The organism is Nostoc sp. (genome assembly GCF_036916985.1).
Lineage (GTDB): Bacteria > Cyanobacteriota > Cyanobacteriia > Cyanobacteriales > Nostocaceae > Nostoc.
Genome location: NZ_JBALFD010000044.1, coordinates 1 through 57671, shown reverse-complemented (window position 1 = coordinate 57671; position 57671 = coordinate 1). Strand labels below are relative to the sequence as shown.

Genomic DNA, 57671 nt, shown 5'->3' with positions numbered 1-57671 from the left:
GCTAACAAAATTCAAAAATAAATTCCTTGTAGAGACGGTGATTTATCGCCTCTCTCTAACCGCCAAAATGACACTAGTACAGAACGGCGTAAATAAAGCACTCATTCAAAATCAATGAAACGCTTACACTGTATTAATTTTGAATTTTGAATTCCGCCTTGCAGTACTAGTATGTCAAAATAAAAATACCCGATACATCAAGGTGAGCGATCGCTCCCAAAGCTAGATTAAAGGATTGACCTGAGCAATGGCAGACGAAACCAATCACAATCAAGCGGGAGAAGTAGCTCCCAACACTGCTGACAAGCAAGTTCCTACTACAGACTCACCCGAAGCCACAGACCTTCCTACTGGCAACACGCCAGATCCTAAAGCCGCAAACCCTGAAGATAATCCTAATGCTGCTAAACCATCTGCTGTACCACCCAAGCGAGAAAAACCCGCAGCCGCAGCTAAAGCCCCAGTAGGCGAAAAACCAGCCGCCGCTGACGCAACGGAAGAAAAACCAGCCGCCGCTAAAGCCGCCAAAAAGGAAAAAGCCCCATCTGTTGAAGATAAGCCATTTGTACAGTTCATTGAGCAAGACTACTTGCCAGCTTTACAAAAAGCGATCGCTCAAAAAGGTGTGCAAGATTTACAGGTGTCTTTCGCCAAGCGGAAAGTGCCTATCACCGGCTTTGAATCCGCCGAAGAATGCTGGCAGATTATCGGCAGTTGGTCGGAAACTGGTCGGCGTCAGTTTAATCTGTATTTCCCCGAAGAAGATATTCAAGGAAAAAAGGGATTTTCCTGTAATGAAGGCAAAAAACCTAGCACTCTTGAGTCATTCTTAATCGATGAGCGCAGAATTACCCTCGATTTATTAGTCTTTGGCTTAGTTCAGCGCTTAGATGGTCAAAAGTGGTTAGGTATAAATTAGTCATGGGGCAAAACAGTTCCGTTAGCACTAGCGGGGCTTTGAGCCAGTCCTGAGTCAAGAAGTGAGATGTCCTACTTGCTACTCAGAACTCAGCACTCTGAGTGTTGTAAAAAAATTGTAGGCTGGGTGGAAGCTTTGCATAACCCAACATCCTGATATATGTTGGGTTGCGCTCCGCTCCATCCAACCTACGTCTATAGTTGAGGGAATTATTTATCTAGTAATTTTCTAAATTAATTTACAAGATTAATTTACTATTTCTTTCTACCCTCTATTTCTATCTATCTTATATACCTAAAGCTCTTAGACTAATAGTCCAACAACTTTAGGTATATGGAACATAAAAAAGTCCCTCAGCTTAGGATAGTGGGGACTAAATGTGTTGTGGTTCTAAATTGATTTACTGGGTTAGCAGTCCGATCGCCATTTCAAGGTGCATCTTAGCCTTATGCAAGTTAAGCAAATTCTCTTGGTCGTATCTGTCAGGATACCTCATAGCTTTGCTCTCCATCGTCAGCTTGATCAGTGCTGCTTGCTCATCAGTGGGTGAATTCATTTCATCTACCACCCCTTCAAGGAATTGAATAACGCTGAAGCTTGGTGACTTCAAGCCTCTTCCCTGCCTTAGTTGAGTGAGTGCTATCTGTGGGAATGCCATTAAAGTAACAATCCAACTAGTCTTGTACCCTCCATTCCCAGTAGGCTTTAATCCGTAACGTCTACACAAGTCTCTCAACTCAGCAGTGGTTTTGATTTCGAGTTCTGCACGTGTGAACATAAAATAGAATTATCCATTTGTAAAAGTGGTATCGGTGGTGAACCATTTACCAGGATGAAAGCACCACCGATTTCAAATCTTATTTACTCGCTTCCACGTAAATCAAGTTATATTTACATTTCTCAATAATGGCTAATCCTAAAGGAAATCCAGAAAATTTAAAAAAATTTACTACTGACAGAGAGGAGCCACTGACCGAGAAAATGAATATACGCATGACTAAGACAATGAAAGAGGAAGTGCAGCAACAAGATAACCCTCCTGAATTTTGTAGAGAAGCTATTCAAGAGAAGTTAGATAGGAATAAGGGGTAAGAGTAAAATGGGATGCTTGTAAAGCCTAAAGGCTTGTGTAGCCTCGTTAAGAGTCTGAAGACTGAGAATATATTCAAAAGAGGTTCTGCTGCTGTCTTTGGTCAAGCCACTGGAGGCGGAGCCTCAGAGAAAAGTACCATAATACTGGTTAGTTATTGTCTGTGTTTCTAAATCCCATCAACAGGAATTATTAATTACCCTGAAAGTTAAATTGATTCTTGGTTGAACGTGCTTCGATGTTTTGGGGATTTGATGCTGCCAAAAATGCTGTGTTACACCCGCCATCAGAAGGAAGCTGCCATGTATTAACTCAATTTCTGCTTTCACATCCCGACTATGTTTATGTCTAAACATAAACCTTCTTGCTCCGCCCAAGCTAATAGAAGCAATTACAGGATTTTTACCTAGCTCTGGTTCAGCATCTGTGTACCAGGAAATTCCATCGTTCCCATCTCGGTAAAGATTTAGTAATACGCTGTTAAAGTTAACTTTTGCAATCTCATCAACTTTCTCTTTTACTTTTAGCAGCGTAGGTATCCAAGGTTCTGGATCAAGATGAATACCTGAGAATTTATATGACATTTAGTGGAACCTATCGGTCTAGTAAATATAAATCCGTACAAGGACGGGGTTTTAAAACCATTTATTTGATAAAAAATACTGTGCTGGCAAAGTAGTTGATTTCAAAAGAGCCTTTGTACAAGGACAATTGTTTGCTCTGCCAATGGGCTACCCAGCGATGACGCTAGGTGATAGCAAAGTTTACGGATATTTACTTTCTTTTTCCAACCCAAAGATTTTGAATGAGTTAGATGTGCTGGAAGATTACCACCCCCATAGACAAACGCCAGAAAACCTCTATAATCGGCAAATTATCGAGGTTTATGAGCCACAGTCGCTCTCTTATAGTTGGGCTTGGGTTTATTTAATGACTCTAAAGCAAGTTGAGCAATTAAGAGGTTTCCTCCAACCTGACGGCTGGTGAAGCGGCTGCGGTTTAAGCCTAGAGTACAGTTATGAACTGTAAACTTTGCGATTAATTGATGTCTTGTTTGGGGTCGTGGCGTTGCGGCTGTACCTGATGAATTGAATTTTCCGGTGAGGCTACTGCTGCTTTCGGAATTTCAATTACCGGGTTATTTAGTCCCACCATCAGTGGCGAAGGGGGAACTATAGACGCTGAGGAGGTTTGTATCGGTTCTGTTTCTGGTCGTTGTGCCAGTTGCGGCACTCTCGAACCACTACCGACGAAGCCAGATACTACGCCAATCGCACAAGCAGCAACGGCAGCACCTCCCACCATCCAGTTTAGACGGGAGCGGCGGTGCAAACGTGTCAATACTTGCTGAACTGTTACTTCTGGTGATTGTTGGGCTGTGGGCACTGGGAGCGTCCGCAAGCCTTGGCGCAGTTTTAACAGTCGGGCATACAAGCATTGAACTGAGGCATCATTTGCCAGCCATTCTTCTACTTGCTTGCGCTCGGTGGCTGTGACTTCACCATCGAGATAAGCACTTAATAACTCGAAGCGATCGCGCTTCACCATATCCATAAGACCCGTTGATTCATTGGTATGATTGGCCATTCCATCTGACAAATTTTCAGGAAGTTGCAAAGGAGAACGGTCGTAAAACTGAGAATCAGTAGTCATCTTAACATTATTACCAATTCATACACAGGTAAACTGGGCGGGAATTTCGGGAAAATTAGCCAATTTTCATCCTAAAGGCAGAAGCGATCTACGTCTTTATGGTAATTCTTAATCTATGCTTAAATTCTGCCATTGGGCAGAGGCAAGATCCTGTAAATTAGGAGTCTAGATAATTCTGCAAGTGAGCTTGCAACCTCGATCTAGCTCTGGCTATTCTTGACTTCACAGTTCCTAAAGAAACTCCAGTGATTTCGGCAATTTCTTCATAAGCCATGCCTTCGATTTCTCTCAGGACGATGGTAGTACGAAAAACTTCCGGTAAATCCGCGATCGCTTCCCGCAATTGCTCGTAAAATTCTCTAGTTGTCAGTTCTTCCTCAGGGCCGGGAGTATCGCCAGCGATTTCCCAATCCATCTCACCGTCTTCTAACGAACGGGGCGCATCCAGTGACAAAGGACTCATCACCCGCTTGCGTTTCCGTAACTCGTCGTAAAACAAGTTAGTGGCAATGCGGCTTAACCAGCCCCGAAATTTAGCAGGCTCTTGCAATCGGTTAATATTCCGATACACTCGAATCCAAACTTCTTGAGCCAAATCGGCTCTGTCAGCCCAATCTGGAGCCAGGTGGTATAAAACTCGATCAACTTGACTTTGATAGCGGCGTAATAGTTCTGCGAAGGCAGCACGATCTGGTCGCAGTCCGGCTTGACAGCGCAAAATTAAATCGTGGTTAGGGAGTTTGTCAACTTGCACTGATGCTTCTGGATACTTTGCATCAACCGTTGACCAGGATACAGTAATCGATTGACTCATAGATCGTACTGGCTCTAAATCATCCCTATCTATTAGACCTGCTAATGGGACAGAAGTTCCATGCTCAGGTGACGGATTTATTACTGGAACACTGAAGCATACAATTTTGGATACATTTATAGCAATAAGCAGAGTCGCTTTTTCCTTATACTGCTCTCATTGTTGCTCTTGCAGGGGGTAGGAGGCAGGGGGCACTCCTGATGAAACGAGTTTCAAAAGCCTTGCATGAAAATATTCTAGGGACTGGGATTTTTACTACACTCAGTCCTGAGTGCATCGGCAAAGAGAATGCTGAGTAACAAGAAGATTACTGAGTACTTCCGCACTATGGTAAAAGCCGCGCCCCTTGTGGGCGGTCTTTCAACTCAGCACGGGCTAAACGCCCTGCTACCGCCAACAGCACTCTTCATTCAGCACTGGCTCAACTCAAACCCTTGTTCCCTTTGGTCGCGGCAGTTTTTTGCTAACAAAATAAAATTCTAATTCTATGCACACTTCGATACTTTTAGCAACTGGGTATATACGCTTGATAAAAATAATTAAATCTGGTTATAAGGATAAAGATAAAATTTTGTAATTATAGCTTCTTGATACTTTTAAAATTCAGGTGATAATTTCTGGAAGTTGTGTTGCTGTAGTTGCTAGGATGGTGATTTAATTTTTTGATTTTGTTACCAGAATAGTTACTGATTGTTCTGGCTGTGGGCCGTAGGCAGTACTAGAGTTATGTTGCTCTGGTACGCGAACTTGAAAAAAGAAATTGAGGGAAAATGTAATTGTGGCTGCTAGCAATAGTTTTTCAAACATGGTTTTTCTTTCACCTACACCATTAATGATTGATTGCTACATTTCAAAAGTTCTACCAGAAAGTCCTATTAAAGGCTTACGACCCGCAGAACTTCTGAGAAATGAGGTTGCTCACCTAGAGTTTTGCCGCTGGAACAATTCGCATAGTCTTAGTGTGCCCAGAGGTATTGGCAGATTTATAGCAGAAATGATAAGTATTGATAAATTTTTGATGTTCGGATGATGAACTCACCCAATTACTCGGCTGAATATGTCAGGGATAAACAATAGGCGATGGCAATGGTAAGAAATGAATCTGTAGGGCGTATGGTAATGCTGCTTTGTTTTGGCACAGCATTTTTATCCTTAGCTGTCCATTGGCGCATTACTACGGCGGAACGGCAGTCTGAAAAGTCTGCATCTACTTCGATGCGGCGAGATTCTATCCAAACCAATCTTAAGGGAAGCCGGCCAGAGGGAGTCTATAAAAATCTTTCCCAGGTTAGTTTAGGGGAAATTGCGTTGGGTGCATCTGTGCCAGCTGATGAAGCGACCCAAGGCTCAACTGCCCAGAGGACGTTTACACCAAAGTCCCCTGCTATTAAGCCTCAAACTAAATCAAAAATAATTAAGAAGAATGTAGCGAAAGCAACTACTCGTAAGGCTTCTACACTCAAGTATTCTGCTATTAAGTCTCAAACTAATTCAAAAATAATTAAGAAGAATGTAGTTCGGGGGGTTTCTACACTCAAATCTCCTAATATTAAGCCTCAAACTCAGCCCAAAATAATTAAGAATAATGTCGCTAAAGCAACTGAACTACCAACTCAGACGCGACTAGTGGCGCAAGTAGAAAAACAAAATCCAGCTGCGGATAGCTGGCCAAAAGGTCTATGGTCTCAGGCTTCAGCCCAACAAATACCATCTAATCGGTTGGCAAATACTAAGACGCAAGTGGTGGTTGATTTAAGCGATCGCCGCACTTATGTATACGCAGGAGATGAGGTGATAGCCAGCTACCCCATTGCTGTTGGTAAGAAAGGTTGGGAAACCCCTACAGGTTCTTTTCAGGTGATCCACATGCGGCACTATCCAATTTGGCGTCACCCAATTACGGGCAAAGTATTTCAAGCTGGTACGGATAGTCCTTTGGGAGATAGATGGATTGGTTTTTGGTCAGATGGACGGAATGAAATTGGCTTTCATGGCACGCCAGATATTGACCTGGTAGGAACGGCTGTATCTCACGGCTGCTTAAGAATGCGTAATTCTGATGTCCGATTGTTGTATGAGCAAGTAACTATAGGTACAACAGTCGTAGTACGTGATTAATTAAGAGTCATTAGTCTTTTGTCCTTTATCCTTTATCTAAAACAAATGACTAATGACCAATGACCAATGACTAATGACTAATGACTCTAAGACTCTAAGAATTATAATTTTTGCTCAAAGTTAGGTGCATAAGTTTGTAGTAAAGCACTAACTTGGCGTACAACCTCATTGCCAGTATTTTTACCCAAGGCTTGCCGTTCTGGGAAGAAATTGGGTCGATCGAGGTAACGGTTAATTGCCTCGCTTACTTGCTGAGAAATTAAGTCTTGGAGTTGTGCCTGAGCCGTTTGGCGCTGGAAGTTAGCACCTTCTTCTGTAGTAGCATACAAAGGTGGTAGCCGATTGAGAGCGTAAGCAGCAATATCTCCGACATCTAGAGAACTTTCGCTCGTGGCTTCAATTTCTGCGACTCGTGCGATCGCTTCTGTTAGCACTAATTCTTCCATAACGTTAATGAATTGTTTGCGAGGTACCGCCACTACCTCACCAGTCAATAGCGCACCCATCAGCCGATCCAGCGCCATATACTCTTCAATTGAGAGTTCTGAGGCGTTGTCACAGATTCTACCGACTTCTGCTTCCATTGCTGGTGTCAAATAACCATCCTGGAGAGCTTGTTCTACAATTTTTTCGATGCTCATAATGCTTATCATCATTTATGTTAGCCAAGCAAGGTAGGGACGGTATCAATTCAATTTGTTTTGCCTAATTATCAGCAAAAAATATACAAATTATGCACAGATGCGATTAATTCCGCCTCTACTAGTTAACGACTTTAGTTCGCCAAGGTGTTGGATCAACAGATTGTCCGTTGACATACAAACCCCAATGTAGATGTGGCCCTGTAGCAGCACCCGTTGAACCAACTGCACCAATTAGCTGACCAGCTTTTACAAAATCACCTTCTTTAACGTTAATACGACTTAGGTGCATGAAAATACTGGTTACTCCTTGACCGTGGTCAATGCCAACTACGTTACCGTGTATCCGAAACCCTTGAGATACCCTACCTACCAAAGCAACTCGCCCAGAGGCCGGGGCAATCACTGGTGAGCCGGCAGCACCAGCATAGTCAAGACCACGGTGATAGTAGTCCTTTGCAAATGTACCATTATAGTAGCGACGTACACCATAGTTTGTACTCATTCGCCCTGCATTTGGTTTTAGGAATACTCCATTCCAATACTTTTCTGGTGTTTGTAGCGCTTTAAAAGCTGCTACGCGCTTCAGTTCATATTCTGTAGCATCCACTCCAGCTTTGCCAGGTGGCAAAGTAATGCGTTGTATGGGGAATTTGCGATTAAGCACATTCACTGCCAAGTTTTGTACTTGACCATCTCCCGCAATCCGAAGTGTTCTATTTCCAGCTGTTTCTAATGGAGTTGTCGGAACAAAAGCCCGATACTGATTGGGTGCAATTTCAAAGGCTGGGTATGTATTCTTGCCACTAGCTACTGTTGGATTTTTACCATTTTCTGGATTATCTAGATTAATCTCCACTGATAGTGTATCCCCTAATTTCGGATTAGTCGGAGTCACCTTTACTTGTAAGGCATCTACAGGTAATGCCAAAGCGATCGGGAGAACAGCAAATATTACCCTTAACAGATTTATTGCAGGACGATTGGTTGTCAAAGTTTTGACATCAAAACCGAGCGACTTTTTGTTTGAACTACTAGCGCTATTCTCAATAATCATAGAACTACAAAAAAATCCCTTGCTTGTGTTGGAAAATAGACTAGCTTATAATCGCCAGTGTTTCCTGCTTGAAGTCGATATTGTTGACAACCATAAATTTTCGGAAATTCTCCAGATACTTATGGATTGCAAGGGCTAATCATTTTATCTGTAATTTTAGTGAATTGGTCTTAACTTTAATAACCAAGGTGTATGACATTGAGAATGAGCATAAAATTTAACTAGATTGATACCAAAAATGCTCTCATGGCTTGTTATATGTGTCACTTGTTAAGCAACAAAGGAAACCTGTTGTGGTTACAGTCATTACATAAATAATACTTGAAGAAAATCTTGGAATCAACTAGACACTTTTTCAACTGGACACTAATATCACATTGTTCAGTTGAAATCGGTATGGGGAAATTACTTAAACTAGGTAAATTGACGAGGATAAATTAAACTAGATTAAAGAATGTAAATATATTAATATTTGCTCTTAATAGCGCTTTAACGCCAAAAAAACCCACGATTCTAATGCACAAATTTAGTCTGCCATCCCACACTTAAGATTTACTTTATAAATCGACTCTGAATCATGGAATACGGTAATCAACTTTAGTTTGATAGTGTTATTTTTGACTTGAGTTTGCCATCTTCCATATCAACAATGCGATCGGCAATGTCTAGGATACGGTTGTCATGAGTAACCATTAAGATGGTACAGCCTTGTTCTTTTGCCAGTTTTTGTATGAGATTAACTACATCTCGTCCCGATTGACTGTCAAGGGCGGCGGTGGGTTCATCCGCAAGGATTATTTGAGGATGACTGACTAAAGCACGAGCGATCGCTACTCGTTGTTTCTGTCCCCCAGATAGTTTATCAGGATAGTAATGCAAATGGTTTCCTAATCCTACCTGCTCTAACATCTGGGCTGACATAGCTTGTATCTTTTTTGACCCAAGATGTTTATGTAATTCCAAAGCGATTTTGACGTTTTGGAGTGCTGTTAAACTACCATGCAGGTTATGTGCTTGAAAAATATAACCATTACGCCGTCGTGCCTGTACTAGTTGTTCAGCACTCGCACCATAAAGTTCTCGTCCCAAAACCCGCAAACTACCAGATTGAGTAGAACGCAAGCCACCCACTAATGTCAGTAAGGTAGTCTTTCCCGAACCAGAGGGCCCGGTCATGATAATAATTTCACTGGCGTTAATCTCTAAATTGATATTAGATAAAACTTGCTTACGGAGTGGGCCATGACCAAAGTGGTGGTCGAGATTCTGGATGGAGATGACGGGAAGCATATTTTGGGGATTGGGTATTGGGGATTAGGGATGGGGGATTGGGGATTAGGGATTGGAAATATTTTCCAGTACCCAGTATCCAGTACCCAGTCCCCAGTCCCCATTTTTAGAACATATCAGCGGGGTCGGTGGCTTGGAGTTTGCGGGTGGCGATCGCACCAGAAATGGTACACATAAGTATGGTCAGTACTAATACCTGTAATGCCCGAATGGCAGTCATGTACATGGGCAAATTTGTAGCTGTGCGAGTCAGTTGATAAAGTGCTAAAGACACTCCCAATCCGGGGAAGAAGCCCAGTGCTGCTAAGATTAACGATTCTTCAAGCACTACACCTAATAGGTAATAATTGCGATATCCCATTGCTTTAAAGGTGGCGTATTCCCGAACGTGGGCATTAACATCGGTGGAGAGGACTTGATAGACAATAATCACCCCTACCACAAACCCCATCGATACACCCAGGCTAAAAATAAACCCAATTGGGGAATTTGTTCTCCAGAAATTATTTTCAAATTCAATAAATTCGGCGTGGGTTAATACTTTGACATCATTTCTGAGGTAGGCTTTGAGCATTGCTGCTACTTTTTTCGGGTCATAGCCTGGTTGAAGAACAATCAAACCTAAACTGACACTGCTGGACTGTCGCCCAGAAAATAGCCGCAAAAAGTTTTGATCGCTGGTAATCAGGTTGCCATCAGAACCAAAAGAAGCCCCGACTTGAAATAAACCACTAATGGTAATGGTGCGCCGTTCTATTTCGGTAGTCAGGGTTTTACCTTGGTCAATTTGAGCGATCGCTTTTTGATAATCTCCTCTTGCACCACGATCAAACAAGACGGTATCGGGTAGTTTGATCGCTTGCAATTGCTGGTTAACATCGGGTAAATCAAAGGCTGGCTTATCTGGGTTAAAACCGATAACTAACACCCCCGTCTCCCGATGGGTTTGGGGATTCTTCCAGATTGTGTTATTGAAATACATTGGTTCTGCTGACTTAACCCCTGGTATATCCATTGCTTGGTAAAGTCGCCGACGAGAAAATGTAGACAAGCTTGGCAAGTTACGGGCTTGGGGACTAGTTAAAACAATGTCTGCTTGCAAACTTCGATGCAGTCTGGTGTTACTGTCATACAACGCAGTTTGAAAGCCTAGCTGCATGAACATGAGAAGATCCGCAAAAGCAATACCTGATAATGCTACAAAAAGACGGCTTTTTTCATGATTCAGTTGCAGCCATCCTAAAGGGGTTCGCCGTCGCAGTTGTTTGATCAATCTCATAATTAGGGACTGGGGATTAGGGATTAGGGATTAGGGACTGGGGATTAGGGACTGGGGATGGGGACTTGTTCATCGACTTCAGAATCTCCCACTCCCAGTACCCAGTACCCAGTACCCAGTCCCCAATCCCCTTTTCACAATTCAATTACTGCCTTAACCTGCATATTGCTTAAGGTGGCAGCTTTTTGGCTGGAGGCTTCATCTAGTCGGATATGGACTTCTACTACTCTGTTGTCGATATTGCTGACGGGATCTGTGTTGATGACATTCTGCCGTCGCACTTGCAAGCCTTTGCGATCTACGATTCCCTGTAATTCAATCGGCAGAAAATCACCAATTATTCGCACTTGCTGCCCTGAATGTACTTTAGCGATATCACTTTCGTAGACTTCGGCGATGACATACATCTGGCTAGTTTGTCCGATATCTGCAATGCCATCATTTGAGACTAATTCTCCAGGATGGGTATGGATTTCAAATACTTGTCCGTTTTGGGGCGATCGCACTACAGCCTGTTCAAGATTGACTTTTGCCAGATTCATGGCTGCTATAGCACGATTAATTTCTGCTTGAGCAGCTTCTACATCCACTCCGCGCACTTCAGCGATTTCATCGAGTGTTGCTGTAGCTTCTTTGACTTGTTGTTGACTAGTCGATTGAGTACGATTTAACTGTGCTTGGGCTTCTTTTAAGCTTTTTTGGGCGGTTTCCAAGTTTAAACGCTTACTATCCCGTTGAGAAGCCGAAATTGCGCCTTGTTGATATAGTTGCTGATAACGTTCGTCTTCTGATTGGGCGTTACGCACTTCGGCCTGAAATCGCTCAATTGTCGCGGCTTGGGCATTAATATCACCTTGGCGTTGGGCTTCTAGACGAGCGATCGCAGCTTTTTGGGCGGCAATTTCACCGCGTTTAGCACCTGCTTTGGTGCGGTTTAGGTTTGCCTGGGCTACTTTTACCTGTTCCTGTGCCTCTTTTAATGCTGCTTGGAGGCGATCGCGGCTGTTCAAAATTGCAATTATCTGTCCCGCCTTTACCCTATCTCCCTCCTTCACCAACAACTTTTCTACCCGACTTCCTTCAGCAGACACCGCAGCAGAGAGTTTAATGACCTTTCCCTGTGGTTCAAGCCGCCCTAAAGCTGTTACCGTTGTTAAGTGTGGCAATTGTGTTGCTGGCACTTGTGCCTCTGAATTTGCATAATTTTGCCAGCGTTTTACTATATAAAAACTTATTCCGCCAACCAATAAAGATATAGTTACACCTATAGCAACGGATGGACGCAGAATAGACTTAGGGAACGTTCTGTACCCTAGCTTTGAGTTTCGCACCATAGATTACCTCTTAACTAGTGGCGCAGAAAAAAGAACAGATTAGGCTTTTCTCCGTACTTGTTTGCTAATTCCTACTTCTTTAGTCAGTTATTGTTGATTTATCACTTCTAAGTCCATAAAATAATTTGGAAATTGTTGAGATTTTACTTAGATAAAGTGATTTAGCTGGCTAGGATAACAACAGATATCTCTACCAAATTATGAGGTTTATATTTTTAGCAAACTACTTTTGTTTTATGAAAGTACTCAGGTATATTAAACGGTTTTAAAATTCCGGGTTGTAACAGCGCCAACAATCATAATCAAATTAAATGAAGAGTGCTGAGTTAAAAGACCGCCCACGTTCGCGCAGCGGACGCACCAGAGGGGAGAGGGGCGGGGCTTTTACCATAGTGCGAAAGTCAGTCGTACTCAACTTCAAAACTCAGCACGGGCTAAACCTTAGCTATCCGCTAACAGCACTCTAAGCCGAGGTACTGAGTATGGTAAAAATTCAAAATCTCTCTCCTTTAAGAAGAGAGATTTTGAGAGAGGTTTTCCACATACCGTGAAAAGTCAGCTTGGGGAGGGGTTGAGGATGGGGTAAAATGTATGTCCGATAAGCATTTCACCTTAACTTGACATGAGTTCGATGAACCTCTCCCTCCCATCCTCCCTCTCCGAAACGGCTATCCATTACCCGGATCTTTCTCAACAAAACGTAAAAATACTTAAAGAAAGCCGAAAAGCTTGATAGATATAGTTTTGAGGAGGAGAAAACAGAGGGGAATGAAAAATGGAAAGGTGGGCAGCATCGGAATTGAGGTATGTAAATTTGGGAGATGCGCGCAGAAACAAGCGCCTAATCAAGCTAGTAGAAGACTTGGCAGCACAACCAACAAGTAGTGTACCGCAAGCATCTGGGACTCTAGCAGCAACAACAGCAGCATACGATTTATGGAGTTCGCCCTATATAAAAGCAGCAGATATCAGTCATGGACATAGTAAAAGTACAGTCGAAAGGGCAAAAGCAGAGGAAATAGTCTTAGCAATACAGGACACAACAAATATGGATGTAACAAGTCATCCAGGGACAAAAGGAATAGGATATTTAGATCATAAAAAAAGTTTTGGATTAAAAGTACATTCAACATTAATAGCGAGCATAAAAGGAGTGCCTCTGGGAATAATAGACCAACAAATATGGGTGAGAGATATAGAAGATTTAGGGATAGCAAAAAAACGCCGTCAGAGACAAACACAAGAAAAAGAAAGCCAACGCTGGTTAGACGGATTAGAACGAACAAACACATTGTTAGCCAAGAAAACAAAAATTATAACGGTAGCAGATTCAGAAGCAGATATATTTGATTTATTTAACCAAGAAAGACCAGATAATTGCCATTTACTCATCCGGGGAACTCACAATAGGAGAGTCAACCATACAGCAAATTATCTGCATGAAGCAATTCGCTCAAGTCCAGTGCGTGGAAAGATTGAAGTCTCAGTAAAACGTAATCCAGAAAGACCAGCTCGGATAGCAAAACTAACAATTAGATATGAAACAATAGAAATCGAAGTACCTAGAAATAAAATTGGGCGTTCGCAAATAAAGCCAGTCAAATTACAGGTAATTTTAGCAGAGGAAGAAAACCTACCATCATGTATAACAGCAATTAGTTGGTTATTGTTAACAACACTGGAAATTACTGGTAGCCGGAGAAGTCTATCGTCAACAACTATGGCTGTATGAAAATAAAAAACAGAGTATTGATGACCGGATTGTCAGTTTAAGCCAACCACATATCCGTCCAATTGTTCGTGGAAAAGCGGGTAAAGCCGTGGAGTTCGGGGTAAAACTGTCGGCTAGTTATTACAATGGATATGTATTTTTAGACCATCTTAGTTGGGATAATTTTAATGAATCAGGAGATTTAAAAGTACAAGTCGAAGCCTTTAAAAACTACACTGGTTATTATCCAGAATCCGTCCATGTTGATAAAATTTATCGCACAAGCCAGAACCGAGCTTGGTGTAAAGAAAGAGGTATTAGAATCAGTGGAGTTCCTTTAGGAAGACCTCCCAAAAATGTCACTAAAGACAAAAAGAAGCAAGCTCAAGAAGATGAAAGGATTCGTAATTCTATTGAGGGCAAGTTTGGACAAGCGAAAAGAAGATTTAGCCTGGGTAGAGTGATGGCGAAACTGTCTCATACTTCTCAAACAGCAATTTCTATTACTTTTTTAGTAATGAATCTTTCTACTCACCTGTCACGGTTTTTTTGTGCCTTTTTATGTCTATTTTTGAAAACTACACCTTTTTTACCTCCTGTTATTACTAAATATAATATTTTTCTCAAAATAAACAATAAAAGCTTATCACTGACTCTTGCTTCCGTCGCTAATTAATCCTTCTCTGGCTTTTCATCACTTTTTCAGCAAGCCCTAACTAAATCACCTTTACCCATTTGCACTGGCTGCCCACCATCAGGAGTAACAACTACGTCACCTTCCAAAAAGTAGCAAGTTTTTTGAGAATCATAAGTCCAAGGGAATTTGGAAACTTCTTTTTTCCAAATTTCCCATTTAAATACACCCAATTCATTGAGATATTCAAGTCTTAGGTTGATGCTCAAATTTAATTTCCATTCGTGTTTTCTGTAGTTATGTTCAACAGTAGGATTGAATATCCTCTCCACACTGATCTACTAGATAACACAAAGCCCGAAAACGCAAGTAAACAAGTTCGTTATAAAGTGGATTTAGTTTGCACATTGGTGGAATGTGTCCTATTTTGCGACCAAAAAGCATGATATCACGCTCGAATGGACACTGAGCAGGGATTAGTTTAGCAATAAATTTGGCTAATTTCCGATTCTGAATCTGAATTTGATCCAGCCATTGACGTAATGGTTGCAGTAAATCTAATTTAGGTTGAGTAAACTGCTTTTTACTAACTGTTTGATTATTTTCTTCTAAAGGTTTAATAAAAGCAGTCAGAAAAATACGCTGATTATTTGTTTTAAGCATAGCTTTAGGCAAGGTTTTCCTTGTGTAGATGAACTATTTGCCGATTCAAAATATTATCATGTAATCTGTCTGGACAATTTACATTGTGCTTGTAGATTCAGAAGCAAAGTAAGCACAATGCAAACAATTTACATGCATCTTTTGGAGGGGAAATTGTTTAACTAATTGTTATTTAAACCCACCAAATCATGAAGAACTGTCCCGTTAAATACAAAATAACAAAGAAAATATAAAAATGGCATTTCTTTAACTTATGGATTTCTAATCTGTAAGATAGCAATCTTATATATTAAATATAAATGCCTGGTTTTGAAACTGCCTAGTATCTAAAGATGTAATTTATGGCAGACAAATATAGTTTTATTCTTACCCCATATACACTTCGGTAGGATTAACCTTTAATATCTCTCGATTTTAGGACATTGAATATCTATATTTTTGTCTTATATACTACACAAGACAACCTAGATATTATCTAATAAGTAGCTATAAATCGTTTGATAAGTCTAAACTAATCCAAACTCCACTTCTAACGAGCAGCACAAGATGTAGCGGTGAGCGATGAGTTATGGGGCATTGCTGTGGGTACTTGAGAAACCAGAACTACGTTCCCATTCGCATCTATAATCCACCCTTGGGCTTCTACAATTTGAGTAGGTTCATTGACAGAATTCACTTTCTGTGATTTTTCTTCTGTATTTCGCTGCGCCTGAGCAACCACTTTTTTCTGAATACCTTCAGCACGATTCTGAGGTTCTGGGGAGAGTGTGATCCAATCTGCCACCACCGCATCATCAGCGATCAATGGCTCTGTGGGATCGGCTACTAATCCTCCACGCCCAGTAGTAATAAATGAACTCCTTCCTATTGCTCTACTAGAATTACAACCAGCAACAATTTGCTGCGAAACATCAACTAGATTTACGGGCAATTCTACTAGTCCTTTACTGGGGTCGGCATCTGGTGAGTTGATTTGTACAGTACCATTTAATGAAGGGTTTTCCTGAGAGAATGCAGTGATATCACTTGTTGGCAGCCTATTTGGGTCTAGTGGCTCTTTAGGGTTTAATAGCCTCTCTAGGTCTGTACGGCTGCGCGGCACAAAACCAAATATGTTCTTAGCAGTGATTGTGATTTTACCACCAGAGCCAAGGTTGGCGTTGGCGGTGATATCGTTATTTCCAAAGGGAGTGGCGACAAGGAAGCCATTTGGTGCATAGATGGTGATATTACCGCCAGTTTTATCACCCCCAGCATTAGTAGATATTTGGCTGTTGTGGCTCATCAATAATAAGTCCCGCACTTGTAGCGTGATGTTACCACCCTTACCTGAATCACTATTAGATGTGAGTGTTCCTTCATCCAGAAATATGGAGTTAGCAGTTACGTTTAGCGCCCCTGGTGTGCCTTGATTACTTGCATTTCCTGTAGAAATTGTAATATCTGGAACTTTAACGCTCACATTTATTTCAGCTCCATCGCGGACAATCAATTTCCCTGTGGTGATGTTCACTTGTCCTGCATTTCCATAATTTAGAGTGGAAGCAAACAAACCACTGGCGTTATCTGTCACTGAGGTTCCGGCTATCTCTACTGAATCCCAGGCGTTAACAATTATGTTCCCTCCTTTTCCTTCAGATGGAATCACTTGTGAGTTATCTATTACTCCACTAGACTCAGCTGTTATTCTTGCCCCATCTTGAATACGCAATCTGCCAGTGTTGATTGTAATGTCACCCGCCTTTCCTACACCAGCGCTTATACCAATAAACCCAGTAATAGTATTTGGCAAGGTGCTACCAATTAGATCGACGGATTCCGAGGCATTCACTATCAAGTTTCCCGCTGCACCGCTACTTAAAGTAGAAGTACTTACTTGTGCGCCATCCTGAACAATTAATTTCCTAGTATTAATGGTTATATCTTCTCCATTTCTGTTACCCCTGGTTTGACTTATCAAGCTCACAAGATTGCCACTTAGTTCTACTATCCTGCCCTGTAACTGGATACTACCGCCGCTACCACGTCTGTTACTAGTATCTACCTGAGATGGAACTTTAAGCCCGTCAACAGTCACCCGTTGAATTAATTTAATATCCTGGAAATTCTTCACACCTTCATATCCAAAGACCCAACCTTGGTTCTTTGGTTTCAGACTGACCAGACTATTATTCGCTACACTGCCTAGCTCAATTCGTCCTGACGCTGCTGTTAAATTGCCGCCTTCTAACGTGATATCACCGCCCACAAGTGCCAAGGTTTTGCCTGGCAGCACTCTTAGACCAACTGGTTGCCGAAAGATATTAATTGCGCCATCAGGACTAGCTGCTTGGGATTGATTGCGGATGGGAGCCGCAGTTGCTCCAAATTGCAAACCAATGGGAACACTTACTGTCAGCAAGGGTGTGGCTAGAGAATTTATAGCACTAAACTTTGTACCATCGGCAAAGTTTAGACTACTCGCTGTACTTGCAATAAATGAACCACCGATATTTAAAGAAGCATGAGTACCAAAAATAATCCCATTGGGATTAATTAAAAACAGGTTAGCTGGGCTATTAACTTTAAGGATGCCATCAATATTAGAAATTGAATTACCTGTTACTCGGCTAATAATATTCTGAATGCCCCCAGTATTTTTAAACTCAGCCGTAGTCCCATTGAGTACAGAGAACTCTTTAAAACTGTGAAATAAGTTGCTTCCTAATCGGGTTCCACCTTCAATATTTGTGAGATTTCCCTGTGTTGTAACTTGAGAATTATTAGGTAGAGTAGCATCTTGAGTGATTTGGGCAATAGCAGAAGTTCCAGAGAAAGCTATTGCTCCACTTGTTAAAATTCCTAACCCTTTAAACCTGCCGCACAAAATACTCATGATGAATAATAAACTCCTCTAAAAAATGATAGTTCAGGCAAGAGACACGATGAATCGCCGTCTCTACAATAACGTCTCTACAATAATTAGTATTTCGTCTTGACGGCTATTTATCGGATCTTTGTGATTTGTGATTTAAAATTTTATCATAAAACCTTAATTGAACCGTATTACTACCTCTATTTAATAAACTAAATATATAACTATATCTATCTCAATAACCTACAATATTCAAATCGTTAGTATAAGTTTTGGTATTTTTTAAAATGATAATATTAGTTTAGAGGCGCAAAATTATTACGCCTCTACGAAAGTTTTTTAATTCCCCTATTTAAGAGCAATATTTTTAATTTAAATATTAATAAGCTTGCTCATTAGTAGGTAGCAGTATTACCAACTTAATTACTGGGAATATTGCTGATTAATTTTAGAGGTGCTTACTTTGGTATTTCAGTTTACAAAACTGTTAAGTATTAATGGCACGGACAATCAACAAATCTATCTAGATCGTTTGACCAACAAGTGCAAGTTGATAGTCTGATATGTGAACCTGGAATTGCCAGTAAAGATTGCTGAACTTCCTGGTCTTCAACAGCATCAGTAGATTGGAGTTTAGTGAAATCAAGTGTATACTGAAATTGTAGAACTTCTTGTGTTGATATACCGTAATCTTTGAGTATCTGACCGAATTTAGTATTCTTCAGAATTTCATGAAATTCCTGCTGAATTTCGTCTTGTAACTGCTGTAATTTTTGAGGATCAATAACTGCTTGCTGTGAAGTTTGAGATTCCATGAATTTTAATTTCCTTTTAGACTAGTAAATGTGTGAACGTATCTTGTGATGTACTAATTTCAATTGACTTCGATTAGTACAGTTTGGCAATAAAGGAATCAACAATACAGAGTCTAGAGTGGCACGAAAGCATTAGGTTCTCTAACGCTCTTGCGAACTCTCGTAATTATGAAATCAGCTTGGCTAGTAATAATTACGCACTTTGTTACAAAACTTCATATATTTCTGTTGGATTTCCTGAAAATATTCAGGATTTACTTACGCAAACGTAAGGTTTTGTTGTCATTGCGATCGCTCGCGTAGCGTCTCCCTGCGTAAGTGCTGTTATGGTAACAAGGCGAGATTATTTCCAAAAAATGGGGGTAAAAAGTATATAACTCCTCACCCCTCAATCTTCTCAATTCAACTCTAAACTAGGCTCCGACAGCTTCCTTGGCGGCGTATAACACTTCAGCGTTAATTTCTTTGAAACCGCGATCGCGGGCAAATTTCTCAGTATTCCGCTTGACTTTACCGCGAACAAATCCCGGAATCTTATTCAATTCTGCTTGACCATCTTTTGTCCAGTTGAGGTCAGAATCAGCAGAAATCCCCCTAGTAATCACTTCTTTGGTATCATGACCGCCGAAGATTTCTAACAGGTGATCTTCCATTCCCAAGGTGAAGGAATTGTAGATCAAATCTGTAATCTGATTCGTCCCTTCATAACCCATAAATGGTTTGTAACCGATGGGGAAGTTTTGGACGTGGATTGGTGCAGCAATTACACCGCAAGGAATATCTAAGCGCTTACCAACATGGCGTTCCATTTGAGTGCCGAAAATGGCGGAGGGTTCGACACGAGCGATCGCATCCCCAATTGCACCATGATCTTCGGAAATTAACACTTCATCACAATACTCGCTCACCTGTTCGCGGAACCAGTCTGCATCATATTTACAGTAGGTTCCAGCCCAAACAACGTGAATCCCCATTTCTCGCGCCAGAATCTTGGTAATGGCGGCGGCGTGGGTGTTGTCACCAAAGACCACAGCTTTTTTGCCAGTCAAGTTTTGACAGTCAATGGAACGGGAGAACCAAGCAGCCTGAGATACATACAGGGTTTGCTCATTGATGAAGTTTTCATAGTCAACTTCAGCACCTTGAGCGTTAATTACCTGTTGAATCTTGCGAATACAACGGGCAGTTTCCACTACACCCATTGGAGTAATGTCTATATAAGGTGTGCCAAATTGTTCTTCCAGGTAACGGGCTGTAGTCAAACCGAGTTCACGGTAAGGCACCAGGTTAAACCAGGCTTGGGACATCTTCTTCAAGTCATTCACCGAAGCACCTTCGGGAATTAAAGTATTTACTTCAATCCCCAAGTCAGCCATCAGCCGTTTGAGTTCGGTGCAGTCGTGATTATTGTGGAAACCAAGAGTGGTAGTACCGATAATGTTAACTGAGGGTTTTGCTGTTTTGCCCTCAGGCAATTCGCCGCGCTTACGGGCTTTTTCAATATAATATTGAACGATTTGATCCAAAGTGCGATCGGCGGCTTGGAGTTCGTTGTAGCGGTAGTGGTTTACATCCGCCAGCATTACATCTCCTTTTGCTTCCAACTGCGCCCGTTCCACAAAGTTGTGCAGATCCTCTTGCAAAATGCTAGAGGTGCAGGTGGGAGTTAACACAATCAAATCTGGGTGTTCCTCAGCATCCTTACGGGTGATGTTATCTACTACCTTCTCTTGGGAACCACGTGCCAAAACGTTGCGATCGACAACACTGGTTGTCACTGGAGTGAAATCTCTCTCCCGCGATAACATGGAGCGCATGACATTAAAGTAGTCATCGCCAATGGGAGCGTGCATGATCGCATGAACATTTTTAAAAGAACTAGCAATTCGGAGAGTGCCGATGTGGGCTGGGCCAGCATACATCCAGTAAGCCAATTTCATGTTTGTGTTTTCCCTTGTCAACTCAAATAACTAAGTAAGTGGGCGTAAAAAATATCCGATAGACCCGATCGCCAAACCCTTCGGTGCGTAGTTTACCGCCGTAGGCATCGCGCCGCGTGCCGTTGGCAGAGAAGGGGAGTAAGATTAAAGCCAAGGGGAGGGGGTCTTATTATATTTAATTCAGCCCATCTACTTATCAGTGCTTGATTATTAAATCGTTTCTGATTTTCTCAAACCTACTGGCTAAGAAAAAATAAGGTTTGTTGCGGGTTTTCGGGGAGGTGATATGGCTGAAACTCAGTTAATGCTTGGGATGAGGCTATCTATATAAACAATATTCCTATTGTTTATGTAAAAAAATCTTAATGTTCCGGTAAATTTGTTTATAATAGCAGTTCTTAGTTAATTTCAATACATACCTAACAAGAACATCCCCTTCCCTGGTTGCCGCAGGTACTTATCCAAAACTTCGATTATTCCCATCAAATATAGCAATTTCTGGCTTCCATTTATCATTTTTGCCAATAACTAACGTACTAATATTTAGCCCAACTAGTTTATCGATTAAGTGCCTGCTAGCTTCATGAAGGTAATCGCTGAGTACATACAAGCGTGGACTCTGGCGAAAGGTCTTGCTTCTGAGTATTATTGTTTATTTATACCTACATAATTAGCGATCAAACTGTGTAAATATGGAACTTTCTTAGGTAATAAGTGTCAATAAAACTATTCTCAGCAAAATTCACTTGAAGTTTGAAAGTGAATCGAATACCCTAAGCTAGTAGACAATTTTCTCAAGGAAATCTATGAACAAAAAAATTCTTCTGAATTTGCTTTCCACTTCCTCAATTTTTGTGTCGATGATGTCTACGCTGGTGGCATTTCATCCTGCCCATGCCAGTGGTAGTATTACACAGCGATTAATGCACACACAAGACGGTCGTACCTGTATCACTAATCCACATGGTGGACAAGATTTTGTGTGCATTCGAGATTCAGAGAGAAAACGTCCGTATACCTCTAAAAGTGCCTCAACTATTGTCACATCAGTATCAGATCGAAATGTTGCCATGTTGAACTTTACTGAAGAGGAAAGTGATGCTGCAATTAGGGTATTTGGCTGCGACTGTCCATTATGTATAAATTCTTTGCGTCAGTTACAGGGTACTGGAAACTTGGTGTACTAAGATTGAATCGTGTTGATAGCGACCATAACTTTTGTTAGATACACGTGATTAATCACGTATAGAAGATATACAAAACCAAAAAAGCATTTTTAACGAAGTACCACTACTATTATTTGGTTAAATGTAAATTCATTGTAGAGGCAATTCATGAATTGCCTCTACAGCGTCTAATTTTGCTTAAATCCTGAGAGAAAAAGACGCAGAAATTCTCAAGTACTCTGTGTGCGTAAGAGCGTCTTGTTTATTCAACCACTTCATTCACTGGGAATCGATCAATTAGCTGCATCGCTCGATAGGCATTGCGTTGGAAAGAGTCTGGCAAATGGGGAACGTGGGGTATCTGCGACAATAAATCCAACGTCCGGCGTAAAATTCTCACCACATCGCCTTCATCTAAAGTGGTGTTCTCGCAAAGTTCTGTCCACTCGATGCCTAGTGCCCATTGTTCCACTATGGCAATTAACTCAAATTCCAACCATATAGGCAGCGCTACGTTATACCGCCGTTGTAGTTGGAACATTTGGCGACGAATTCCCCGCAATTTTGCCAAAGCTTCTGCCACTTCATTGCTGAGGTCAAAGTTAACTTTGCTATCTGGACGGGGCGTTTCCATCACTAAAGCCGCTGCTGCTGCTGCTAAATGATGCGGATCTAAATTGTCTAATTCACCACTGGCGAATACTAAACCCAACCACAATTCATTCTCACCTCGAATGGCGGCGGCGATTCGCCCTAATACTGTGGGCACTAGGTTATCTAAAGCGCCAAAGTGTTGCAGAATTGCAATTAAATTCAGAAACTCTTCCCAATGACGTTGTGACTGTTGCTCTACTTGCCCTTGCAACTGTTCAAGTTCGGCTTCTAGTTCGACATAGCGGGCCCGGCGCTTGAAAAGCGTTGCCGCATTGCCTGATTGATGTAGGGGATGAGCTTCTAATTGCTCTTGGACGGCGGTAGTGCGACTGAGTTGTTCTGCTACTTCTGGAGCCAGATGCAAAGATTCTATCGGATTGGGGATACGCGATGCGATCGCAAATGTTTCTTGATTACCACGGCGCGACTGTCCTGGCTTCAAAGGCATCTCTGGCGGTGGTAGCATATCAGGCGGCACTTCAACTCGCGGCAGTTCGGCATACAAATCAACTACATCGCCGCTGGTTGCCACATACCAACGGTTATCGTGCCCCAAGCATACCAAGTAAGGAGCTTGACCAGAACCAGGCGATTTTCCGACTAACACTGCGGTTACGGGTGTAGATACGGTGATATTTTTACCCTTGAGACTTAACAGAGTCCCTGACACCGCAAAGCCCAACATCATCACCAATTCTTCTTGGCGATCTTCTTGTGCTTGCTCTTGCAAGGTTTTCAATATTTGGCGTTCTACTTTCAGCCGTTGCCGCAATTTTTCATAAACAGCCAGTTCATTTTCATCAACTGCGGCGATTTGCTCATGTAGTTGAGCTAATTGGGTTTGTAATTCGGCAATCTCATCGTATTCCGGTCTTAAATGCAAGGTGGCCATGTACTGCCCAAAACTGCGCTCTATGAGTTCCCTGGTTTGCTCTAGGGTATGCGTTTGCAGCAAGTTGAGTACCATGCCGTAACTGGGCGTAAACTGGCTTACTAGGGGGTCTGGCTTGGATGTTCCCAAATATGCAGCTTCTTTGGCTCCTTCAAAGGGAGTTTGGACTGTCACCACATGACCTTGTTTATCCATCCCCCGCCGCCCGGCTCGTCCCGCCATTTGCAGGAATTCCGAAGCGTTTAACAGGCGGTGTCCAGTGTCAGTCCGCTTGGAAAGGGTAGAAATTACCGTTGTCCGAGCAGGCATATTAATTCCCGCTGCTAATGTCTCAGTGGCGAATACTACTTTAATCAGCCCTTGCTGAAATAGTTCTTCTACCAGTGCTTTCCAAGCAGGCAAAATCCCGGCGTGGTGGGCAGCAATTCCCCGGTATAGGGGGGCAATTTGTCCAGAACGCCCCGCTTCAGGATTACGGGCTAAAAAGTCATCAATCTGTTCCCGTAAAATTTGGGACTCTTCACTATTCACCAGCCATAAATCTCCCACTTCTGCCACCGCTTTATCACATCCCCGGCGGCTGAAGATAAAGTAAATCGCTGGTAGCATATCCCGTTGCTCTAACTGACTGAGGGTAAAAATTATACCCGGAGCCTCTGGTCTACCACTTCTCCCTTTGTCCCTTTCTCCCCCTTTTCCCTTCTTCTTCTGAAGGCGGGGGTTAATTTTGGTTTTGCTATCATTCAGCAGGGGAAATAACCCTTTAGGATTGCAAAAGTGAAATTCTAAGGGGACTGGGCGAAAATCGGAGTAAATCAGGTCTGTTGGCCCGTGAACGCGATTTAGCCAGTCGGTGAGTTGATCGCTATTGGCAACCGTTGCTGAGAGGGCTGCCAGTTGCACTTCACGGGGACAATAGATGATTGATTCTTCCCAAACAGTACCGCGCTGGCGATCGTTCATGTAGTGGCATTCATCAAGGATTACCGCTTCCACATCTACCAATGAGATGCCGACTTGTCCAATGGGTGTACCGTAGAGCATATTTCGGAAAATTTCTGTGGTCATCACCAAAATCGGCGCATCCCTGTGAATGGAGGCATCTCCAGTTAACAGACCGACTTGATCAAACCCGAATTTTTCTCGAAAGTCACGTAATTTTTGATTCGACAGCGCTTTTAGAGGAGTGGTGTAAAATACACGTTTTCCTCGCGCCAAGGCACGGTAAATAGCGTATTCCCCGACTAATGTTTTGCCCGAACCTGTAGGGGCACATACAACAACAGAGCGTCCGGCGTTCAGGGACGCGATCGCTTCTTTTTGAAACTGATCCAGATCAAAGGGAAATATAGTCCCTAAGTCAAGTTCTGGAGACGGTGCAGGATAATTCACTCAATCACATTTGCAACCAGATTGTTTACTATACTAACGAGTCTTTTGTCAACTTCGTTAGGTTAGGAGTTAGAAGTGAGGAGTTAGGAGTTAGAAGTTAAAACTTATAACTCCTAACTCATAACTCCTCACTTTATTTTCCCAGTTCTTGCGATCGCTCTGTGGCAGCTTTGACTGCTTCAATTAAAGCAGAACGAAATCCTGCTTGTTCTAGCTTGGCAATCCCGGCAATCGTTGTACCACCGGGGCTGGTAACACGATCTTTGAGTTCTGCTGGGTGCATTTTGGTTTCTTGCAACAGTTTCGCTGTTCCCAGTACGGTTTGCAAGGCTAGTTGATTGGCAATTGCTCTAGGTAAACCTGCGGCGACTCCACCATCTGCAAGTGCTTCTACTAACAGTGCCACGTAAGCGGGGCCGCTACCAGATAGGCCTGTAACTGCATCCATCAGCGCTTCTGACACTTCCACTACCTCACCTACAGCAGAAAAAACTTGCTGTGCTATTTGGTGATGCTTGGCATTGGTATATGCACCTGAACAAATCGCGGTAACTCCCGCTCCCACAGTGGCCGGGGTGTTGGGCATTGCTCTAATCACTGGCAATTGCACAAATGCAGCTTCTAGCTGACTCAAGGGCACACCTGCCAAAATAGAAATAATTAGGGGTGAATGTTCTCTATAGTTTTCTCTATTAAGAATATCAACAATATGTCCTAATTCTTGAGCGATCGCACTAAATACCTGCGGTTTCACTGCTAAAAAGAGAACTTCTTTTGCTTCGGTTAAAACTCGACTATTATCTGTCGTCACAGCGACATCGTACTGCTGTTTTAAAAAGTCTAAGCGTGAAGATAGCGGTTCGCTAACTATGACTTCTGATGATTGATAAATTCCACGCGTGATAAGGCGGGATAAGAGCGCTTCTCCCATTACCCCACCACCAATTAAGCCAAATTTTATAGTCATTAGTCATTGGTCATTAGTCATTGGTCATTAGTCGTTTGTCATTTGTCACCATGAGCAAAACCCAGGACAAATGACAAAGGACAAAGGACTAACTACTAATTTAACTTTATTGTGCCATCCGGTTAGTTTCGTTGCCCCAGGTTTGATTTGGAGTACCTGTAGTCGGGCGAGATGGACGTACCGGTGGTTGTGGTACTTCATGAAGAACGCCACCTTGGGTGCTAACTTGGACACAGCTTGGCGTAAACAAAAAGATGCTCTCACCGATGCGCTCTTGATGTCCATCTAGTGCGTAAGTACCACCTGCAACAAAATCTACTGCTCGTTGAGCTTGATCTGGGTCCATGATTGTCAGATTTAATACCACTGACTTCCGTTCACGCAGCGCTTGAATTGCCTGGGGCATTTCTTCAAAGGTGCGTGGTTCGAGTACTAAAACTTCCGAAATTCCGTTAATTGCTCCTGGCATACCAATCACATTCCCCATTGGCTTTTGACCTGCTGTCATATCATCTCCCATTGTAGGCACTGGTTCCCGCCAGCGTCGATTTTGAGCGGCTGTGCTTTCTTGTGGTGCTGGTTGGGGATTTTCTTGCTGATACAGATTTTGGTAATTATTATCTGTTTCTGGTTCTTCTTCGTAATACTCGTATTCCACTTGCTCATTTAGACCCACAAAGTCTCTGAGTTTGGAAAAAATGTTGTTCATTGTGTGTGTACTCTCCTGGTGCGAATAGCCTGTATTGACTTGGCTGAGGATTAGTTGAGATAGGAGCGCTCGCTACATCGGTGGATACTTCAGCAAGTGTATTGCTAGTTGTAGCCCATACTACGGGTTTTGGCGATGAACTGACACTTATTGGAAAGGTCTGTGCATCGCCTAAACATAATAATGAGTCAAGATTATATCCTAAGGTTTATCCGAAGGAAACTCCTTTATACCTCATTTTCTCTTGGCGATTGCTCTTGTCAATACTATATCCTTTGTTTCGGATTGCACCAGTCTGTGACAAAATTCTTGTCAACAAATCCTTAGCTTCTATTAATACTGCCCTGCAAGGCTGATGATTAATTAGCTAATAGCGATCGCCAAACAAGATTGTTCCTAATCGTACCATCGTTGCGCCTGCTTGCACTGCCAGTTCGTAGTCGCCTGACATACCCATAGATAGGTGCTGCATTTTAATATGCGACCAGTTTTGCTCTTGGATTTCTTTGGCTAGCTCACGATTGCGATTAAACACACTGAGAATTTCGGAATCATTTAATCCTGAAGGCGGAATTGTCATCAAACCTTGAATTTGTAAACTTTTGTATTGATTCAGTGTGGGTAAATCAGCTAAAAGTTCTGGCACACTCCAACCAGACTTGCTGGGATCGGGGAGAATTTTCACTTGCAGGCAAACCTGGGGACTCACTCCTAGCTGTTGCGCCAATTGGTCTAAGCGTTGTGCCAGCTTCAAATTATCTACGGAGTGAATCCAAGGGAATTGTTCAATGGCTTTTTTGGCTTTATTGCCTTGTAAATGTCCAATAAAGTGCCAGGTAATATCCGGTAAGTCTTGCAACTCGGCTTGTTTGCTGGCAGCTTCTTGGATACGACTTTCCCCAAAATCACGAATTCCTGCGTTGTATGCAGACCGAATGGCCTGGGCAGAAACTTGCTTGCTAACAGCAATCAGTTTGACTGACGTTGGTAGTGAGGAGCGAATAGTAACAATACGTTCGGAAATCGAACTGTTCATTGGAAGGTGCGCTGGAAAACACTCTGAAGCTGATCGTACTCCTGAGAATGCCCACTGCGCCGCAGGGTACGTAAGCGATTTTCCAACATCATTCTTGCCTCGGTACGTCCTAGAGACTGGAATTTGACACCTTTAACGTCATTTGCCACCAAAAAAAATAAGCGCTGGGCATAAAGTGTGGTGAACAAATCCTGGTTTTCATCAACCATACAGATTTTGTAGAGTAAACCCCAAGTTGGATGGTTTATGTAAGTTTCTGCGTTTTCTGGATTCATTTAAGAGTCAAGGTGTAGTCAAGGTGGAAGTTGGAAGTATATATATCTTTTCGCAGTAAATTCCAAACATTCAGACGATAATACCAACATTCGTCAGAATATTTGGTTAAAATGCGAAACTGCGGTTACGAAGACCTTGATCTAGTTCCTAACGGGCAGATGAAGCTAGTGGTAGTGAAGCGCAATGGTACAACAGAAGCCGCGAAGCGTAGATTCAAAGAGTAGAGGCTGTTCGACAAATATCACCATCTGCTTTGGTAAGTTCGATTTACCAATCTGTGGGGACAAGGCACAAAATATTCCCGATCCTCTGGTTGAAAGCTCGACGTAGGAAGGAAAAACACCCTTTGAAGTTCCCAACGGCAACGACGAATTTTTCAACTTCTTTCCATACTGCCACAACTGTCGCCCAATGGCACAAAATTGGGGATTGGGGATTGGGGATTGGGGACTGGGGACTGGGGACTGGGGACTGGGGATTGGGGATTGGGGATTGGGGATTGGGGACTGGGGATTGGGTACTGGAAATAAAAATATTATTTATGCAAAAAGTTTATTGATTATCCAGTATTTCCAGTGGTGGAATCTGTGCCTGAGCATTGTGCAGAGATTCATAAGGGTGTCGGTCAAAAATATTGAGATTAGTTTGTAGTGTTCGAGTCAGGCTGGTTAATAGCTAAAATCTACAGGAAATGCTAGGGGATCAATTTTATGGCTGGGTAGCTGTTCAATTTAACCTACCATATTGTTACTTATAGCTCAATACTGTTCGGTTAAGGCAAGAGCAAGAGACGCGATGAATCGCCGTCTCTACAATAATTAGTCTTTGGTAGAGACGGCGATTTAATGCTTTGTTTTACTTCTGACTCCTGAATTCTGAATTCTGCTGTATTACTTCTTACTATTTTCTCGGCACAAAATTAGACCTGAGTTCCTATAGCTAGCCGGATTCCCCAGAATAATATTAAAATTGCGATCGCCAGCCAGTCACGCCCTTTTAATCGTAAGTCGTGCCACTGCACTCGATGCTCATTAGGGCTGGTAAAACCCCGTACCATCATGGCATTTGCCATTTGATCGGCTCGTAAGAGGAGATTTTCTAAAAGTCTCTCTGCAACTGTCATCCAAACCTTGAATGCTCCTTTTAATCCCAGCTTTTTCCAATTAATTGCTCTTGTCATCACAGAACGAAATAAGTTTTGCACTTCTTCTAAAACCAACGGAATAAAGCGTAAGGACAAAGTTAAAGTCAAAGCAATTTCTGTAACAGGCAACTTGAAGCGTCGCAAGGGTTGCATTAAGCTTTCTATGCCAGATGTGATTTCTTCTGGTGCGGTTGTCAACAGATAGAGGTTAGTGCTGTAAATTACGGTAAATATAAGTGTACTCAGGCGTACTGCCAAACTTAAGGAGTAGCGAGTCACTTTAACCGGGCCTTTGTGAAATAGCACGTAGCTGTATGCTTTTTTCTCTGCTAATGGCTCTTGAATATTATTAGAGAATGCTTGCTGGGTTAAGATTTGTTCATTAGCTGGTAGGCGTGACTGATAATCTACACCCAGTCCATCAGGACTGATAGCTGCGATCGCTAGCACAAAAAACGATAGCATTAATAACCAACCCATTTGCTGCTGCCATACGCGTCGAGGAATTCTCGCAATCAAGGTGGCAATAATCAATACTACCACCAGCAGCACCCGCCAATTGTTGTTGGCTAAAACATAGCTTGTTAAAAAGCTCATCAACCAGGCGAATTTGACTCGCGGATCGATTTTATGCAGCCAAGTTTGGGGTTGTTCTAAATAAAGTCCAAGTGGCAGCGATCGCAATAAATCCATTTTAGAGTTATAGAGTTAGGAGTTAGGAGTGAGGAGTTAGGAGTTTTGACTTTAACTCATAACTTTCACCTTCTGCCGCTATCAAACTCAAGTCGATAGGGTTCTATAGTTAGCAATTTTGACTTTAACTCATAACTCTTAACTCTTAACTTATTTTGACGCGAGTTGCTCTATTAACATTACCACTTTCGGCATCACGGACTTTTTTGCTCCGCCACAGTAAAATAATTGGTGTGCCTTTAAATCCTAGCTGTTGACGAAATTGCCGTTCAATATAGCGGCGGTAGTTGTCGTTGAAGCGTTTCGAGTCGTTGACAAATAGGGCGATCGTTGGTGGTTGGCTACTGACTTGTGTACCATAATAAATCTTGCCCTGACGCCCACCACGGGATGCTGGCGGTGAATGCCAACTGACGGCATCTGTTAAAACTTCATTAATTACTGATGTGCTAACACGGCGTTTGTGTGATTCAGCCGCCGTTTTCACCAATTCTAAAATCTTTTCTACCCGTTGTCCTGACAAGGCACTCACAAAGATTGTTTCTGCCCATTCGGTAAAATGTAACCGTGATTGCAGAGTTTTTTCGTAGTCGTAGATTGTGTAAGAGTCTTTTTCGACAGCATCCCACTTATTTACGACGATGATGCAGGCTCGACCTTCTTCGATAATCCGCCCAGCTAATTTTTGGTCTTGCTCGGTGACTCCATCTACAGCATCTATTACTAATAAAACCACATCAGCGCGGCGAATCGCTTTGAAAGCACGGTTAATACTAAAAAATTCTGTGCCGTATTCGATGTGTTTCTTTTTGCGAATACCGGCAGTATCAATCAATCGGTAGGTTTGTCCGGCTCGTTCAATTACGGTATCAATAGCATCGCGGGTAGTACCAGAAATGGGGCTGACAATTGCCCTTTCTTCGCCGACAAAAGAATTGAGTAAGCTCGATTTACCCACATTCGGGCGTCCCACAATTGCTACTTTGATTTCATTCGTGTCTGGGATGTCTTCAATAGCAGGGATGTGATTAACTAACTCGTCAAGTAACTCTCCTGTGCCACTGCCATGAATTGCGGAGATGGGGTAAGGTTCGCCCAACCCCAATTCCCAAAATTCGGCAGCCTGCATTAAGCCTTGTTCTGTGGATTCACATTTATTTACAGCTAGTAGCACAGGTACGCGTTGTTGGCGCATCCATTCAGCGATTTCTAAATCTGCCGAGGTGGGGCCTGTTTGACCATCGACGACAAAAATAGCGCCACAAGCTTCTGCAAGGGCTGTCATTGCCTGTTGGCGAATCAGTGGTAAAAATTCGGTATCATCATTAAAAACTAAACCACCAGTGTCTACCACTAAAAATTCGCGACCATTCCAGAAAGCTGGAAGATAAGTGCGATCGCGTGTCACTCCCGGTTCATCATGGACAATCGCCGTTTGTTCCCCGGCGAGTCGATTAACCAGGGTGGATTTGCCCACATTTGGGCGTCCGATAATTGCAACAATTGGCAGTGCCATAAGACCAGGGTAAGTGAGAGGTGTAGTATATCACGTTCCTACATTTTACTCACTTTAAACTGGAAGTTTTAATTTAATTTTTGGGGATTGGGGACTAGGAAAGTAGGAAAGAAAAGATGAGTAAGATTTGGTTGGGTTTCAATGCCCAATGCCCACGTATTCAGTGATGCCATACTTTGAAAAATAAAAAAGGTAGGAAGTCCTACCTTTTACCCAAAAAAAGCATTTTGTAACCAAATACCAAATTAAATATCACACACGCTTTTGACGTATCTATTGCAAACCTATGACGAGTGTGTGACGTTTAATTTGTAGTCGACTTCGCGATTACTCCCAGTTGTAACCCCGGTGGATAGCTACCTTCTGACTTGATGCGCTTAATTTCAGCATCGGTGATCTGCAAATTTAACTTTTGTGCTAGCGATCGCACAATATCCCCCCGATCAATTACACCAGCTACGGCACCAGCAGGAGAAAGCACGGTAATTCTAGGTAACTGCTCATTTTCTAGCTTGTTAATTACCTCAGCGATTGTTGTTGATTCTGCAACGCTGGGTATTTCTGTCAGGGGATGCACTATGCTGTGCAAGGTTTTGGTTTCCCATTCACCCCTTTGGGTTAAACGGAAATCGTCAATGGAAACTAGACCCCGGTAACGTCCATCAGAAGCAGCAAAATAAACCTGTGAGGGAGCGGTTTCTAAGAGATATAAATCGGCAAAGGAACGCAATGTCTGGTCAGCATCAATGACGCGAAAATCACGGGTCATCGCATCAGCCGCTACGACTTTGAGTAGGCTTTCTTGCAAGGTAGTCATGTTGTCATAGTTGTTAGCGTTGCGGACAGCAAACCAACCTAACAGCGCAATCCACAAACCAACTACTAACTCTCTGGTGACAAAATCTACAACAAACCCTAAAGCGATCGCACCATAACCCAATATTTGACCCGCTTTTGCAGCCCAGTGTACGGCTTGAAAACGATTACCTGTGATTTGCCATAGTGCTGCTTTTAACACTTGCCCCCCATCTAGAGGTAAGCCAGGAATCAGGTTAAATAAAGCCACTACTAAGTTAATTCTCGCTAAATCTCCGACCATGACACTGAGGGGATTAGTCTCAGGAATTACAATAACGGCTAGACGAAGCATGAAAAATAGGATGATACTCACCAAAGGGCCAGCGATCGCTACTTGAAAGGCTTTGAAAGGAGTTTTAGATTCTTCTTCAATGGCAGCAATCCCGCCAAACATAAATAAGGTAATTGAATTAACTCTAATGCCTTGCGATCGGGCTACCAAGCTGTGACCCAACTCATGTAATAGCACCGAACCAAATAGCAGTAGTGCCATGACAATTCCAGCACTCCAAGCGATTATATTTCCCCATTCTTGATAAGCTACCCCAAAATTGAGAGTTGCCAACCCTAAAATCACAAACCATAAAGGGTCTAAAAACAGGGGAATTCCAAATAATGACCCAATTCTCCAATTTGTTTGCATTATATTGTCCTATAACTAGATATCGGCAGTACTTTTTATACCTACATACTATGCATATTCGTACATACATTTATATTGAGCATCAATTTGGTAGTGCCGAGTGACGTAATGCTCTTATTTCTAGAATAGACAATTAATGCATATCAAACAATTTTGGATTTTAGATTTTAGATTTTAGATTGACCTCAGCAATTAAGTCGGAGGTTGATCAATTAATTTTAGGTTTTGGATTTTAGATTGATTCTCGCGTTCAAATTTACTTGCGTTCAGACCTTTTTTAATTTGGAATTTTGAATATTCAATTTCATTATCCAAAGTTTAAAATCTAAAATTCGGTGAGCAAAACTCTAAAGTTAAGCATTGAGAATTGGGCATGGGGCAAAACAGTTCCGAGTTCCGAGTGCTGAGTGGGGAATCTCACTTCTTTACTCAGCACAGGCTAAACGCCCCGCTACCGCTAACAGCACTTTTGAGGGGTATGGGGCATTAAAAAGAGGCAGAGGGGCGGAGTGCGGGGTTCGGAGGGGAAAACTCTTCTCCCTTGCTCCCTGCTCCCTGCTCCCTGCTCCCTTGCCTCTTCCCGGCTCCCCCTGCCCAGAATCGTTTTTAGGAGTTGTGTATTGCTTGCGACGTTACAAGTAACACCTCTGTCATCACAAAACTACAGACGACCGATGTTAGTCAATCCTAAAACAATACCAATACCGATAATATGACCCAAAGCCAGCGCACCAACGAATGTTGGAATACTAATCGGCAGAATAGGGAACTTGGGGCCAACTAGGGGTTTTTCAATCTTAGTACTTAGTAAAACTATTACTAAGCTGCTGACGCTGATGATGATGCCGACTGTGGGATTCCACACAGGTGTTGCAGGAACAGATGCAACTACTGCTAATAAAATAGAGGAAATCAAGCTTTTGTCTCCTGAATAGAAAAGTTAACGTAGACCTACAAGATTATAAAATTACAAGGCCCAAAAGTTTTTTAGATAGTTTAGACTTTTTTGATAATTAGTTTAAATTTGTTAGATTTTCATGCGCGTTAAGATTTGCGGCATTACCCAACCACAACAGTCTATAGCGATCGCCTCTCTGGGCGCAACGGCACTGGGATTTATTTGTGTGCCAACCTCACCTCGTTACGTGACTACATCCCAAATTCGGGCAGCAGTGGCAGAACTACCGACAAATATTGACAAAATTGGGGTTTTTGCCAACGCTAGTATCTCTAAAATTATTCAGATAGTTCTCGATTCTGGGTTGACTGGTGTGCAGTTACACGGAGATGAATCAGCAAATTTTTGCGACCAAGTACGTCAAGCTTTGCCCAATGTCGAAATTATTAAAGCACTGAGAATTCGTAGTCTTGAGCATCTAGAGACAGCGACTAATTACACAAAATACGTAGATACTTTATTACTTGATGCTTACCATCCGCAACAACTGGGGGGTACAGGCAAAACTTTAGATTGGACGATGCTAGAACAATTTAGCCCTAGTTGTCCTTGGTTTTTAGCAGGAGGACTAACAGCCGATAATATTGTGGAAGCCCTAAATCAGCTTAATCCTAGCGGCATTGATTTATCTAGTAGTGTGGAACGGACACCAGGAGATAAGGATTTAGATAAAGTAGCACTTCTATTTCAGAGTCTAAAGAACATTGAGTTACTAAGACCATTGGTGTCAACTTAAGCTGAAACTCCTTTAAAACCTCGTTTCCAGCCTCCGGCTGGAAATGCAACTCAAAAGCGGCTCTGCCGCCAGTAAGGGAGGCGGAGCCTCAACGAAGAGCATTCCCAGTCTCCGACTGGGAACGAGGCAATCTAAAAGCTAGTTCTAGACTGCTTTCACGTTAAGTTGACACCAATGAGCATTGCTGTAACCCTACCGTGTGGTCTATTTATCTGAAAATAGCTGTAACTCCTAACTCAGCACGGGCTAAACGCCCCGCTACCGCTAACAGCACTCCTAACTCAGCACTCATTCACTCAGCACTCAAAAAAATGCCGCTTGGTGGCGAATTAAGTTAAAAAATTCTTCGCGCGTTTTGTGATCCTCTTGGAATACACCAACCATTGCGCTAGTGACAGTCCAAGAACCTGGTTTTTGGACGCCCCGCATCACCATGCACATGTGGCTAGCTTCCATCACAACGGCTACGCCTTGAGGTTCTAGAATGGTCTGGATTGCTTCGGCAATTTGGCGGGTTAACCTCTCCTGCACTTGCAAGCGGCGAGAATACATCTCAACAATCCGGGCTAGCTTACTTAGTCCGACAACTTTTTGGTTGGGGATATAAGCAACGTGCGCTCTACCCATAAATGGCAGCATGTGATGTTCACACAAACTAAAGAAATTAATATCTCTAACTAGTACCATCTCGCTATGTCCTTCATCAAAGATGGCATCGTTAACGAGTTCTTCAAGAGATTGGTTATAGCCACTGGTAAGAAACCGCATTGCCTCGGCGACTCGTTTGGGTGTTTTCAGGAGTCCTTCGCGTTCAGGATCTTCGCCAACGCCCAATATTATTGCTCGCACGGCATCCTTCATTTCCTCAAGTTGTTCCTCTTTTGGCGGGAACACATCCGCTTGTCGCCCGTTATGAGTATTGCGATCCGGTCTAGGAGTTATGGCTTCTGCCAAGTCGGGAATCAGAGGCGATTGAGAGCAATTGGAACCGTTGGAACTAGCAATAGTCATGATTCAGTCTTGGTTATGATTTTGTCATTAGTCATTGGTCATTGGTCATTAGTCATTGGTCATTAGTCATTTGCAAAAGACAAATGATCAAGGACTAATTAGAGTGCGCCAGCGCTGGGCATCAAGGTCAATTCATCAATAACTGCCTGTTGTGGTAACAGAACAGTGTAGAGAATTGATTGGGCCACAATTTCCGGGGTTAACATTTTGGAACGGTCTAAGTTGACGTGGACTGTTTCTGTATCCCAAAGTTCAGTATTGACTGCGCCGGGACAGATAGCTGTGACACGAATGCCGTGGGTGCGTTCTTCTTGTGCCAGGGTTTGAGAGAGGGCTATCAAACCAGCTTTGCTGACGCTGTATGCTCCCCAACCGGGAAAGGGTTGCTTGGCGGCAATTGAGGCGACGTTAATAATTGTGCCTGTGCCGCGATCGCGCATTGAAGGTAAAATCCCCACAATGCATCCAAACACGCTGGTAAGATTCAAGTTAATTACCTGCTGCCAGTCTTCTAGGGGAGTTTCGCTCAAAGTGCCTGTATAGGCTATGCCAGCACTGTTTACCAGAATATCTATATCACCAAAGTCAAGGGCGATCGCTTGGATCTTGTCTTTGACTTCGGAGATCCGCGCTAAATCTACAGCGTAAGCTTTCGCTTCCACCCCAGTATGCTCTACGGCTTCTCTTACTGCCTCCAACTTATCCAAAGAACGGCTGACTAAGGCAATATCTATTCCCGCTTTCGCAAAGGCTAAAGCCGTTGCTTTCCCAATTCCACTACTTGCCCCAGTAATCAGGGCGCGTCGTTTTTGCTCAACACTCATGGTGTCTCCCAATTTTTTGGCAGTTCCCAAAGCCTATTACCATCCAATTATTTACACTTTTCGGTTTGGATAGATTAAAGGAATCTAAAAATCTGATGATTTCCATTAAGCAAATGCTATGATGCAGCACAATAGTACCCATATTGTGGGTTTTACTAATGAATACAACAAATCATTGCCTGGAAAACCAAGCCCTACATTTAAATTAGATTATTTACACAATACAAAACCCACTCAATCAAATTGAGTAGATTTGCCAAATATGCAAATGCCTATGGCTAGATTGTTAAAAATCTTTAAGCACATAGGCAATTATAGCATTGCTGCTTTACTAATCAATCATTATGCAGTGTTGTTAGTGGGCAACTTCTGTAAAAACCCCAATTTTGCGGAATTTTTCGTAGCGCAGTTGGCGGCGCTCTGGAGCGGTTAAACGATTGAGTTCGTCCAAATTTTCCATCAGCACTTGCTTGAGAGTAGTTGCGGCTTTTAAAGGATCGGAATGAGCGCCACCAGTAGGTTCAGGCAGTATTTGGTCAATAATTCCCAACTTTTTCAGGTCGTGGGAAATAATTTTCAGAGCCACGGCGGCTTGGGGAGCCTTACCAGCATCTTTCCACAAAATAGCGGCGCAGGCTTCGGGGGTGGCAACGGTGTAAACAGAGTGTTCAAACATGAGTAGGCGATCGCCTACACCAATACCTAGTGCCCCACCGGAACCACCTTCACCAATAACTGTGCAGATAATTGGCACATCCAGGCAAAACATTTCCCGTAAGTTGTAAGCGATCGCTTCTCCTTGACCTTGGTGTTCTGCTTCTACCCCAGACCAAGCTCCCGGCGTATCGATAAAAGTTAGTATCGGCATACTAAACTTATTGGCGTGTTCCATCAACCGCATAGCTTTGCGGTAGCCGCCAGGGTAAGGCATTCCAAAGTTACGGGCAATATTGTCTTTAGTATCGCGGCCCTTTTGATGACCCAACATCACCACAGGTTGTCCACTCAGACGGCCGACACCACCAACTAAAGCCGGATCGTCACCACCACAGCGATCGCCATGCAGTTCCATCCATTCATCACTAATAGCTTGAATGTAATCGAGAGTACTGGGGCGACGCGGATGACGAGCGACTTGCAATCGCTGAGATGGGGATAGAGTACTGAAAATCTCCTCACGCAGTTGCATAGCGCGTGCCTCTAGTTTGCGAATTTCACCAGAAACATCGACGCCATTTTCTTCTGCAAGTTGCCGAATCTGATCGATTCGGTTTGCGAGTTCTGCTAGGGGTTTTTCAAAATCTAACAGTAGCGGTTTACGCTCAGTAGTTGCCATAGTTAGGGATGAGGATTGGGGATTGGGGATTGGGGATTGGGGATTGGGGATTGGGGATTAGGGATTAGGGATTGGAGATTCAGAAGTATTTCCAAATCCCCAGTACCCAGTAACTAGTACCAAGTCCCCAGTCCCCAGTCCCTAAACCAAAAGTGGTCTAAATCCATGTTTTACTGACACCTTACCAATTTGCTCCATTTTGTCTACGGTAATCTGATTCCGTCCCCACGAAAAGTTCGTGTATAACTTCTCAAATTCCAGCAGCATTGATTCGGCAAAACAAGCAAACAACTGGCGTGCTGGAACATCCATATTGACGATTTTCATGATTTTCCAGTCAATATCCAGAGAATGCTCGACAATTCCACCATTTAACACGTGTACGCCAGGGTGCTGAATTTTCGTTGCTAAGTTTTTAGGATAGCCACCATCAATTAACAAACAGGGTTGCTTCAAAGTGGTAGGGTCAATTTCCACGCCTCTGGGCATACTGGCAACCCAAACGACAACATCAGCTTGGGGCAGTGCTTCTGTCAAACCCATGATTTTCCCGCGTCCTAGTTCGTCTTGCAAGGCTTTGAGACGTTCTTGATCGCGGGCGATCAACAAAAGTTCTTTGACATCTGTTTTTGCATCTAGCCAACGTGTAACAGCACTGCCAATATCCCCAGTTGCGCCACAGATTGCAACAGTCGCGTTTGACATTTCAATTCCCAGTTGTTTTGAGGCTTCTTCCACCTGCTTACAAATAATGTAGGCAGTATGCGTGTTTCCGGTGGTGAAGCGTTCAAACTCTAGTTTAATGTTGCGGACTTGGCTAAACTGTTCTAACTTAAAGTTTTCAAAAATAATTGAGGAAAATCCGCCTAAAGCTGTGATGTTAATGCCATGCTTTTGTGCATGGGCCATAGCGTTAAGGATTTTGCGTGTTGCGGCTTTGATGCGGCGACTAGCTAGCATTTCCGGCAAAAAGCAAGATTCTACATACCGTCCTTCAATTTGTTGCCCAGTTACACTGGTGACAATAATGGTATCAACAATTTGCGGCGGGGCGCTGCACCAAAAGTCTAGACCTTGATCGGCATATTCTGGGTATCCCAATTCTTGAGCTACCGCTTGAGCGTGTTCTAAACTAGTCAGATGTCCAATTAGACCAAACATGTAGTGATATTAGGCTTATGCTGTCTTGAGGCGTGGAATAAAAGTGAGTGCTGAGTGCTGAGTGCTGAGGCAGTATTAAGTAAAAAAGAAGGAAAAAGTTCAGATAATTTCTTCATTCTTAACTCACAACTCAGTACTCATAACTCGGCACTCTTTAAGCGGCTATGAGTCCGTAGGCTGACAAGCGCATGATGTCACGAGTCGTAAAACCTATGTTACTCAATGCTTCACCGTATTGAATCATAAAGTCTTCTACTAAAGCATCTTTTTCCATTGCCATTGTGTGGGCATCACCTTCTACTTGGTTGAGCATTCTCCAGACGATGGGTAGGTTATGGCGATTTGCAAGTTCAAGTTCAGCTTTGGCTTCTGTGAAATGTTCTTTCAACCAAACTTCTCCAAAGTTGAGATGACTGTATTCTTCTTTGACTACTCCCTCAGTTATTTTGCGGGCAAAAGCGTCGGCGACGGGGATGTAAATGTTATATGCTGCGATCGCAAAACATTCGATAATCAAAGACTGAATCAACAGACAAGTAACTACCTTCCCTTCTGCGGCTGCTGTTTGGAAATTCTGGTGTAGTCCAGAGAAAAATTCCTTGGCGAATTGCAAATCTGGGGTGACATCCAAATTGCGTCCACAAGCTTCAAACCCTTTCTTGTGGCGGCTTTCCATTTTGGAGAGGCGAATTAAATCATCATGAGATTCCGGCAGCAGTCCCGCTAATGTGATGTAATTTTCATGGGCTTCTTGTTCCCCTTCAATTACGATCGCATTAATCCGGCTATAAGCATCTTTGTATGTTTCGCTCTGGAAATCTAATTCTTTAAATTGGTCTGCAAGCTGCTGCATGGTTATGTTTACTCCTGTAAACCTGAATTATTTGACACCAGGATTCAATTTACCCTATGAACTGAGGGTAACAATCTCTGTGGTTTAATTTAACTTAACAAGTAGACTATGTTTATAGATTAATGGTTGCTGGGGGCAATGCTCTAGTACTAGCGAAATAAATGCTTTGCGGCTCAAATTATGTCTAAACCAAACCTGAATGTGAAATCTGGTGATTTTTTGAGCCTAGTAATCTTACTGCTAGGGGCATTTATCGTTCTACTACCGCTATTTGTGGTCTTTCTCACCTCCTTTGCACCAACCGCCGCCAGCCCCGAAAATTTATCCAAAAATAACTGGTCTTTAGCAAATTACCGCATTGCGTGGCAACAGGGAAAATTTTTGCTGGCGTTTGCTAATTCTACCTTGGTAGCGATCGCTGTGACGGCGTTTCAGATTGTCACTTCTGCTTTGGCTGGTTATGCCCTAGCCCGGTTGAAGTTTCGGGGACGCCAAGCACTGCTATTAGTCGTTTTAGCAACTTTAGTGATTCCCTTTCAGCTATTGGTGATTCCCATCTTTTTGGTTTTGAAGTGGGGACACTTGATAAATACTTATGGGGCACTCATTTTACCCACTGCGGTCAACGGATTTGGGATTTTCTTATTACGTCAATATTTCCAGACAATTCCTGTAGAGTTAGAGGAAGCCGCAGCTATAGATGGGGCGAACCGACTGCAAATTTTGTGGCGGGTGATGTTACCTTTAGCCCGTCCGGCGTTAGTGACGTTGTTTTTATTCACCTTCATCGGTGAGTGGAATGATTTGTTTAAGCCTTTAGTGTTTACGACACGACCAGAATTAAGGACTGTACAACTGGCGTTGGCTGAGTTTCAAGAGCAATTTACAAATAATTGGCCCTTGATGATGGCAGCAGTGACGATCGCAACAGTTCCAGTGATGGTATTATTTCTCATCGGTCAGCGTCAGTTTATTCAGGGTATTGCAGCGACAGGCATTAAAAATTAGTGGCGAAACTGGGCATAAAAATAAATCCGGCAGGAAAACATGAATTTTTGTGACATTTAGCGTAATCCTTGCTAGCTAAACTGGAGCAATAACTGTACACCTCCTCACCAAAGAAATACAGTTATGAGTTCTCAACCAGTCATAGACCCTCAAATATTACAGCAGTTACAACAAGAGATTCAGCAGAAATTGAGTGAAAGCTTACAAAAGGCTGACTTACACTCAGTACTTGAGAAGTACGGCATATTAGAGGATAGAGTATTGAGAATTCATTGGCAGTGTGATTTCGACCAAAAGCAACTCGAATCTGATGATGCTAGTTGATAAACAGTGACCCAAGACATTATTGGCAGTGACTCCAAGAGTTTGAGTACCAGAAATTGTGTTAATTGTGTATCCCTTGCTCATCATACCGATACCTGTAGCTAGCCTCTGGCGATCGCATTCCTTCACACAGAAATTTACTGATAAATCAAAATTAAAATCGAACAAATATCACAATACAAAAATATTACTTTGGGGATCTAATAGGTAGAATAACCCACTAGATTCTTAACCGATGTGTCTCCTGTAACGAAGTAAAAAAAGCATCATAAAAGCCTCGCAATCTCTCTTATAGAAAAAAAGCAGATGCATGTTAGTGTTTTAATCTCATTGACTTTCCCTTTGGGCTTTTCCCTATGCATCTGCACTATTTACACCCCCAACACCTTGAAGAATTAGTCAAGAGTAGTGGTATAGACTTACACTTAGTGCAACTCAATTTTAAGTCACTCCAAGGCGTAACAGCTTATGAGTACCTATTGATTTCTGAGCTACTCCCCCGCACCAATACCGGAATGTTGAAAGCTGGATGGTTGCAGCGTTATGCTCATATCACTGAAGGTGGTTGGTGGTGTTCGGGACTAGACCCTCTGAATAATTGGCAAATGATGGAATGGGGATGCTTTAAGCCAAACCAACCCCGACAAAATCACAATGGCAAGTCCATCAAATACGAGCATCCCCCCAGCACACCAACGCGGGTGTTTTGTTTGCGGGTAACTTTGCCAGTGTGGCAGCAAGTGGCTGGGCGTTACAATCTGGTCATGCCTGACAATATCTCCATTACTCCTGATGGTGAAGCTGGAGGCTTTTGGCAATGGGTGATGCAACAGAACATTCCCCTAATTATCTGCGAGGGTGTAAAGAAAGCAGCTACCTTGTTGACGCAAGGATATGTAGCTATTGCCATTCCTGGAATTACCAGTGGTTATCGGGTTGTTAAAGATGAGTTTGGCAAAGTCACCCGTCGTCAGCTAATTCCTGATTTAGCAGCCTTTGCAATTACAAAACGCAGCTTTTACATTTGCTTTGATTTTGAAACTCAGCCCAAGACAATCGCTGCTGTAAATAATGCTATTTCTCAACTTGGTTGTTTATTCCAGCAAAAAAATTGCCCTGTTAAAGTTATCGAACTTCCAGGAATGGAAAAAGGGGTTGATGAATTTATTATTGCTAAAGGTGCAAGTAGTTTCGAGAAAGTTTATCGCCAAAGTGTTGATTTAGAAATTTATCTTGCTCAAACCAAACCACACACCGAGTTAAACATTCCGGCTGCACTCACCTTCAACCGTCCTTATATAGGTGAAATCCCTTTCCCCACTTCGGGATTAGTCGGGGTAAAATCAGCCAAAGGAACGGGAAAAACTACCGCATTACAAAGCGTTGTTCAGCAGGCGAAAAGTAGAAAACAACCAGTTTTATTAATTACTCATAGAATCCTGCTTGGAAGATTTTTGTGTGAAAAAATTGGTATCCAATGGGGAACAAATAAAGAAAATGGGGATAAAAAAATTGATCAAACACTTACCCCCGCTCCTCCTATCCTCCGCTCTCCTTTTCCTCAACAATCTCTGGGCTTGTGTGTAGATTCGATTTGGAAACTTAACCCGGAAAACTGGCACGGGGCAATAGTAATTTTAGATGAAGTAGAGCAATCTCTATGGCATCTGTTAAACAGTAATACTTGTAAACACAAGCGGGTAAAAATATTAAAATTATTCCAGCAACTAATTGCTACAGTTTTAACAACTGGAGGGTTAGTAATTGCCCAAGATGCTGATTTATCAGATGTTTCGCTAGAATATTTACAGGGATTGGCAGGAATTAAATTAACACCTTGGGTAGTTCTCAACCAGTGGAAGCCTCAGCATGGTTGGGATGTGACTTTTTATGATTCGCCGAATCCAACACCATTAATTCACCAATTAGAATTAGATTTACTTGCTGGACGTAAATGTTATGTCACTACCGATAGTCGCGCTGGGCGTTATAGTTGTGAAACAATTGAACGTTATTTAAAAGAGCGACTACAAAAATTACGGCGACAGTTTCCTAAAACTCTGGTAGTTAGTAGTCACACTACAAATACACCTGGTCACGCAGCAGTTGATTTTATTGCTGCGATTAATCAAAAAATATCTGAATATGACGGCGTTTTTGTTACCCCTAGCCTCGGTACAGGAATTAGTATTGATGTCCAACATTTCGACCGAGTTTATGGCATTTTTCAAGGGGTAATTCCTGACTCAGAAGCAAGACAAGCTTTAGCAAGAGTCAGAGATGATGTGCCGCGTATTGTTTGGTGCGCTAAACGAGGTATTGGTCTAATTGGTAGTGGGAGTACAAATTATCGCTTGTTATCTGATTGGTATCAGGAAAATCAAAAAGAAAACTTAGCTTTGCTGAGTCCGTTACATAAAATAGATGTGGATTTACCTTTAGTTTATGACCCGATTCATTTGCGAACTTGGGCGAAGTTATCTGCAAGGGTAAATGCTTCTATCCGCCTTTACCGTCAATCGATGCAAGATGGTTTAGTTGCTGATGGTCATCAAATTCAGATGCGGAGTAATGCAGTCCACAATAATATTATTCGAGATTTACGCCTGGCCTTTTTGGCTACTGATGTAAATGATTTAGCTACCCGCAGAAGATTAGTTTTAGAAATTGTCAAAGTTCAAAAAGATTGGGCACAAAGCCGTCAAAAAGCTAAAGAAATTAAACGTAAAATCAAAGAGATTAAGCAGCAAAATCAACTATCATTAGCAACTGCTGTAGCTAATGCTAAAGATATCGACTATGTAGAATATGAGCAATTGTTAGTGAAGCATTCCCTAACTGATGGAGAACGGAATCAAATCAACAAATATGTTATTAGACAAAGGTATGGTGTGGAAGCTACTCCGTGGCTAAAGTTGCAGGATGACCAAGGATATTATCGTCAACTTTTAATTCACTATTATTTAACTCACGAGAGCGAATATTTTCATGTTAGAGATGAGCAAGAATGGCATCAGCAATTGTCTTGGGGTGAAGGGAAAGTTTTTCTCCCAGATTTAAAAACTTACACGCTCAAAGTTGAGGCGATGAGAGCATTAGGAATGCTTCAGTTTATTGAAGAAAAACGAGAGTTTTCTGAGAATGAGCCAGATTTGATATTGCTAAAAAATGTTGCTTTTCAGCATAGTAAGCATATTAAAAGAGCGCTTGGGATTAATTTAGTTGGTGATAAAGAGCAGGTTTCAGCAATAAAAATACTCAGCCGGCTATTAAATTTGTTGGGTTTGAAGTTGAAGCGAGTCAATGAGGTTTATCAAATTGATTTAGAAACCCTAGATGATGGCAGAGAGAAAATATTTGCTGTTTGGCATCAACGCGATGAGTTGATGTTGGCTCATGTTAAGAGTGTTGGTTATGAGTTATCTGATTATTCTTCAGACTGGAAGTTTGAAATTATGCAAATGAAGCCTGAAAAGGTAGAACATATAGCAATCCTAAATAAATTGTGAAAATCGAGAGACTAAGAACCACGACTTCTTTGAGAAGTCGTGGTTCTTATTAAACTTGACAGACTATTACTGAGGAACCTTTAATTTTTACTGTTTTCATCTGATGATAATTTTTTCCATATCTTCTCGTACTCTTTTTTAATTTCATCAGCTAAGTTTTGTGGACTTAATATTTGAGCATTGACCCCATATTTTAAGATGCGCTGGCGAAACCAAAACCAATAATCTACTGTTGCTTCGATGTCACAGAAATTTCCTTCTGGGTCGCTGTCAATAATCGTTTCATCCTTGCGTCGAGGTTGATAATTAGATAGTTGTCCACTCGTGCGATAGCAGATTTTCAATGTGGGAAAGTCACAAGATACCCAATGAGTATCGGATGCAGCACCAACGCTGGCGATTTTGTCAAGGCGAAAGATATGATTTTGGTCGATGTTATGCCAATAGTCAAACCGCCAAGAACGCCAATCAGGGATAAATGCAAATAGGTACAAAACACCATCGTGTAGTCGCAATTCTGAACGGTCAATATCCCAGATTCGCCCTTCTGCTCCTGGTTTACTTTGATAACGAATAGTATAGCGACATTGTTGCACAAGGCGTTCTTGGAGTTGGCGAACGATGATATCTAATTTATTTTCGCTATAGTCAACAGGAGGACTAAAATTAACTTTAATAAACGCTGGAATATCCGACTCTGTTAAGTTACCGATGCGTTGAATTTGGCTTGCTTGCGCCGAGAAGCCCATATCAGCTAGGAAATATGCGGCTACTGCAAGGGCTTCTCGCTGTTTGGTAGAGAGAAGTACGGGAAAATTTGATTCGACTAGTTCGTAGGGGCTGTGAGTTCCACTTTTAATTTCAATACCGCAGTCTCTAAGTTTGCGAATCGTGCGGGTAAGTTTTTGCTTAACATCAGCATTATCAGCAGATTTAGCGTGTTTTTCTAGAAAAATTGAGAGTAAATCTGCTAATTCTTCGCGCCACCGTGGCTTTTCGGCTAGAAGTCTCAGGATTTCCAGAGTAAAGGCGATTTGGTTGTAATTGCCGTCACTTTTGGAGGACATATTTTAGAAAGATACAAGCAAGAAATATTGCAATCAAAAAATGATTATATAGCAATCCTAATTAAGTTTTGAGAAAATACGGGATTCCAAAAAGCTTATGGTAAGGGAGTTGAGGAAATTTTGAATCATAAAGGAGGTGAAATAGAGCCAACGCCAGAGCAGCTGAAATCCTTTTACCGTATGTCGGTGAGGATGAGCAATCTGCTGCGACCAATAAATCTGGTGCGAATGGACGAAAGGACAAAACGCGTAGTAATGTTACGTGAGTTCGACGAACCTCTCCCTGCCTTGAACTAAAGTTCAAGTCTGTCCCTCTCCGAGTCGGAGAGGGACGGTTTTGCGTAGTAAAACCTTCTTAGAGGTTTTTTGATTGAGCAAATTGGGTAGATATTATATGAGCAATCGAATTCACGTTAATGTTAATCGGGGAGACAATGGACATCTCCAGAAAAGAAAAAAGACCCCTCTCCAAACCTCTCCCCGAAACGGAGAGAGGCTTTAAAACCCCCATTCCCTACAAGGGAAGGGATGTTTGTTTCAATCCCGTTGCCGGGAATCATTTATTTGAAAGTCGGATTAAAGAGAAGGGCAGCCAAGCGGCGGTTGCGTTTCAATCCCGTTGCCGGGAATCATTTATTTGAAAGTTATACGTCGTTATCTGTGACGTTAAAAACGACGTGTTTCAATCCCGTTGCCGGGAATCATTTATTTGAAAGCCCTCCCTCCAGCAGTAGCGATAGTACCAGTATTTATGTTTCAATCCCGTTGCCGGGAATCATTTATTTGAAAGTTGAATGCGATCGCATGGCTGCAATGTCGCCAGGTTTCAATCCCGTTGCCGGGAATCATTTATTTGAAAGCGGCTGGCGCAGCAGGGAATTTAAAACGATCAGAGGTTTCAATCCCGTTGCCGGGAATCATTTATTTGAAAGTTTAGGATTCCCTTGCCACTGATTCTTCGACTTTCGTTTCAATCCCGTTGCCGGGAATCATTTATTTGAAAGAGGGCGAAGATTGCATTACGACGACAGGATAATCCGTTTCAATCCCGTTGCCGGGAATCATTTATTTGAAAGAGATGGAACTCTATAATCCGCGCTCTGGCTAAATGTTTCAATCCCGTTGCCGGGAATCATTTATTTGAAAGCCATCAGCATTTTGAACTGTAGTACCCCCAATATTACGTTTCAATCCCGTTGCCGGGAATCATTTATTTGAAAGACAGATACGGGAACTGCAACTCAACCTACTATAACGTTTCAATCCCGTTGCCGGGAATCATTTATTTGAAAGTCGATGGTGACACGAAATAGACGATCCCTATGCAAATAGTTTCAATCCCGTTGCCGGGAATCATTTATTTGAAAGTACTTCCCTCAATCTTGACATCTTTAAATCCAGAAAGTTTCAATCCCGTTGCCGGGAATCATTTATTTGAAAGAGTAACCCTCCAACTCCAGAAGCAGATCCAAATATCTGTTTCAATCCCGTTGCCGGGAATCATTTATTTGAAAGTCTCTAACTCACTAGCCAGCCTTTGCAGCATTTCGGTTTCAATCCCGTTGCCGGGAATCATTTATTTGAAAGAGGCGATCGCCCTCCTTTACCTAATACTGTTAAAGTTTCAATCCCGTTGCCGGGAATCATTTATTTGAAAGAAGGGACTCAGAGAGTTTATGGGTAATAAATGTAAAGTTTCAATCCCGTTGCCGGGAATCATTTATTTGAAAGTTCCCTGTGCCCGCAATTGGGTCAGTAATTGTTTGGGGCGGTTTCAATCCCGTTGCCGGGAATCATTTATTTGAAAGGCGATCGCGCTTTGCACCCATGCAGAAGGAATGAATAGTTTCAATCCCGTTGCCGGGAATCATTTATTTGAAAGTTGATTGACACTCGCCGCGCTCCTGGCGCTCGGTTTCAATCCCGTTGCCGGGAATCATTTATTTGAAAGTACTTCCAGTTATCCGAACATTACATAGATGTGATTGTTTCAATCCCGTTGCCGGGAATCATTTATTTGAAAGTTTCTTGGTCAGAGATGGTGAAACAATGTCGTAAAAGTTTCAATCCCGTTGCCGGGAATCATTTATTTGAAAGTTTACAACTGATCCATCGGTCAATTGTGCCGCGCTTAAGTTTCAATCCCGTTGCCGGGAATCATTTATTTGAAAGATTGGTCGGCACTGAGCGCGTGATTATCGTCGAAGAGGTTTCAATCCCGTTGCCGGGAATCATTTATTTGAAAGTCGCAGGTGACGTGAAACGGACGATCCCTATGTGTTTAGTTTCAATCCCGTTGCCGGGAATCATTTATTTGAAAGACCGCGAGCCACACCCTAATTATAGACCAAGTTCTAGAAGCAATTTTGGCAAGACTGTTTTAAAAGTCCATTTCAGACATTGCTAACAGCGAAGCAAAAAATACTCAAAACGCTGAAACTATTGATTTGTCAAGGTTCTGTCGATTTGGCGGGAGGTGGGGGGTTTTCGCCCGTGCTTTCCCGTGCCAAAAATTTTGCTTGCTTACAGATTATATAGCTTATTTTCTCACTTCGACAAAATGTAACTTTACAAAAGTTATCCACGATCAAGCAAAGAAAAAACATTGATATCAAATTTTGACTACAACATTTCCAAAACCAGTATTAAACTGGGTGCAATAACACAGGGTAAGTAAGGTGAAGCTTTTTTTACAACCTCTTTACTCTCAACTCAACCCAGGAGTTGAGAATTGTCCCCTTGGGTGTACCTCTGAATGTATTGTCGCTCAAAAGGCTCCCAAGCTCCAACCACCGCTTGGATGTGCTTGTCCTCTATCATCGCACCAAGCCAAGACTTATAAAGAAATTATACATGGAGATGCAGATATTATCTGTAATCAAGCTGCAACTGGTGATGGTAAGACGCTGGGTGCAAATTTACCAGGACTGATCAATCCTGATTTTCGGATTATGGGGTTGTATCCGACAATCGAACTGGTGGAAGACCAAGCCGAACAGCAATATCACTACAATCAGATGTTTGGTTTGGATGCTTCTCAACGAGTAGACCGTTTATTTGGTGCGGAATTAAGTCGGCGGGTTAAGCAAGCTGTTAAGAGTAACAAGTTTCAAGAATTGCTGTTGGCGATTCAACAAAAACCAATTTTGCTGACTAATCCTGATATTTTCCATTACATCACTCACTTTCAATATTTTGATCCGGCTGATGGTAGAGATAGACTACCGTTGGTATTGGCGGAATGGCCTGATTTGTGGGTGTTTGATGAGTTTCATATTTTTGGTAGTCATCAAGAAACTGCTGCTTTAAATAGTTTGGCTTTCATTCGTCGCAGCCAAGAAAATCAATCTCGTCCCAGACGTTTTTTGTTTACTTCTGCAACGCCAAAAGCTGATTTTATTGAACAATTACGCAAAGCAGGCTTTAAGGTGGCTACGGTTGAGGGAGTTTATGCAAGTGAGGAAACAACTGGGTTTCGCCAAATTCTGCAAGCTGTGGAATTAGAGTTTGTGGAATTAGCCAAGGATGCAGATACGCAGACATGGTTAAAAGAAATGATTCCCACCATTCAGCAAATTCTGAATGCGGAGTCAAAAGCGAGGGGATTGATTATTGTGAATTCGGTGGCGAAAGCTGGACAGGTGACTCGTTTACTGAAAGCTTTATTACCGGGGGTTATCGTTCAAGAAATTAGCGGACGCATCGATCGCCAGCAAAGATTACAGGTGCAAAGTGACTTGAAAGACGCTGAACAACCTGTTTTAGTTGTCGGTACATCTGCGGTTGATGTGGGTGTGGATTTTAAAATTCACCTGTTGATTTTTGAAAGCAGTGATTCGGCGACGGTGATGCAGCGTTTGGGACGCTTGGGTAGACATCCCGGTTTTAACGCTTACACAGCATTTATTTTGGTTCCGGGTCATACTCCTTGGGTGATGGCCAGATTGCAAGAAAAACTTAGTGTCAATCAAAGGGTAACGCGAGATAGTTTAGCAGATGCGATCGCTACTGCATTTGATCCCCCCAAGGAGTTTGAAAAATATCGCCAGCGTTGGGGTGCATTGCAAGCACAGGGGATGTTTTCGCGGATGACTCAAGAGAATGGGAAAGTTAGTCAGGTAGTGCGCGATCGCATGACGGAAGACTTGCAGCGCGTATATTCTCAAGATTTGGAATCAGCACGTAAACAGTGGTTTGCAATGCAAAATAACCCTGTTGGTCAAGCCACCCAAAAACAACTTTTAAGTTTTCGCGGAGGTTCAACCCTACAAGCTGCGGTTTGGGATGGCAATAACTTTTACACTTATGATTTACTACGCTTATTACCTTATGCACTGGTAGAAATTATTAACCGCGAGACATTTTTAAATGCAGCCAATAAATCAGGACGCGGTGAAGAAGAATTTCCAGAGGATTTCATCAACGTTTATCTTCGCATTCAGTCATGGGTTGACGAGCGAATTAATAATATTAGTTTGCAATCAAATTGTCCAAGTAGCGAATTAAAGTTTGGCGAACTTTTTTTGATAGATAAATTAAGCTTAATTGGACATCCTCAATCTGACGTAGTTACTTGTTTACGGCAAAAGAAACTACTTACTTTTTTAGTGCCAGTCAACAAAAATAAATTAAGTAGCCACTGGGAAGTTAGCCGTACCCTTAATCTCAGTCCGTTATTTGGTTTACATCGTTTAGTTGATGCAAGCGAAGAAGCTTATGCTTGTGCATTCAATCAAGATGCATTACTTCTCGAAGCTTTAAAGTGGCGGTTAAAAAAATTCACCAGTACCCGCTTTGAATCTTCCATCTTTTAAAATTCCCCTCCGCGCACCTCTGCGCTTCCCTCAGCGTCCCTTTGCGTTTAAAAAAAAATTATGTCCACCTTACTCCAAACACTACTAATAGAAACTCTCCCCAAAGATACAGACCCAATTCTGCATTTATATATCGAAAAATTACTACCATCTCTCGAACAGGAATTTTCCTTAATTTCAGCCTTGGGTGGTTCTTACAAAGCACATTATCAAATATTATCTCAACTTAGCGACCCTTATGCTCAAGAAAAAGCAAAAAATTGGTCAAGTCGTGCCGATCAGAATCTACTAGTTCACGTTCTCAATGGCTTATTAACAGCTTGGAACATCAGTAAATATTTACCTCAACCTTTATCAGAAATTGAAAAATATCTACTCTGCTTAGGATTAACCTTGCACGACTACAACAAGTATTGCAACGGACAAGGAGAAGAAACACCGAAAAATTGGCAAGTCGAAGAAATTCTTAATCTCTGTCGTGATTTAGGAGAAAAACTCAACTTTCAATTATTTTGGCCAGAATGGCAGGAATATTTAACAGAAATTGCCTACTTGGCACAAAATACCCAAAACAAAGTCGGCACAAATATTTACCCTGCTAACTGGCCTCTTCCTAAAATTAAAGATCGTCGCCGTTTAGAAGTTCCCCTACGTCATCTGCTTGCTTTTGGTGATATTGCAGTACATTTTACCGATCCAGCAGATATTGATACGCAAACTGGAGGACAACGACTGCGGGAAAGATTGCGGTATTTAAATATTAATAAAAGCTTGGTTTATCATCGCTTGCGAGATACCATTGGTATTTTGAGTAATGGTATTCATAATGCCACAATGAACTTTGCCAAACAACTAAATTGGGAGCCAATTTTATTTTTTGCTCAAGGTGTAATTTATCTAGCACCAGCAGATATTGAAACTCCAGATATTCACGAACTCCAAGAATTTATTTGGAGTCAAATTAGCGGAGTTTTGGGTAGTAAAATGTTGGGTGGAGATATTGGTTTTAAGCGTGATGGGAAGGGTTTAAAAGTAGCACCACAAACATTAGAGTTATTTTCCCCAGCCGAATTAATTCCGAAACTTCCACGGGTAATTGAGGTCAAAGTCGCAAATATCAAAGACCCTGCAACCCCAAAACGATTGGAGAAATTATCTTTAACTGAAACTGAGCGAGAATTTCTCAATCAAGGTGCGGATATTCGTGCTGATAGAATCGCTGAATTTATTTTTCTCACTCAAAAAGAATTTTTTGGTGATTCAACTGAATATATCAATTGGATACTAAATAAATTAGGAATTCAAGACAAAATTTTACCCGAACAAACCCAAATTCAATCAGGTGGTGTAAATTATGGCTGGTATCATGCAGCAGCATATTATGTTGCGAATCATGCAACTTTCAAACCAGAAGATATTGCAGAACGCATTGAAATTTGGGCGGAAGATTTAGCTAATTGGGCGAGTGAAAATAACTTATTACCATCACATTCTAGCCCGATTCGTGAGATTTTCTCTGATTATTTAGCGCAATATTTAGAAGTTAAAGGATGGGAAAGTAATCATCCGTCATTTTGTGCAGAGTTTACAGCTTATGCTGATGCTAAAACAAAGCTTGCTAAACAACCAATTTGTTCTTTAAGTTCTGGTGAGTTTGCATCTGAAGATCAGATGGATTCGGTAGTTTTATTTAAACCGCAGCAATATAGTAATAAAAATGCTCTTGGTGGTAGACAAATCAAACGAGGAATTTCCAAAATATATGCTCTAGAAATGTTATTGCGACAAGCTTTTTGGTCAGTACCAGCCGGAAAGTTAGAAGAACAACAGCCAGTATTTTTATATATTTTTCCTGCTTACGTTTATTCTCCACAGACGGCTGCTGCTATCAAATTGTTAGTCAATAATATGAAGTTTATCAATCTTTGGGATGTTCGTAAGCAATGGCTAGAGAAGGAGATGAATATTAATGCTTTGCAATCAATCCCTTGGTTAACTGATGAAGCTAAATTAGGACGATTTAATGAGGATAAATACAATAAAGAAGATTTACCTTTTATCGCCATGAGTTACACAACAACAAGGGGTAAAACACTCAGCGATGCTTGGGTACAACCAGCTTTCTTAGCGTTATCGCTGCCTATATTACTAGGAGTAAAGGTCATAGCTACTAGTAGTTCAGTGCCAATTTATAATAGCGATCGCGATTTTAAAGAGTCTGTAATTCTCGATGCACCTGCATCATTTTGGAACTTACTCGGCTTGTCTAATTCCTTGCGGATTCAGGATTTTGAAAATGCTATGCAACGGCTTTTAATTGCCTACAGTTTGCATTTAGATACTTGCAGTTCGCCGCCAGATGCTAAGTGGCGAGATTTAATTAAAACAGTCCGAGAGGTGACAACAAATGTACTCAATATTTTTTGTTTAGCAACAGAAGGATTACGGCGTGATAAACGAGATATACCTAGCCAAGAAGAAGTTAAACGTTATTGGCAATACGCCCAAATCTGGGTAAAACATGATAAATCAGAAACAAATGAAGGAGTTTATCTGATGACATTAATTGAAAAATTGGTAAAACAATATCGCGTGTTTTATCAAGCAAACCTTGGCGAATCGAGTCACACAATCTTACTACCCATATCCAAAGCATTGGAAATAATTTTGTCAGTTCCCCAACAAGTTGATGTGGATGATTTAATTTTGCAAGCTTCTGGACAAATTAAAGATGCTTTGGCGCGTCAAGAAGTTTATAAACGTCCTTTAATGATGGATAAATCAACAGATAGAACCACAAGAGAAGAACGGGAATTAACTGCAATCCATACGTTTATGACAACCTGTGTCCGCGAATTATTTTTGGAACTTTATAAAGGCGATCGCGCTTTATTACAAGAGAACCGTAACCGGATTAAATCGGGTGCTGAATTTGCTTATCGCTGGTTAGCTTTGCAAGAAAAATCTGCAAAAGTATCCTAACTTTTCATTTTTTATTACCCTCTCAATCTAAATTATCAGGAGCAAAATCATGAGCATTCTCACAACCTTAAAATCTGAATTTAAATCGGCATTTCCCCGCTTGGCTTCTGGGAAATATATTCACTTCATTCTGTTACGTCATAGTCAATCATTCCCTGTATTCCAAACAGATGGAATTCTCAACACTGCACGCACCCAAGCGGGTTTAGGTGATACAGATGAAAGTAAAAAACAAATCAGTCGTTTGGTAATGTTTAAGCGCAAACAAACCACCCCGGAACGACTGGCTGGACGCGAATTACTGCGTGGTTTAAATCTTACCAGCGCTGATGAGGCAAATAAGGATAAACACTGTGAATATAATGGTGAGAAATCCTGTAAAAAATGTCCAGATTGTATTATTTATGGCTTTGCGATCGGTGATAGTGGTTCGGAACGTTCTAAAGTCTATTCTGACTCCGCTTTTTCTTTGAGTGCTTACGAAACATCTCATCGCAGTTTTACATTCAATGCACCCTTTGAAGGTGGAACAATGAGTGAAGCTGGAGAAATGCGAAGCAGTATTAACGAATTAGATCACGTTATTCCAGAGGTAACATTTCCCACAATAGAAACTCTACGCGACTCTACTTATGAAGGCTTTCTCTACGTTTTAGGGAATTTACTACGCACTAAAAGATATGGCGCTCAAGAATCGCGCACGGGAACAATGCGAAATTATCTGGCAGGGATTGCATTTTGCGATGGTGAAATATTTAGTAATTTGCATTTGACTCAAGCACTTCACGATGCTTTAAAAGGTGATATCGATGCTCCCATTAGTGATGTTTTACAACAGGTAGAAACGGTGGCAAATAATTTACTTAATGATGAACCTGTACGCAAAACAAAACTAGTTTTTGGTTCAGAGTTAGATGATTTAGTTGCTGAAGTTAACGCACTTTATCAAGATGAAGCGCGTTTATTAGAAACTATAACTTCACTATATGGGCAAACTAAAGTCTATTCAGAATCTTTTGGAGCTTTGAAAAAGAAAGGTAAAAGTAATTCGTAATTATCTCGGTTCCCAGTCTCCAGGCTGGGAATGCATTAGCTGGAGGCTCCACCTCCCATAAAATAAAAATGAGGCAGAGCTATGTAACCAGGAAGTGCATTAATAACACACCCTACTTGTAGAACATTGATTCAATCAAAAACCTAACCCCCCAGCCCCCTTCCCTACAAGGGAAGGGGGAGCAAAACTCCCCTTGGAAAAACTAAGGAGCAAAACTCCCCTCTCCGAGGCGGAGAGGGGTTGGGGGAGAGGTTCTTCCAGTAAATTAAGGTGCGTTAGCCTACGGCATAACACACGCTACTTCTACAATCAAAAATTGCTTGCTATGGCACTATATCACTGCACCTTGACGCTACATGATAACGTTTTCTTCGCTACGCGAGAGATGGGAATTCTCTATGAAACTGAAAAATATTTACATAATTGGGGACTGAGTTTTGCACTGTTTACTATTAATTACATTCCTCAACCCTACCGACTGCAAGGAGAATTAGCACAAAAACCAACATATTTAGATGCAAATGCTGAACAAAATTTACTCCATCTCAATCAAGCCGGAATTTATGTATTCCCCGCTCAACCTATCAGTTGGTCTTATCAAATTAATACTTTTAAATCGGCTCAAGTTGGGTATTATGGCAAGTCAAAACAGTTTGGCGATAAAGGTGCAGATAAAAATTATCCCATTAATTACGGAAGGGCTAAAGAATTAGCTGTAGGTAGCCAATATCGTACTTATATTATCGCCCCAGAAACTATCAAATTACCGCGTTGGATACGTTTGGGTAAATGGGCTTCAAAAATTAGAGTTGAAGCGGTAAAAATTCCTGATAAAGTCATCCAAAATAAATCTGGTGAATACACCTGTCTGCATCCTTTAAACCCGTTAGATTTGCCAACTTTGACTCGAATTCTACTTTATAACCGCATTGTTATGCCGCCTGTGAGTTTGGTAAGTCAGGCGCAGTTACATGGTGAATATTTAGTCACTAAAAAAGATGATTGGCAAGATTTTAAGTCAACATTGACTACACAGCAAAGTCAACAATTACCAGAAGAAATTCATCTACCAACAGGAATATTTTATGGAGCCGGAAACGTCGTTGCAGCAGCATAAATTTTCGACATTACATTCAATTGTTGTTGAACTTGCGGCTGCGGCTGTAGGGGATATCCCCGCTACTTTATCTCGTGCATTACACGCCCTAGTACTCAAATGGTTAGCAGCCGCAAACCCATCTGTAGCTGAAACTATCCATGCAAGTCAAAATCCACCATTGACTATTTCGCCTTTGTTAGGAAATCGCCGTCAAGCTGGGGTGCGGGTGGGAGATTATTTTTATTTTCGCATTAGTTTATTAGATGGGGCTTTAGTTGAACCGTTGATGCGCGGGTTTGAATGTTCGGAAACCCAGTCTTTAGTATTAGCAGATTTTCCGTTTGTACTGCGTCATCTCTACGCACTACCGGGAACACACCAATTAGCAGGTGCGGCTGATTATGCTTTATTATCTCATCCTCCACAGGTTTTAAATGATATTGAATTGCATTTTTTATCTGCTACTAGCTTCAAACAAAATAAAAATGTGCAGACATTTCCGCTACCTGAATTAGTGTTTAACTCGCTGCATCGGCGGTGGAATATTTTTGCACCGGAACAATATCATCTTCCTAATTGTGAATGGAATGCTTTGGTTACAGCCTACGAACTCAAAACCTATGCCCTGAAGATGGAAGGAGGTACGGAAGTTGGGGCGCAGGGTTGGGTATGTTACCGATTTAGTGATGCTGAAACGGCTCGAATTGCGACTATTTTGGCAAACTTTGCCTTCTTTGCTGGGGTAGGGCGTAAAACTGCGATGGGAATGGGACAGACGCAAATAGCAAATTCAAAATTCAAAATTCAAAATTCAAAAAAAAAGTGAAAAGATAAATGGACGAAAAATACTATCTACCCCTAGCTTATTTAAATGCTTGGGAATATTGCCCGCGTCGTTTTTTTCTGGAATACGAACTTGGGGAAAATGCCGATAACGAACATATAATTATTGGTCGTCATCTGCACCGCAATGTTGATGATGAAGGTAAGTCTGTTGAAGGCGATAAGGTAATTTATCGACATCAGTGGGTGTGGTGCGATCGCCTCTTAATCAACGGTATCATTGATGCGGTAGAAGAAATAGATCGCCAGTTAATCCCTTTAGAATTTAAAAAGGGACGCATGGCCAACCACCTCAGCGACCATTTTCAACTCTGCGGCGCGGCTTTGTGTCTAGAAGAACGCACCGGAGATTCCATTCCTTATGGAGAAATTTTTTACTACGCCAACCGCCGCCGCCAACGAGTAATTTTTACTCCCGAATTGCGACAAGCCACAGAACAAGCAATTCAGGCGGCGCGGGCTGCACTTGGCAAAGCAATGCCACCACCAATTGACCACCCGAAAAAGTGTCAAGATTGCAGCTTGCAGAAAATTTGCTTGCCAAAAGAAATCAAAAAATTACGTCTGGAGGTCTAAAATATGTCTATTCTCTACGTCACTCAACCCGATGCAGTTTTAAGTAAAGCTGCGGAAGCTTTTAAAGTCGCTTTAAAACAAGAAGATGGCAACTGGGAGAAAAAATCAGTTCCCGCCCAAACTGTCGAACAAGTCGTATTGATGGGGAATCCCCAGATGACTGGCGATGCTTTAGTATATGCTTTGGAATTGGGAATGCCTGTACATTACCTTTCTGGTTTTGGTAAATACTTGGGTTCGGCGCTTCCGGGATACTCGCGTAATGGTCAGTTGCGGCTGGCACAATATGCTGCTTACTGTGACGCTGCACATCGTTTAGAGATTGTCAAAACTATTGTGACGGGCAAAATCCACAATCAATATAGTGTTTTATATCGCCACGACCAAAAAGACAATCCCCTAAAATCTCGCAAACAGCTAGTTAAAGAAAAAACAACCCTCGATGAAGTCCGTGGGGTTGAAGGATTGGCAGCACGAGAATATTTTGCGGCTTGGTCGGTGATGCTTAAGGAACAATGGTCATTTAATGGCAGAAATCGTCGTCCTCCTACTGATGCGGTCAATGCTTTATTGGGGTTTGCTTATGGACTTTTGCAAGTTCAGGTAACGGCTGCGGTACATCTAGCTGGTTTAGACCCTTACGTTGGTTATTTGCACGAAGCCACTAGTGGTCTGTCAGTTTTCTATTTGTGGGTAAAGACGGTTGAGGCGGATGCGAGCATCTGCGGTTGAGAATTGCCAATCCACCGACAATTGCT

The 57671-nt window shown here is 42.0% G+C and carries 48 protein-coding genes, 3 pseudogenes and 1 CRISPR repeat array; of the genes and pseudogenes, 20 read left to right on the top strand and 31 right to left on the bottom strand.

Annotated features, from left to right (window positions below):
- The first annotated feature begins 247 nt into the window (after window positions 1-247).
- Complete coding sequence (locus V7L07_RS15960; RefSeq protein WP_335059388.1) at window positions 248-919, top strand: DUF2996 domain-containing protein; 672 nt, start codon at window positions 248-250, stop codon at window positions 917-919.
- A 400-nt stretch (window positions 920-1319) separates the two neighbouring features.
- Here the strand turns inward: V7L07_RS15960 and V7L07_RS15955 are convergent, their stop codons facing one another.
- The gene (locus V7L07_RS15955) at window positions 1320-1697 is read right to left on the bottom strand and encodes a hypothetical protein (protein ID WP_335059386.1); all 378 of its coding nucleotides are present in this window, start codon (window positions 1695-1697) and stop codon (window positions 1320-1322) included.
- A 128-nt stretch (window positions 1698-1825) separates the two neighbouring features.
- Here V7L07_RS15955 and V7L07_RS15950 point away from each other — a divergent pair, with 128 nt between their 5' ends.
- Entirely contained in the window at window positions 1826-2011 is a 186-nt protein-coding gene (locus tag V7L07_RS15950; protein WP_335059384.1) for a hypothetical protein, read from the top strand.
- A 177-nt stretch (window positions 2012-2188) separates the two neighbouring features.
- Here the strand turns inward: V7L07_RS15950 and V7L07_RS15945 are convergent, their stop codons facing one another.
- Window positions 2189-2593, bottom strand: a complete 405-nt coding sequence (locus tag V7L07_RS15945) for an alpha-ketoglutarate-dependent dioxygenase AlkB family protein (protein ID WP_335059382.1) — start codon at window positions 2591-2593, stop codon at window positions 2189-2191.
- A gap of 85 nt (window positions 2594-2678) precedes the next feature.
- On the opposite strand from V7L07_RS15945, the pseudogene V7L07_RS15940 reads away from it, so the two are divergent.
- Window positions 2679-2996: pseudogene (locus V7L07_RS15940) on the top strand (gamma-glutamylcyclotransferase family protein); the annotation flags it as partial.
- Window positions 2997-3047: 51 nt separating this feature from the next.
- Here V7L07_RS15940 and V7L07_RS15935 read toward each other — a convergent pair.
- The 3 genes from V7L07_RS15935 to V7L07_RS15925 all read right to left on the bottom strand — a co-directional run bounded on the left by V7L07_RS15935 (window position 3048) and on the right by V7L07_RS15925 (window position 5283).
- Complete coding sequence (locus tag V7L07_RS15935) at window positions 3048-3662, bottom strand: anti-sigma factor family protein (RefSeq protein WP_335059378.1); 615 nt, start codon at window positions 3660-3662, stop codon at window positions 3048-3050.
- Between the two features lie 157 nt (window positions 3663-3819).
- A complete protein-coding gene (locus V7L07_RS15930) occupies window positions 3820-4476 on the bottom strand; it encodes a sigma-70 family RNA polymerase sigma factor (RefSeq protein WP_099101330.1) in 657 nt (218 codons plus the stop codon).
- A gap of 654 nt (window positions 4477-5130) precedes the next feature.
- Window positions 5131-5283 (bottom strand): hypothetical protein, encoded by a 153-nt coding sequence (locus tag V7L07_RS15925; protein WP_335059376.1) that lies wholly within the window; start codon window positions 5281-5283, stop codon window positions 5131-5133.
- A 690-nt stretch (window positions 5284-5973) separates the two neighbouring features.
- Here V7L07_RS15925 and V7L07_RS15920 point away from each other — a divergent pair.
- Window positions 5974-6594: a L,D-transpeptidase gene (locus V7L07_RS15920; protein WP_335059598.1), complete on the top strand. Its 621-nt coding sequence runs from the start codon at window positions 5974-5976 to the stop codon at window positions 6592-6594.
- A gap of 101 nt (window positions 6595-6695) precedes the next feature.
- Here the strand turns inward: V7L07_RS15920 and V7L07_RS15915 are convergent, their stop codons facing one another.
- From V7L07_RS15915 to V7L07_RS15895, 5 genes are all read right to left on the bottom strand, one after another.
- A complete protein-coding gene (locus V7L07_RS15915; RefSeq protein WP_179068053.1) occupies window positions 6696-7235 on the bottom strand; it encodes a late competence development ComFB family protein in 540 nt (179 codons plus the stop codon).
- A 121-nt stretch (window positions 7236-7356) separates the two neighbouring features.
- A complete protein-coding gene (locus V7L07_RS15910; RefSeq protein ID WP_335059374.1) occupies window positions 7357-8292 on the bottom strand; it encodes a M23 family metallopeptidase in 936 nt (311 codons plus the stop codon).
- A gap of 597 nt (window positions 8293-8889) precedes the next feature.
- Window positions 8890-9582 carry a DevA family ABC transporter ATP-binding protein gene (locus tag V7L07_RS15905; protein ID WP_335059372.1) on the bottom strand — a complete coding sequence of 231 codons (693 nt, stop codon included), beginning with the start codon at window positions 9580-9582 and terminating at the stop codon, window positions 8890-8892.
- Window positions 9583-9688: 106 nt separating this feature from the next.
- Window positions 9689-10861, bottom strand: a complete 1173-nt coding sequence (devC, locus tag V7L07_RS15900) for an ABC transporter permease DevC (RefSeq protein ID WP_335059370.1) — start codon at window positions 10859-10861, stop codon at window positions 9689-9691.
- A gap of 134 nt (window positions 10862-10995) precedes the next feature.
- On the bottom strand, window positions 10996-12195 hold the full coding sequence (locus V7L07_RS15895; protein WP_335059368.1) for an ABC exporter membrane fusion protein: 1200 nt from the start codon (window positions 12193-12195) through the stop codon (window positions 10996-10998).
- Window positions 12196-12970: 775 nt separating this feature from the next.
- On the opposite strand from V7L07_RS15895, the gene V7L07_RS15890 reads away from it, so the two are divergent.
- Together V7L07_RS15890 and V7L07_RS15885 are read left to right on the top strand one after the other, a co-directional pair.
- Window positions 12971-13927: an IS4 family transposase gene (locus V7L07_RS15890; protein WP_335059366.1), complete on the top strand. Its 957-nt coding sequence runs from the start codon at window positions 12971-12973 to the stop codon at window positions 13925-13927.
- Window positions 13881-14582 (top strand): annotated as a pseudogene (locus V7L07_RS15885) (transposase); the annotation flags it as partial. The gene V7L07_RS15890 and the pseudogene V7L07_RS15885, both read left to right, overlap by 47 nt.
- A 38-nt stretch (window positions 14583-14620) precedes the next feature.
- Here V7L07_RS15885 and V7L07_RS15880 read toward each other — a convergent pair.
- From V7L07_RS15880 to V7L07_RS15855, 6 genes and pseudogenes are all read right to left on the bottom strand, one after another.
- Window positions 14621-14822, bottom strand: a pseudogene (locus tag V7L07_RS15880) (cupin domain-containing protein); the annotation flags it as partial.
- A 21-nt stretch (window positions 14823-14843) separates the two neighbouring features.
- The gene (locus V7L07_RS15875; protein ID WP_335059364.1) at window positions 14844-15203 is read right to left on the bottom strand and encodes a Mo-dependent nitrogenase C-terminal domain-containing protein; all 360 of its coding nucleotides are present in this window, start codon (window positions 15201-15203) and stop codon (window positions 14844-14846) included.
- Window positions 15204-15732: 529 nt separating this feature from the next.
- On the bottom strand, window positions 15733-18078 hold the full coding sequence (locus V7L07_RS15870; protein WP_335059362.1) for a two-partner secretion domain-containing protein: 2346 nt from the start codon (window positions 18076-18078) through the stop codon (window positions 15733-15735).
- 473 nt (window positions 18079-18551) lie between these two features.
- Window positions 18552-18872 (bottom strand): hypothetical protein, encoded by a 321-nt coding sequence (locus V7L07_RS15865; protein WP_335059360.1) that lies wholly within the window; start codon window positions 18870-18872, stop codon window positions 18552-18554.
- 413 nt (window positions 18873-19285) lie between these two features.
- On the bottom strand, window positions 19286-20812 hold the full coding sequence (gene bchB / locus V7L07_RS15860) for a ferredoxin:protochlorophyllide reductase (ATP-dependent) subunit B (protein WP_334708090.1): 1527 nt from the start codon (window positions 20810-20812) through the stop codon (window positions 19286-19288).
- Window positions 20813-20834: 22 nt separating this feature from the next.
- A complete protein-coding gene (locus V7L07_RS15855) occupies window positions 20835-20966 on the bottom strand; it encodes a hypothetical protein (protein WP_335059358.1) in 132 nt (43 codons plus the stop codon).
- A gap of 652 nt (window positions 20967-21618) precedes the next feature.
- Between V7L07_RS15855 and V7L07_RS15850 the strand changes: the two genes are divergently transcribed.
- Window positions 21619-21999, top strand: coding sequence for a hypothetical protein (locus V7L07_RS15850; RefSeq protein WP_335059356.1), 381 nt, complete (start codon window positions 21619-21621; stop codon window positions 21997-21999).
- 241 nt (window positions 22000-22240) lie between these two features.
- Here V7L07_RS15850 and V7L07_RS15845 read toward each other — a convergent pair whose 3' ends face one another.
- From V7L07_RS15845 to pipX, 5 genes are all read right to left on the bottom strand, one after another.
- Entirely contained in the window at window positions 22241-24916 is a 2676-nt protein-coding gene (locus tag V7L07_RS15845) for a DEAD/DEAH box helicase (protein ID WP_335059354.1), read from the bottom strand.
- Between the two features lie 133 nt (window positions 24917-25049).
- Window positions 25050-25883 carry a pyrroline-5-carboxylate reductase gene (proC, locus tag V7L07_RS15840; RefSeq protein ID WP_335059352.1) on the bottom strand — a complete coding sequence of 278 codons (834 nt, stop codon included), beginning with the start codon at window positions 25881-25883 and terminating at the stop codon, window positions 25050-25052.
- Between the two features lie 106 nt (window positions 25884-25989).
- Window positions 25990-26592, bottom strand: coding sequence for a cell division protein SepF (locus tag V7L07_RS15835; protein WP_334824567.1), 603 nt, complete (start codon window positions 26590-26592; stop codon window positions 25990-25992).
- 367 nt (window positions 26593-26959) lie between these two features.
- Complete coding sequence (locus tag V7L07_RS15830) at window positions 26960-27628, bottom strand: YggS family pyridoxal phosphate-dependent enzyme (protein ID WP_335059350.1); 669 nt, start codon at window positions 27626-27628, stop codon at window positions 26960-26962.
- Window positions 27625-27903 carry a transcriptional coactivator PipX gene (pipX, locus tag V7L07_RS15825; protein ID WP_069068710.1) on the bottom strand — a complete coding sequence of 93 codons (279 nt, stop codon included), beginning with the start codon at window positions 27901-27903 and terminating at the stop codon, window positions 27625-27627. The genes V7L07_RS15830 and pipX overlap by 4 nt, the downstream gene beginning before the upstream one ends.
- Window positions 27904-28250: 347 nt before the next feature.
- Between pipX and V7L07_RS15820 the strand changes: the two genes are divergently transcribed.
- Complete coding sequence (locus V7L07_RS15820) at window positions 28251-28463, top strand: hypothetical protein (RefSeq protein WP_335059348.1); 213 nt, start codon at window positions 28251-28253, stop codon at window positions 28461-28463.
- A gap of 360 nt (window positions 28464-28823) precedes the next feature.
- On the opposite strand, the gene V7L07_RS15815 is transcribed toward V7L07_RS15820, so the two are convergent.
- The 4 genes from V7L07_RS15815 to psaK form a co-directional block, all read right to left on the bottom strand.
- Window positions 28824-29741: an energy-coupling factor transporter transmembrane component T family protein gene (locus V7L07_RS15815; RefSeq protein ID WP_335059346.1), complete on the bottom strand. Its 918-nt coding sequence runs from the start codon at window positions 29739-29741 to the stop codon at window positions 28824-28826.
- A 145-nt stretch (window positions 29742-29886) separates the two neighbouring features.
- Window positions 29887-31257 (bottom strand): ribosome biogenesis GTPase Der, encoded by a 1371-nt coding sequence (der, locus tag V7L07_RS15810; RefSeq protein WP_334776391.1) that lies wholly within the window; start codon window positions 31255-31257, stop codon window positions 29887-29889.
- 304 nt (window positions 31258-31561) lie between these two features.
- Window positions 31562-32758, bottom strand: coding sequence for a site-2 protease family protein (locus V7L07_RS15805; RefSeq protein ID WP_335059344.1), 1197 nt, complete (start codon window positions 32756-32758; stop codon window positions 31562-31564).
- A gap of 661 nt (window positions 32759-33419) precedes the next feature.
- On the bottom strand, window positions 33420-33674 hold the full coding sequence (psaK, locus tag V7L07_RS15800) for a photosystem I reaction center subunit PsaK (protein WP_335059342.1): 255 nt from the start codon (window positions 33672-33674) through the stop codon (window positions 33420-33422).
- 121 nt (window positions 33675-33795) lie between these two features.
- On the opposite strand from psaK, the gene V7L07_RS15795 reads away from it, so the two are divergent.
- On the top strand, window positions 33796-34452 hold the full coding sequence (locus V7L07_RS15795; RefSeq protein ID WP_335059340.1) for a phosphoribosylanthranilate isomerase: 657 nt from the start codon (window positions 33796-33798) through the stop codon (window positions 34450-34452).
- A 303-nt stretch (window positions 34453-34755) separates the two neighbouring features.
- On the opposite strand, the gene folE is transcribed toward V7L07_RS15795, so the two are convergent.
- From folE to V7L07_RS15770, 5 genes are all read right to left on the bottom strand, one after another.
- Complete coding sequence (gene folE, locus V7L07_RS15790) at window positions 34756-35463, bottom strand: GTP cyclohydrolase I FolE (protein WP_335059338.1); 708 nt, start codon at window positions 35461-35463, stop codon at window positions 34756-34758.
- Between the two features lie 98 nt (window positions 35464-35561).
- Window positions 35562-36287, bottom strand: coding sequence for an SDR family oxidoreductase (locus V7L07_RS15785; RefSeq protein ID WP_335059336.1), 726 nt, complete (start codon window positions 36285-36287; stop codon window positions 35562-35564).
- Window positions 36288-36642: 355 nt separating this feature from the next.
- A complete protein-coding gene (locus V7L07_RS15780) occupies window positions 36643-37623 on the bottom strand; it encodes an acetyl-CoA carboxylase carboxyltransferase subunit alpha (RefSeq protein ID WP_179065201.1) in 981 nt (326 codons plus the stop codon).
- 141 nt (window positions 37624-37764) lie between these two features.
- Window positions 37765-38784 carry a long-chain acyl-[acyl-carrier-protein] reductase gene (locus tag V7L07_RS15775; RefSeq protein ID WP_179065202.1) on the bottom strand — a complete coding sequence of 340 codons (1020 nt, stop codon included), beginning with the start codon at window positions 38782-38784 and terminating at the stop codon, window positions 37765-37767.
- Window positions 38785-38938: 154 nt separating this feature from the next.
- Entirely contained in the window at window positions 38939-39637 is a 699-nt protein-coding gene (locus V7L07_RS15770) for an aldehyde oxygenase (deformylating) (protein ID WP_335059334.1), read from the bottom strand.
- A gap of 180 nt (window positions 39638-39817) precedes the next feature.
- Between V7L07_RS15770 and V7L07_RS15765 the strand changes: the two genes are divergently transcribed.
- From V7L07_RS15765 to V7L07_RS15755, 3 genes are all read left to right on the top strand, one after another.
- Window positions 39818-40645: a carbohydrate ABC transporter permease gene (locus V7L07_RS15765; RefSeq protein WP_335059332.1), complete on the top strand. Its 828-nt coding sequence runs from the start codon at window positions 39818-39820 to the stop codon at window positions 40643-40645.
- Window positions 40646-40768: 123 nt separating this feature from the next.
- Window positions 40769-40969 carry a hypothetical protein gene (locus V7L07_RS15760; RefSeq protein ID WP_335059330.1) on the top strand — a complete coding sequence of 67 codons (201 nt, stop codon included), beginning with the start codon at window positions 40769-40771 and terminating at the stop codon, window positions 40967-40969.
- 356 nt (window positions 40970-41325) lie between these two features.
- The gene (locus tag V7L07_RS15755; protein ID WP_335059328.1) at window positions 41326-44478 is read left to right on the top strand and encodes a plasmid replication protein, CyRepA1 family; all 3153 of its coding nucleotides are present in this window, start codon (window positions 41326-41328) and stop codon (window positions 44476-44478) included.
- 80 nt (window positions 44479-44558) lie between these two features.
- Here V7L07_RS15755 and V7L07_RS15750 read toward each other — a convergent pair whose 3' ends face one another.
- Window positions 44559-45545, bottom strand: a complete 987-nt coding sequence (locus tag V7L07_RS15750; RefSeq protein WP_335059326.1) for a helix-turn-helix transcriptional regulator — start codon at window positions 45543-45545, stop codon at window positions 44559-44561.
- Window positions 45546-45665: 120 nt separating this feature from the next.
- Here V7L07_RS15750 and V7L07_RS33495 point away from each other — a divergent pair, with 120 nt between their 5' ends.
- The 8 genes from V7L07_RS33495 (at window position 45666) to cas1 (ending at window position 57645) form a co-directional block, all read left to right on the top strand.
- Complete coding sequence (locus V7L07_RS33495) at window positions 45666-45842, top strand: DUF6888 family protein (protein WP_442936060.1); 177 nt, start codon at window positions 45666-45668, stop codon at window positions 45840-45842.
- A 237-nt stretch (window positions 45843-46079) separates the two neighbouring features.
- Window positions 46080-47866: a CRISPR direct-repeat array (repeat unit 37 nt; unit sequence GTTTCAATCCCGTTGCCGGGAATCATTTATTTGAAAG).
- A 357-nt stretch (window positions 47867-48223) separates the two neighbouring features.
- Complete coding sequence (gene cas3 / locus V7L07_RS15745; protein ID WP_335059324.1) at window positions 48224-50359, top strand: type I-D CRISPR-associated helicase Cas3'; 2136 nt, start codon at window positions 48224-48226, stop codon at window positions 50357-50359.
- Window positions 50360-50419: 60 nt separating this feature from the next.
- Complete coding sequence (cas10d, locus tag V7L07_RS15740) at window positions 50420-53341, top strand: type I-D CRISPR-associated protein Cas10d/Csc3 (protein WP_335059322.1); 2922 nt, start codon at window positions 50420-50422, stop codon at window positions 53339-53341.
- A 49-nt stretch (window positions 53342-53390) separates the two neighbouring features.
- Window positions 53391-54395: a type I-D CRISPR-associated protein Cas7/Csc2 gene (gene cas7d, locus V7L07_RS15735; protein WP_335059320.1), complete on the top strand. Its 1005-nt coding sequence runs from the start codon at window positions 53391-53393 to the stop codon at window positions 54393-54395.
- 325 nt (window positions 54396-54720) lie between these two features.
- Window positions 54721-55512 carry a type I-D CRISPR-associated protein Cas5/Csc1 gene (gene cas5d / locus V7L07_RS15730; protein ID WP_335059318.1) on the top strand — a complete coding sequence of 264 codons (792 nt, stop codon included), beginning with the start codon at window positions 54721-54723 and terminating at the stop codon, window positions 55510-55512.
- Window positions 55481-56320 carry a CRISPR system precrRNA processing endoribonuclease RAMP protein Cas6 gene (gene cas6, locus V7L07_RS15725; RefSeq protein ID WP_335059316.1) on the top strand — a complete coding sequence of 280 codons (840 nt, stop codon included), beginning with the start codon at window positions 55481-55483 and terminating at the stop codon, window positions 56318-56320. Before cas5d ends, cas6 begins: the two co-directional genes overlap by 32 nt.
- Before the next feature lie 8 nt (window positions 56321-56328).
- A complete protein-coding gene (gene cas4, locus V7L07_RS15720) occupies window positions 56329-56913 on the top strand; it encodes a CRISPR-associated protein Cas4 (protein ID WP_335059313.1) in 585 nt (194 codons plus the stop codon).
- Between the two features lie 3 nt (window positions 56914-56916).
- Window positions 56917-57645, top strand: a complete 729-nt coding sequence (gene cas1, locus V7L07_RS15715; protein WP_335059311.1) for a CRISPR-associated endonuclease Cas1 — start codon at window positions 56917-56919, stop codon at window positions 57643-57645.
- Window positions 57646-57671: the final 26 nt, after the last annotated feature.

Bases quoted from the DNA above. Each gene is read 5' to 3' on its own strand.
- V7L07_RS15835 (WP_334824567.1), bottom strand. From the start codon at position 26,592: ATGAACAACATTTTTTCCAAACTCAGAGACTTTGTGGGTCTAAATGAG.
- cas5d (WP_335059318.1), top strand. From the start codon at position 54,721: ATGGCACTATATCACTGCACCTTGACGCTACATGATAACGTTTTCTTC.
- V7L07_RS15850 (WP_335059356.1), top strand. From the start codon at position 21,619: ATGAACAAAAAAATTCTTCTGAATTTGCTTTCCACTTCCTCAATTTTT.
- V7L07_RS15875 (WP_335059364.1), bottom strand. From the start codon at position 15,203: ATGCTTAAAACAAATAATCAGCGTATTTTTCTGACTGCTTTTATTAAA.
- V7L07_RS15815 (WP_335059346.1), bottom strand. From the start codon at position 29,741: ATGGATTTATTGCGATCGCTGCCACTTGGACTTTATTTAGAACAACCC.
- cas4 (WP_335059313.1), top strand. From the start codon at position 56,329: ATGGACGAAAAATACTATCTACCCCTAGCTTATTTAAATGCTTGGGAA.
- V7L07_RS15905 (WP_335059372.1), bottom strand. From the start codon at position 9,582: ATGCTTCCCGTCATCTCCATCCAGAATCTCGACCACCACTTTGGTCAT.
- cas7d (WP_335059320.1), top strand. From the start codon at position 53,391: ATGAGCATTCTCACAACCTTAAAATCTGAATTTAAATCGGCATTTCCC.
- V7L07_RS15930 (WP_099101330.1), bottom strand. From the start codon at position 4,476: ATGAGTCAATCGATTACTGTATCCTGGTCAACGGTTGATGCAAAGTAT.
- V7L07_RS15895 (WP_335059368.1), bottom strand. From the start codon at position 12,195: ATGGTGCGAAACTCAAAGCTAGGGTACAGAACGTTCCCTAAGTCTATT.
- V7L07_RS15795 (WP_335059340.1), top strand. From the start codon at position 33,796: ATGCGCGTTAAGATTTGCGGCATTACCCAACCACAACAGTCTATAGCG.
- V7L07_RS15775 (WP_179065202.1), bottom strand. From the start codon at position 38,784: ATGTTTGGTCTAATTGGACATCTGACTAGTTTAGAACACGCTCAAGCG.
- V7L07_RS15950 (WP_335059384.1), top strand. From the start codon at position 1,826: ATGGCTAATCCTAAAGGAAATCCAGAAAATTTAAAAAAATTTACTACT.
- devC (WP_335059370.1), bottom strand. From the start codon at position 10,861: ATGAGATTGATCAAACAACTGCGACGGCGAACCCCTTTAGGATGGCTG.
- V7L07_RS15910 (WP_335059374.1), bottom strand. From the start codon at position 8,292: ATGATTATTGAGAATAGCGCTAGTAGTTCAAACAAAAAGTCGCTCGGT.
- V7L07_RS15870 (WP_335059362.1), bottom strand. From the start codon at position 18,078: ATGAGTATTTTGTGCGGCAGGTTTAAAGGGTTAGGAATTTTAACAAGT.
- bchB (WP_334708090.1), bottom strand. From the start codon at position 20,812: ATGAAATTGGCTTACTGGATGTATGCTGGCCCAGCCCACATCGGCACT.
- V7L07_RS15865 (WP_335059360.1), bottom strand. From the start codon at position 18,872: ATGGAATCTCAAACTTCACAGCAAGCAGTTATTGATCCTCAAAAATTA.
- V7L07_RS15805 (WP_335059344.1), bottom strand. From the start codon at position 32,758: ATGCAAACAAATTGGAGAATTGGGTCATTATTTGGAATTCCCCTGTTT.
- V7L07_RS15760 (WP_335059330.1), top strand. From the start codon at position 40,769: ATGAGTTCTCAACCAGTCATAGACCCTCAAATATTACAGCAGTTACAA.
- V7L07_RS15935 (WP_335059378.1), bottom strand. From the start codon at position 3,662: ATGACTACTGATTCTCAGTTTTACGACCGTTCTCCTTTGCAACTTCCT.
- V7L07_RS15890 (WP_335059366.1), top strand. From the start codon at position 12,971: ATGGAAAGGTGGGCAGCATCGGAATTGAGGTATGTAAATTTGGGAGAT.
- folE (WP_335059338.1), bottom strand. From the start codon at position 35,463: ATGACTATTGCTAGTTCCAACGGTTCCAATTGCTCTCAATCGCCTCTG.
- V7L07_RS15785 (WP_335059336.1), bottom strand. From the start codon at position 36,287: ATGAGTGTTGAGCAAAAACGACGCGCCCTGATTACTGGGGCAAGTAGT.
- V7L07_RS15765 (WP_335059332.1), top strand. From the start codon at position 39,818: ATGTCTAAACCAAACCTGAATGTGAAATCTGGTGATTTTTTGAGCCTA.
- pipX (WP_069068710.1), bottom strand. From the start codon at position 27,903: ATGAATCCAGAAAACGCAGAAACTTACATAAACCATCCAACTTGGGGT.
- der (WP_334776391.1), bottom strand. From the start codon at position 31,257: ATGGCACTGCCAATTGTTGCAATTATCGGACGCCCAAATGTGGGCAAA.
- V7L07_RS15945 (WP_335059382.1), bottom strand. From the start codon at position 2,593: ATGTCATATAAATTCTCAGGTATTCATCTTGATCCAGAACCTTGGATA.
- V7L07_RS15780 (WP_179065201.1), bottom strand. From the start codon at position 37,623: ATGGCAACTACTGAGCGTAAACCGCTACTGTTAGATTTTGAAAAACCC.
- V7L07_RS15830 (WP_335059350.1), bottom strand. From the start codon at position 27,628: ATGAACAGTTCGATTTCCGAACGTATTGTTACTATTCGCTCCTCACTA.
- V7L07_RS15915 (WP_179068053.1), bottom strand. From the start codon at position 7,235: ATGAGCATCGAAAAAATTGTAGAACAAGCTCTCCAGGATGGTTATTTG.
- cas1 (WP_335059311.1), top strand. From the start codon at position 56,917: ATGTCTATTCTCTACGTCACTCAACCCGATGCAGTTTTAAGTAAAGCT.
- cas10d (WP_335059322.1), top strand. From the start codon at position 50,420: ATGTCCACCTTACTCCAAACACTACTAATAGAAACTCTCCCCAAAGAT.
- V7L07_RS15955 (WP_335059386.1), bottom strand. From the start codon at position 1,697: ATGTTCACACGTGCAGAACTCGAAATCAAAACCACTGCTGAGTTGAGA.
- proC (WP_335059352.1), bottom strand. From the start codon at position 25,883: ATGACTATAAAATTTGGCTTAATTGGTGGTGGGGTAATGGGAGAAGCG.
- V7L07_RS15755 (WP_335059328.1), top strand. From the start codon at position 41,326: ATGCATCTGCACTATTTACACCCCCAACACCTTGAAGAATTAGTCAAG.
- V7L07_RS15960 (WP_335059388.1), top strand. From the start codon at position 248: ATGGCAGACGAAACCAATCACAATCAAGCGGGAGAAGTAGCTCCCAAC.
- V7L07_RS15750 (WP_335059326.1), bottom strand. From the start codon at position 45,545: ATGTCCTCCAAAAGTGACGGCAATTACAACCAAATCGCCTTTACTCTG.
- cas6 (WP_335059316.1), top strand. From the start codon at position 55,481: ATGGAGCCGGAAACGTCGTTGCAGCAGCATAAATTTTCGACATTACAT.
- V7L07_RS15925 (WP_335059376.1), bottom strand. From the start codon at position 5,283: ATGTTTGAAAAACTATTGCTAGCAGCCACAATTACATTTTCCCTCAAT.
- V7L07_RS15770 (WP_335059334.1), bottom strand. From the start codon at position 39,637: ATGCAGCAGCTTGCAGACCAATTTAAAGAATTAGATTTCCAGAGCGAA.